Here is a 57671-nt window from a genome sequence, read left to right on the forward strand (position 1 = left end):
CTGTGTTCCGATATCGAGGTATCCAAACCTAGCCCGTGCAACAACAGAGCCTGTGGCGCTGAGAGTACAGCAAGGTTTCTGGGTGTTCCTGGCCAGGCGAGCTTACGCCGATCGCCAAGTGTTTTCGCCCCTGGACGTAGCAACCCTTTCGTCTTTGCCCGAGGTGTTATCCAGTGCATAAGGTCTGAATGAACCGCGACCGCTGCATTGCCTCGCATGAAAAATGTGGTGATCGCGTAGAGGAATGATCGCCAGTCATCGATTGTCTTTCCACGGCGGGCAAACGGCGGTGGCAGAGACTGCTGGCTATCGATCGCCGGAAAGCGTAGGCGCGCCATTCCAAGCGTCTCGAGGGAGAGAGCCTTTCGGGGCCGCCTAGCAAGTTCGCGAAGAAGCAGGAATTCCGCAAGTTCGACGCTGTCGCTGAAGAGCTTCGGGTCTCGGGGTGCCCAGACCTCCTTCACCCATTTTTTGACTTCCTTCCTTTCGCCCAGTCGGTCCACCATTTCCTTCCATGGTATTCCCTCGAGACGATCTGCTCCCGCGGCGGCTAGCTCTAGCCGCTTGCTTGCAAGGATGTTCTGAACTGCTGGGATCGGTGTTGCAGCCACAGCGGCTTCCAATCCCACGATCTCTTGCTCAAGGGCGGACGTATCAACCTGCGTGGCAGTTGAGATCGAATGCTGGACACTATGGTACACGAAGGAACGGACGAAGTTTCGTTCTGCCTCCGCCTGCATTTTTGCCGACATTCGAGCCGTGCCCTGTCGGCTGTCGGTGAATGACAGAAGCCGGCGCCCTTGCGAGGGAGCCGAGTTGTCGGCCCGACTGGGATCCACGCCCTCCAGGAGTATCGGGGCCGCGTTGGCAATCATGAATGGTGCGCCAAACCGAACTGGCCTGAGCAGGCTGTCGACGCCGCGGCTTGATGTTTTACCACAGCAAGGACAAAAATCGGCCTTTTCGTCATAACCGACGGTGATTGTGTCCGCCGCCTTTGCTGGGTGCGTTCGCCAGTCCTCAGTCGACAGGTGCAGAGGTCGAAAGCCTACCGAGCCTTCCGGCCGAAGCAGTATGGTTCTGCGAAGCTCAGGAAACGCTAGCTCGACTGCCTCCTCCTCATCGTCGGCATCGTCGTCCGCTTCCGGATCATCCTGATCGCGCAACGCTTCGAATTCAAACTCATCTGAGTCAGCACCTCGACGGGTTGAACGAATCCTGTCGTTCGCAGCGTCGTCGTGCGCCTCAAGGACAACTTCACCGCATTCGTGGCAACTTATGATCTCAAGGACTGGCGCGGTGCATGTCGGGCACTCATCTCGAGGATCGATAAAGATCTCTCCGAAACCCCAACCGACAGGAGAGTTCTTGCAGCCAGGGTTTACGCAACTCCAGATTCCAGGAACGGCGCGTTCGAATCCATGGATTCTCATTGGCGCGAGGTTCTCGGGTTCGTTCGTTTCCGGATTGGTTCGCTTGGCATTAGCCAGAAAGGTCATGAAGCTTTCGGCATCAAGTCCAATCGCCTTTGCAATTCTATCCATCTCCGACAGCGTTTGAGGGCGATCAAGCAGCTTTGTTGCAACAAAGTCCCACGCCACTTCGTCGGCAGCGAGTGTGTTGAAAAGCTCGTCGCCATTCAACTGCTCGAGCCGATTCCTTGGGGGAAGCTTCCCCCTTGTCGAAGGCCTTGAAGGGAGCTGCCTTGCTCCTTCAACAACATGGACATTCGCGTCCGAGATCCCGGCTACATCCGCAAGGAAGTGTCTCAACTGGTTTTGGATGTCGTCTCCGGATCCGATGGTCGCTGACGTTGCGACGAAGTGAACTTCTTCCGGCTTGCAATCAAATGCCAGAAGGACTCGCCTAAGAAGAAGCGCGATTTCCGCAGCGGCCGCGCCGACAAGCGAGTGGGCTTCGTCGAGGACGATCCATTTGAGCTTCCCCTTCGATTTCTCGATGATTGAGTGGTCCTCAGCCCTCGCCAGCATGTACTCGAGCATAGTCACGTTTGTTACGAGAACTGGCGGCGGCTTGAGCGGAGTTGCTCGCGATCGATTTGCTGTTCCGGTGTGACGCGCCGCAAGCTGTCTGGTTGCGAATTCGGCAGGTTCCCGTTGTACAGGCAGTAGCGAATACTTCCGCCAAAGGGGCGCGCCCAGGCCGACAGGCGCTCTCGCTGACTCTCAATCAACGCGTTGAGCGGATAAAGCATGATGGCCTGCACGCCTTCGAGTCGTGCACTGTTGCCCGTCGCCTGAGCGACGAGATCACTTAGGATGGGAAACAGGAAGCATTCCGTCTTTCCGGATCCTGTTCCCGAAGTGACAAGGACTGACTGGGGGCTGCCCGGCTTTGAAAGATGCTCCCAGGCTTCCAGTTGGTGCCGAAAGGGGCGTCTCGACTTGGGGAACCTGTAGTCACTGCCTTCTGGCAACCCATTGATGGCCTCGACGAAGCGGGGATGGAGTACCTTCGGCGGAACCCCGGCCATGTTGACCGAGGCTGGAGCGAATGGGTGCGCACCCTCTATGATGGGTTGCTGGAGCAGGCCGCCAGCAGCCGCGGTTTCGGCAGTGAAGACGCTACGGAGATGGTCCACAAGATGCGTGTCTCGAATGCCAGACTGGGAAATGATTGCTTCGGCAGATCGGCGACGTATTTCGGAGAGGATTGCGAACGGCTTCAATGGATGACCTCGAAGTGGCGCACGATGTGTGCGTATGCAAATGAAACGTATCGGCTGTGCTCGCGAAGAGCCTTTCGCAGCAAGATCTCGCTCGATGGACTAATGTTAAGGATTCCTCTGGCTGTGGCGGCCAAGGCAACCGGGGCCACCATCCCCTCGAAATCTGCGACGCTAAATCTCTGAAACTCTGTCGGTAGCTTTATACCTGCTGATACGAGCTGCTCCAGAATTGGGTCCCTTCGGAGCGCATGCGCAGGAGTGTCGTCATCGAACATGCGTTGTTCCTGCACGAAGCTCTGCAGTACCTGGTCAAGCGTTGGCATCGCAGTTGCCGGAAATCCAGATTTCACGAACATCCGATCCAGGCCTGGTTCCAAAGTTAGGATACTCTCCTGCATCGCTTTGAAGTGTGCGATGACGAGTTGATGCCGCATTTCTTCAGGCAGAGTTGAAAGCCCTGCCTCGAGGGCATCTCGTTCGGCGCCGAACGCTGCTTCCCATATGCTCGACGGAATAGTGAGCCATAGAAACGGCAGTTGCTCCTGTAGGTTCCAGATCGCTTGGCGTTCGGCATCTGTGGCCGCCGACAGAAGAAGGCGCAGTATTGCCTTAGGCTGTCGCGCAACTTCCTTCAAAACTTCGAACGCTGATGCCGGAAGTCCATTCAATGAGTTGACGAGGGTGATCAGGAACCGGATGTCTTCGGTGGGAAGCTTGCCCGACGCCAGAAGATCCACAGCGATCCTGAGTTCTTCCTGAAGGGATGAGAAGTCCTGCTGCGCGAGAGCCGACTGGAGCGGTGTTCTCGGAAACTGGCTTAGTGGCAGGTGAACAAGAAGCGGGCGTGACACGACGTCCGGCCCGTCTCGCAGATAAATCAGAGTAGGGCCGCTGCACCAATCCGGGATCTCGTATGTCCCCCCGACCGCTGCCCGGAGCAGATGCTCCTTCTCCGGGTTCATAATCATTCGCGCGACTGGTTGCTCCGTGAATTCAGACCCGAACACTATCGCACCATCAACCCGCTTTGGCCGCGCGTATCGGTACTGCTTCAGGCAAATCGGCTTCCTGGTATCGCCAACGAAGTCAAGTTCCAGAACCGCATCTTGATCCGCTATCGGAGCCATGAATTCTTCGACGACCCTCTTCAGCGCAGACAACGGAAATTCGCCGGAAAACTTGAACTGCAGAGAATTCGATCTCGAAGTTCGGGGCATGAGCGTCAGTGTCGTGTTATGCGGCGAGACGGCGATCGCGCCACGTAGCGCAGTAATGTCGATCTCTAGCCCAGCCGCGGCAACTCTGCCTCCGCCAAGGATGATCGCCGCTTCGCGGCTCCTCAGTGTAATTGTCACGTTGAACGATTGCCCGCTTGGCGTACGCAGCCCCACGACCATCTTGTAGCTTGGCCTTCCATTAAAGGAGAACCGGTGCTGCTGATCCCCGCGTTCGTGTTCCCGGGCCGAAACTCGAAAAGTTGGCCATCGACTTCCCCAGGTTTTACCTGGGGAAGTCCAAGGTCGTGTGCTGTCAGCACAGGCTGCATGAACTCGAAGTGCCTGCTCGCAAAAGACATGATCAGATCCTCCGCGAGACAGTCGAGGACGTCGTCAGCGGCTTCGACATGTCGAGGTCGATTTTGCCGAGGTAGCAGAGCCTCAGACATGCGCTGAAGACGACGTGGACGCCAGCTACAGGTTCCGCGGAGGAACGGGCGTCGTCGCCCCATCGCTCGACGAGAACGTTCAATGGCAACATATTCGACAGCTCCTCGATGGTCATCGGAAGCGGCTGTTCGAGGATGCTCCGTTCGATGATCGTGAGATCGACTTCGCCGCGGCTCGGCCGGTTTGCGTGGAGGAGATTGCGGTTGAAGAACCGTGGCTGCTTCAGGATCTGTGTCGCCCACATCACCTGGTAGGAAGCGCTACAGTCCTCCTTGAGCGAAATCATAAGCTCACGGTGGCGGTCGTTGTCGCGTCTGGGATCAAGGTCGTGCATGAAATCGATGAAGCAGACGCTGCCGTCCCGTCGAAGAGTGGCAATATCCGGAATGTGGTCCTTCCATTCGACCGTGCCTTCGGGATTGCGGCCGAGGTAGCGGATCGTCAGCGGATATGGCGAGATCGCAATTACGTCCGGATCTCCGTCCATGAGTGCGAGACCGTGGAACATCCACTCGTTCCTGGTAACCATCGAGTTGCCAGTTCGATATTTCCCCGTGGTGAACTTGGATCGGCCGTGACCTCTCACACGAGGTGGGAACGTCACGCGAGGCTCGTGATGCTGCGAGAAGATGTGATCGAAGGTGCGCTGGAGGTGCTCCCGATACCAGATGGTCGCGTGCGGTAGGCACTGCAGGAGTACCTTGTAGTCGTCCTCCGTCGAACGTTTCTTATCATCCGAAGGCAGTGGCTTCGCGACCCGGGAGGGCTTCCTGCCCGAGGGCCGCTTAATCTGAATGCTATTCATTTCGCATGCTCCCTTTCTTTACGTGGAAGAAAGACAGCTCGACGTTGTTCGCCCGGATGCCGGGCGACGGAGTGATCAACGGCCGGAGTCGGTCCAGTAGGCATTCGGTGATCCCGCAGGATTCGAGATCCTCCGACCTCAGCTTCATGTTCTGGACGCGAAAACTTCTGGCATGGCTGATCATTGGCAATACCTCTCCGGTCGCGCTCCCGCTATTCGGAAGCGACGTCGACGAACTATCTGTTGAAATCGGTCAAGCGACATGGACGCCGCCGGGCACGGACGCGAAGGTCCCATAAGTAGAGCCCCGTCGCAAGCCTCCGATTCGGCTAACCGATTGTAATTATTGAGCTAAAGGACTCGCTATTGAACGCATTCCTGCAAGTATTTCTTCCGGCGCGAATCCTTTGCCGTTGACCGACAAAGGCGCGGTGGAAAGTAAATCCAAGCTCAAACGAGGCTGCGGAATGGACCCCGAATGTAAAGCGGCCAAACCGCCGATGGCGTGCGCAAGCGCCCCAAGAGCATCGGTCGGATAGGTCTGCTGTTCAGGAGTTTTTGCGTGGCGTACCAAAGCGCGGCATCAAGCTCGCGGAAGGACTGCTATTCGTATTCGCAACGAGTGCATTGCCACGTTCCCTTCATGGAAGCCGTAGAGGCGAAGGCGCGGCGCCGTCATGTGCCGCTCGCAAAGAGATTATTGCAACGCTCTTATGTTCTGTTTTTGTTCGCCCGTCAACCGACTCGGATGAAATTTTTCACGATTGCAGTCGATGGCCTGAAGCAGACGTTCGGCCAAGAACGAGCGCAGATCAGATACGTCACATCTCCGTCGCATCTACGACGGCAGACGGGCTCCCATACTTAGCGCACTACCCCAGGGATGTTTTAAGTATCAGCGAGTAAATAACACGTAGAACAGGCTGCTCATATATTGCCAACAACTTCATGGCGAGTTAATGATATAGGCATCTACTCCTCATGGAGGTGGCCGTGGTTCGCTTTGTGCTTCATCTGATCTTGGTGGTGTGCTTCGCGGCCCCCCAGGTACAGGTCTTTGCTCAAGATGTAAGATTTCCCCAAGAGCCGGCCACTGCTGCGCTTGCTCAAAGCACATTCCGCGAACGGGCAGATGCCATTATCCCGTACGTCGCATGCGGACGCGAGCTGAAATACTATCAAGTCCGAAAGCTGTTGCGCGATGGGATAAGCCCCGACGAGGAGGACATCCTCACGATCCTTGCCGCCAAACTATATTGGGTGATCAACCACCGAGAGGATCCAGGCTGTGTCTCCTCTGTAGTCGTCCCGGAGGCCGGTCGTGGGGATATGGACACACTTATTACTGAACTGGACAAAGAATCTGGCGCCCTGCCGCGGGGTTCTCATGATCCGCACCTGCCGACACCCTGCGCGACGATCTCGAGGCCCACCGACACCATTGGCGGAGCAAAGTACGTCATCACAGTTAGCACGCCCTGCTTGATCGCACAGATCAACGAAGGCATCCGCGCAATAACAAAAGACGCGGTGGCTGGGTCATCAGATCTCCCCTGCCTCGGCAGTTCCGAGTTTCCTTTCGTGATCCGCACAATCGAGGGGGAGTGGGATGTCGCGCTACGCGGCCTCACAAGGCTCCTGTGGATGGACTACGGGCATGGCGTCCTCGAACCGGACACGCTCAATCACATGTGGAACCACCAGCTTTCTGTTTACGGTGGACCGTTCGAAAGCGGCGATTACCCGGTCCTCCAACTATGCGGCGACGAACGAGTCGGTGAGATCCTTGGAACACCTGAAGAGCGCCTTGATCGTGAATACTGGTATCGCGGGGTGCTGAGTTCGCTCTGGGATATCTTCAGGTGGCTGCTCGAGTACACAGGGAAGATGGCGGCCGTCTACGCGCTTTCCACCACAGGCATCGGTGCGCTACCGTTTGCTTTTGCAATCGGTCCGGCAGGTGACGTTGCCCCGGCACTGTCGTTCAGGATCGAAGAAACTGAAAACCATCTGCTCCAGATCGAGAGTTCAAAATATCTCATCAACCAGATGGTTCTCACCGTGGAGCCAAACCACGACAACCGTCATGAACTCCAGGAACAGCAGAATGAACTGCGGGACTGGCTGCTCAAGAGGTTCAAGTCCATCGCGGACAAGGATTTCGATGAGTACAACTCCAGGCCATATACTCGCTACAGCCTCAACTCAGTTCAGAACCTCCTCGCGTATGCTCGAGATCCTGACATCAAGGCCGCGGCGAGAATCCTACTGACTCTGTCGGCAGCAAAGTTCGCCGCCGGCAGTTCGGACGGCCGTCGTATCGTGCCATACCGCCGACTGTCGAGCGCCGACATCGTGTCCGACCTCTACACAACCCACAGCGGCTCTGACCACGAACTCGTACGCGCCTTTGTCTACGCGGGTCAGACACGGCTTCGAGGCGACATCATCGACGGGGGCGAGGCGGCGCACATGATCTATGCCGCGATCGATGGATACCCGGATGGCGGATTCCGGTGGCCCATCCAGGTCCTAGAGACCGCCATCGCGACCAGCTATCGTCCCCCGTTCGCGCAGCACATTGGCCATGACGGGATCGAATCATATTACGCAACGCCCGCCTACACGATGATCCTCGGCGGAATTCAGACCCCGCCAATCCAGACGTTCCTTGGATTTACCCACAAGCCCGACGACACTGGAGCGGCAGTCCCCTCCATGATCATGCCCACTGTGAACGGTCGCGTTCCAGCCGATGTGTTTCGCATCCTCGGCACGGGGTCAGCGCATCACAGATCCATGAACCTGTGTGGGTATCATGGCTTCATCTGCGGGATTAACCCTCGTATCCCGACAACCAAGTACGAAAAGTGTCTGACCCCGTTCGACCACGGAATGACATTCATCTCCTCGATCGACTGCTTTCCGGACGCGGATCGCAAAAAGCAGTTTTACGCGGTAGCCATGGAGGGCACTTGCGACGAATTTTGCGACAAAGAGCACCGCTGGGGTCTGATTGAAGTGACGTGGGCTCCCGATGCCATCGTCACTAAGGAAGGTGGCACTCCCGTCCGTACCGATCCCGATTTCGAGGCCTTCAAGGCTTCGCGCCACATGGTCATGCTGAGTGCGCTGCCGGACGATACTGGCCGGGGGAGGTACGTGACCACGGAGGGGCATGAGGTCAACTACTTGCTGGATCAAAACGGCTCCTATTCAACAGAGGCCGATGGTTCGTCGAGCATCCCTGGAGTGACGTTCTACACACCCGAGAACACCCATGGCGTTTTCGCGCTACCGGGTATCAGAACCGGTGACATCCTCTTCCAAGAGGACACGGTGGAGGGACCGCTCATCCACATCGGCAGCCCCTACAGCTCCACGCGGGACATTATCATCGACTTCAGGGATTGGCACCATCCGAGCATCACGCCATGAGAAGCTTCGTCATTGCACTATCGACGCTGCTGCTTTCGATCGCCGCCGGCTTCGCGCCTGCTGTAGGAGCCGCCATCCATGTCACTCGCTGCCAGACAGACGTCGAGCCTGGCGGCCAAAATCTCCGAGATGCCCTTCATCATGGTGGCGAAATTGTCTTCGACTGCCCGGGCGGCAGAGCGACAATCCAGATGACCATGGAACATGTGCTACCACCGAACGTCACATTGGACGGTGGTAACAACATAACGCTCGATGGAGGCGGTCGAGCCCTACGGCTCTTCGTCGTCCCCCAAGGTGACTTCACCGCCCTCAACATCACGGTCAAGAACGTGCGAGCGACGCGGTCAAGTCGTCGATTTGGCCACCGCTTGTATCCGTCCGTACTCCAGGTACGCAACGGCACCGCGGTGCTGAAGCATGTAACCATTAGGGACAGCGAATTGGCCGTCGATGTCGAGAACGCAAAGGTGTCCTCGAGCAGGTTCGTGGGGAACAGCAACACCGCCCTGGAGATAAGCGAGAAAGCCGATGTCAGCGACACGACCTTCCGAGGAAACGAGATTGGGGTGAGGATTTCCGGCGGCTCAGTCCGCGGCAACACCTTCTCGGACAACAAGCAGTCTGCCCTAAGGGTCATGTACCCCCGTTCACCGGTCGAGATCGTCAAAAACTACTTCCACGGAAACTCAGGTGACGGGACTGTGCTCCTGTCACAACGTTCAGACGCCGCAAACGGCAGCCAGCTTGTCAGATTTGCACGCAACACGTTTGAGGACAACAGTAGTGAGCGCCGTGGTGGAGCCATTTCGATATACGACACGGTCGCAGGTACCCCGAGCTCCGCAACGGCAAGACTCCTTATCCGCTACCCGCCAAGCCGCTTCGAATTCAACTACGACAAGTTTGTGCGCAACAGAGGACCGGGCGCTGGCGCCATCTACGCGGACCTGTTCAACACCCAGGGTATGAGGATCGTCGGAGGTATCTTCGTAGGCAACGAATCCACGGGAGGACGTGCCGGCGCGATCTCCTGGGGGTCTGCATCGGTCGCAGTGTCGCACAGCGCCTTTATCGGCAATCGAGCAGGAATAGGCGCCGCGATCTGGGCCGACAGCATCGGTGCCGATGATCATTGGCAGATCGTCAATTCAATCTTCACCCGGAACGTCGCCGGTCCGGGTGGTGGGATCATCGCCGTTGGGCCGGTGAAGATAACCAATGTGACAATCGCTCGCAACGATGGCATCGGTTTCACCGGTGACGCGCACGGCTCCACCCCCGATCTCCCCCTAATTGCCAACTCGATCTTGTCCGAGAATACTCAGGGCAATTGCCGCGGCATCAATCCCGACCGGTTCCTTGGGCGGAACCTGCAGTTCGGGGTTGGCGATTGTCCGTCCATCCCCGTCGTTGACCCACTCCTCGATCAGATGCTCATTCCCCAACTAGGAGGTCCGGCGTTGATAATGGGCGACCTAGATATCTGCCTCTCGGACCCAGTCCGCGGCAAGGATCTCCTCTTCCAGACCAGAGGGTCGGCTGGGGTCTGTGCCTTGGGAGCATTCGAATACGCACCACACGACCTAGTCGGCCCTATGCTTGGAGAGCCACGATGAAAAGCCACCTGATCACGATGACCCTGTTTGCGCTGGCGTCGCAGGGATCTAGTGCGATTGCCCAATCTGGGATTGACGTGATATTGGCGGCCGCAGCACAAGAAGAACGCGCAACCTTCAAGCAAGCCGAGCTTCACTACGCAGTGGGAGACAAGGAATTCATATACCAAATCCGCCGACAGCTCCCCGATCGCGTCTACGTGCGGATCCAAAGCGAGGGACAGTCCCAGGAAACCATCGCAATCGGCACCACCACCTACTTCAGGACGCCAGAAGGCTGGCAGACGACGACACTGGTACCGCTACCCCATGGCCCGATTTCGCTGGCTGATCTGCTAAGTGACCAATATCGGAATGTCCAGGAAGCCACGGCAGTTCAAAGCGCAAATGGCATCCAGCGAAAGTTCGTCGGTGAAATCGAATGGACGCCTGCGCACGGCCTGCACAACGAGGGCACGCTCTCGGTCCTCGTCGGGCAGGTGGATCTGAGACTCCGAGCGCTCCATTTCGAAGGTCGTTGCAGTGGTACGACCTGTGCGTTCGACTATCTGATTGACTACGAGGAAGTCCCGGTCGAAGCCCCGATGTAAGCTTTGTACCCCTCCTGTTTGCTACCTTCTTCGCCGGCCATTGCAGAGGAAGGTGGATTGCAGCGTAGGATCAATTGATTTCCTACGGCCATCCGTTTACCTTCCAAGTATTCGTCAGGCGGACCAGACGAATAAGAAAATGAGGCAGCCGAAACTGCCCGAAGAAGCTCCAAGCGGTATTCAAGCCGCCCGCCACTTTCCCTTGTGAAACGAGCACGCGCCGTGATCGGCGAAGCTATGGCTATTGGAGATGACAATGAAGTTCGCGGTCGTAGATGGAATCCGCCGGGAAGCAGCGCCGGGGCTGATCGGAACCTGCCCCGGATGCGAGGCACCAGTAATACCAAGATGCGGAGCGATACGGCTCCATCACTGGGCACACCGCAGCACAGTTTTATGCGATCCTTGGAGGGAACCCGAGACCGAGTGGCATCGCGCGTGGAAGAACCACTTTCCTATCGAGTGGCAGGAGGTCTGGCATCGAGCGGCCGATAGCGTCGTCCACATCGCCGACGTCAAGACATTGAGTGGATCGGTACTGGAGTTCAGCACTCTCCAATCTCAATAGAGGAGAGAGCATCGCGCGAGGCATTCTATAGCCCGATGGTGTGGGTGGCGGACGGGACCAGACTCAAGAGGGATCTCTCCTCCTTTTCAGATGCGCTCACCTACGCCCGCTCTGTCGAAACGAAGTTGAGATCGTGGATCATTCCGCTGGGCATTTCCGCGATCGTCGATCGATGGGCCGGAAGCCGATATCCGGTGTTCCTCGATTTCGGAGACGTCGAGTTTCCGCCACGGTGGCTCCCAAATACAGGTCTTCTATGGTGGTTGCGGTATGCCCCCAAGATCGGAGCAGTCGCGACACCCGTCTTTCGCCAAAGCGTCATCGATCACTACCTGACTGGGTCTTCCATCAAGGGACTCGCGAGGATCGAGTTGCGCCGGCCAACAAGCTCGCGGTCAGGAATGCCCGGCTTCAACGCCTATCTGGCTCGGAAGCAGGCGCGGAGGCCGAGATTCTGAGAAACGAAAGGGAGTGAAGCCTCTTTGGATTCGCTAAATTGCCTCCCAGGGGATTCAGGGTGGAATCCTCTGGGAAAGCCAGAGCCAGGATGGCACGACGGACGTTCGCACGTCGCCCGGAATTCTTGTCAAGACGGTTCGGCTCAACATGGATTCGCAGCCGAATCCATAAGAACCCAGTGATGCCGAAGATCTTCTTGTGAAGATCGCGGATGTACGGATTTATTCATCACCAAATCTGAGTGACAGTGCGGCCGATGCGAAGATATACTGAAATAGACTTCATCGCGAGACAAGTAATGACGGGTCGCAGATCCGCAGCTCTTCTCGCAGTGGCTCCAAATTATTTTTAACAAATTTCTCGAGACTTCCAATCTTCACGATCCATACTGCAAGGACTAAGTCCTTTCACCGAGCAGGAAGGTCGCGATGGAAAGTCGGGCAGAATACCAGGCGGAAACGGTCGTCCAGCGATGCGCAGAAGCGTTAGGAAAGCCCCGAGCGCCTGCCTCCAGTTCGACTTCGCCAGAACCAGCCTCGCATCCAGAAACGCAGAACACCATGGGCATCAAAAACGGCGCGTTCATTGTTTTTATTCAATTTTCTGGAAGTCGGTGTACGCTGTTGGCAGGCAGGGAGCACGTTGTTGGCAAGCTGGTGCACGCTGATGCCAAGCGTTACAATAAATGGCGCACCCGACAGGATTCGAACCTGTGACCTTTGGAATCGGAATCCAACACTCTATCCAGCTGAGCTACGGGTGCATCCTGAGGCGGTTTGAATCGCCTTTCCGATGGGTGGTTCTTAGCCTAGCTTGCGGCTGGCTTCAATCGGGAAATTCTCAGAAATACGGGTGCTTGCGGTTTGGCGGGGATTTTCATCCGCTGGCCCTGGCGATTGATGGTTTTTGGCGGGCGCTGTCGGCAGCCGAGACCATGCCTTGCGGCGGGGCGAAGTGCTTGGCTTTCGGCTGGCGGCAGATCGAGAGAGCTTCACCGTCTTCGCTTAAAAACCTCTCTTCCAGTGAAAATGAGAGAAATCAGTCAGTTATCAGTGACAAGGAGGTTTTTAAGAAGGATCAACATTTTAGAAAATGGGTGGAGGTCGGAGGAGTTTCGTCTTTTTAGAAATGTTGAGCCTCCTTAAAAACGTCCTTCCAAACCTCCTTGGCGGCTGAAATTCAGCGGGCGGAGGTATTTTCGGCAGCATTTTCGTGGATTTCCCGCCCTTGATCCGGTCAAAGCAGCCGGAAACTCGGCCTGTCATGCGGGCAGCGGCGCCGGGGGGACGTTTTGAGAGGAGTGAGGCTCGTTAAAAACGTCCTTCCAAACCTCGTTGCCAGTTGATGCACTGGGCGGAGGGCGGCAAGCGTAAAACACTCCGCCGGCCCTGCGGGCGGCGGAGCATGATGTTGCTGGCGATGACCTCGCAGAGGTCAGATCTGCATGGCGCCGGGGCCGGGGATGGCTTTGGGCGGCACCTTGCCGAGAATGATCATGCCGAGCACCTCGTCCTTGGTCACGTCCTCGGTGCGGGCGTGGCCGACGACCTGGCCGTTCTTCATCACCGAGACGCGGTCGGCGAGGTCGAAGACGTCGTGGATGTCGTGGCTGATGAGGAAGATGCCGATGCCTTCCTTCTTCAGCTGTTTGATCAGCTCGCCCACCTGCGCCGTCTCCTGCGGGCCGAGCGCGGCCGTCGGCTCGTCCATGATCAGGATACGCGCATTGAAGAGGATGGCGCGGGCGATCGCCACCGATTGCCGCTGGCCGCCTGAGAGCGCCTTCACCGGCTCCTTGAAGCGCTTGAAGTTGGGGTTCAGGCGCCCCATCACTTCGCGGGCCGAGGCTTCCATCGCGACGTCGTCGAGCGTGCCCCAGCGGGTCTTCAGCTCGCGGCCGAGATAAAGGTTTGCGGCGGCGTCGACGTTATCGGCGACGGCGAGCGTCTGATAGATCGTCTCGATGCCGTATTTCTTGGCATCGCGCGGATTGCGGATGTCGGCCGGCTCGCCATTGATCAGGATATCGCCGCTATCGCGCTTATAGGCGCCGGAGAGGATCTTGATCAGCGTCGACTTGCCGGCGCCGTTATGGCCGAGAAGAGCGACGACTTCGCCGGGGTAGAGATCGACAGAGGCATTGTCCACGGCGTGGATGCCGCCGAAGGAGATCGAGATGTTTTTCAGTTCCACGAGGGGAGTGCGTTGATCAGCCATGTCTAGGGCTCCTCTCACTTGGCACGGGAGCGGTATACGGTGTCGAGCCAGACGGCGACGACGAGGACGGTGCCGACGACGACGCTCTGCAGCGGTGTGTCGACATGCGCGAGAACCATGCCCGATTGCAGGGACTGCATGACGAGCGCGCCGAGCATGGCGCCGGCGATGGTGCCGGTGCCGCCTGCGAGCGACGTCCCGCCGATGACGGCGGCGGCGATGGTGTAGAGCTCGTCGAGCGTGCCCTGCGCATTGGTGGCGGCGTTGAGGCGGGCGGTGGAGATCGCCGCCGCGACGGCTGCGAGAATGCCCATCAGCGCGAAGATGCGCACCGTGACCCAGCGGGTCTTGATGCCGGCGAGTTCGGCCGCCTCAGGATTGCCGCCGATCGCGAAGACGTAGCGGCCGAAGCGCAGGCGGGTGGCGATGAAGGTCATGATGATGCCGACGACGATGGCGATCAGCACCGGCACGGCGATGCCGTAGGGAATGTCCAGGCCGGTTTCGGGCCAGGGGATATTGTTGGTCTCGGCATATTTCTTGGCGATGTTGATCGGCCAGTAATAGCTGTTGGCGATCCAGACGGCGCCGAGGATCAGCACGCAGCTGAGTGTCGCGAGGAAATATTCGGCCCACATCGGCCGGCGCGGGAAGCCGAAGCGGCGGCGCTGGCGGCGCGAGCCGACGATGCTGGCGACGACGAAGAGGCAGGCGGCGATGCCGACGACCCAGCTCCAGGTGGCGCCGATCGAGCCCTCGGCGCCGCCGCCCATGATGCGGAAGGTCTGGTCCATCGGGGCGACCGTCTGGCCGCTGGTGACGAGCCAGGTCGCGCCGCGCCAGACGAGCAGGCCGCCGAGGGTGACGATGAAGGAGGGAACGTTCAGGAAGGCGATGATGATGCCCTGGAAGGCGCCGATCAGGCAGCCGGCGATCAGGCCGACGAGAAGCGTGATCGCCCAGGTGAAGGGGCTGTCGAAGCCGATATATTCCGGCAGGATCTTGGCCTGGGTCACACCCATGATCATGCCGCAGAGGCCGAGCACGGAGCCGACCGACAGGTCGATGTTGCGGGTGACGATGATCAGCACCATGCCCGTCGTCATGATCGCGATATCGGTCGTCTGGACCGAGAGGTTCCAGAGATTGCGCGGGGTCAGGAACAGGCCGCCGGTGATGATGTGGAAACCGATCCAGATGATGATGAGCGCGCCGATCATCCCGAGCAGGCGCGTGTCGATCTCTGTCGCGCGGAAGAAGCGGGTCACCGGATTGGCTTCCGCCGTTCTCGGTCCGCTCGAAGTCGTTGATTTTACCATTTCGGCCATGGGTTTGCCGTTCCCCCATTCTGTTTGGACGGGTACGCCGGCATGCGCGAAACTGCCCTCGGCGTCATTCGTCTGTCTTCAATAGACCATCGCGATGATCCCTGCGGTCGCGCGGCTTCGCGGCATCGTTCCGGCAGGGATGGAAGGTCCGCGGTGGTGCGGCGAGGCGGAGAGAACCTGGTCGTTTTCATTCTCATCCGCATCCGGCGCCGCAACGGTGTTTCCGCTGCGGCGCCGGCAATTCCGGTTGGCGCTCGCTTACTTGCAGGCGGCGACCGTGTCGGCCTTGACGCCCTGGCAAGCTTCAGCCTTGGAGATCCAGCCGGCGTCGATGACGACGTTCAGATTGTCCTTGGTGATGGCGAGCGGCTTCAGGAAGACAGACTGCATTTCGACGCCCTTCGGGCCGCCCTTGAAGGCCTGAACGCCGTCGATCTTGCTCATGTCCTTGCCGCCGGCGAGGTCGAGAGCGATTTCAGCGGCGCGTGTGCCGAGTTCGCGGCTGTCCTTCCAGACGGAAACCGTCTGCGTGCCGAGCGCGATGCGGTTCAGCGCCGCTTTGTCGCCGTCCTGGCCGGAAACCGGAACGGAGCCGGCGAGGCCCTGGGCGTCGAGCGCTGCGATCGCGCCGCCGGCCGTGCCGTCGTTGGAGGCGACGACGGCGTCAACCTTGTTGTTGTTGGCGGTCAGGAACTGCTCCATGTTGCGCTGGGCGTTCTCCGGCAGCCAGCCGTCGGTATAGGCCTCGCCGACATTCTTGATCTTGCCGGCATCGATCGCGGCCTTCAGCACTTCCTGCTGGCCCGAGAACAGGAAGTCGGCGTTCGGATCGGAGGACGAGCCCTTGATGAAGACGTAGTTGCCTTCAGGCTTCGCCTTGAAGACGCCTTCGGCCTGCAGGCGGCCGACTTCCTTGTTGTCGAAAGTGATGTAGAAGGCGGCCGGGTTTTCGATCAGGCGGTCGTAGCCGACGACCGGGATGCCTTCGGCGGCGGCCTTTTCGATCGCCGGGCCGATGGCGTCGGAATCCTGGGCGAGAATGATCAGCGCGTTGGCGCCCTGCGAGATCAGCGATTCGACGTCGGTGAGCTGCTTGGCGGCGGAAGATTGCGCATCAGCGGAAATATATTTGGCGCCCTTGGCTTCGAGAGCCTTCTTGATGGCGGCTTCATCGGTCTTCCAGCGTTCTTCCTGGAAATTCGACCAGGAAACGCCGACGACGAGATCGGCAGCCATGGCGGCAGTATGCACGGAAACGAGGATGGCAGCCCCTGCCATCAGCTTCAAAATAGACTTCATAATGTCCTCCCGAGTGAGTTGCGACCGGCCCAGCCCATGCTTCCTCCGGCCACCGCGATAAGCCTGTCGAGAAGGTTCGGATTTTTTTCTCGACAGTCGAGAAATTTGATGTCAGAGATTTTTTCAACTGTCAACACTGCACTATCGGCTTAATTCGCTTGCGCAACGGCGGCCGGAGATGCAGTGGAAACCAAGGGTGGGGCAAGCAGGAGGAGAGGGCGGCATTCATGCTGACCAAGTCGAGCACGGAGCTGGTCCGGCAGAGAAACAGCGTGCTCGTGCTGTCCGTGCTGCGCCGTCACGGCGCGCTCGCCCATACCGAAATATCCGATCATACCGGCCTTTCCTCGGCCACCATTTCGGCGATAACGGCCGATCTGGAAAAGGCGCAAATCATCGAAAAATCCGAGCAGCAGGCGACCAGCGGCCGCGGTCGGCCGCGCGTGCTTTTGCGCCAGCGGCGCGATTGCGGCTACTTGATCGTCGTCATCATCTCCTCGGATGCGGTGCAATATTCGCTGGTCGACTATGCCGGCAAGCTGATCGACCGCTTCAGCGAGGAGCGCTCGCATGATCCCTCGGGTGCCGCCCGTTTCGTGGAAGGGGTGCGCGCCGGGCTGTCGCGCATTCTCGACCGCTCCAGGATCACCCAGGAAAAGGTGCTGCTGATCTCAATCAGCAGCAAGGGTCTGGTCGATTCGACCGAGCCGGTTCTTCTCTGGTCGCCGATCTTCGGCAGCGAGCAGATCGATTTCGAATCGGCGCTGCGGCCCGATTGGCAGGCCAAGGTCATTCTAGACAACGAGACGCTGCTGGTCGCCGCAGCGCTGGGCGCACGCGAGGAGATCGTCAAGGGCGCCGATTTCCGCTCGCTCGCGGCCCTTTCGCTCGGCCACAGCATCGGCCTCGGCATCGTCCGGCGCGGCGGGCCAACGGGGCAGGAGGTCTCGGCGCCGAATTTCGGGCACATGCTGCACATGGCGAATGGCGGCCTCTGCCGCTGCGGCACACGCGGCTGCATCGAGGCCTATGCCGGCTTCTACGCCATCCTGCGCAGCGCCTTCGAAGTGCCGCTCGATACGATCCCGGCGAAATTCGTGCCGGTGGCCGAACTTGACAAGATCGCCCTGCGCGCCCGCCAGGGCCACCGCACCTCCGCCTTCGCCTTCCGCCAGGCGGGGCTGGCGCTCGGCAACGGGCTATCGCGCATGCTGAGCCTGACCGAGCGCATGCCGATCGCCATCACCGGGCCGGGCACGCGCTATTACGATCTTCTCCGCCAGGGGGTCGAAGAAGGGCTTGGCCAGTCGCATATCGTGCGCATGGAGGGCATGCCGGAGATCCGGGTGGCAGTCGAAGAGCCGATCCTGGTTTTCGAGGGGCATCTCAACCGGGCGCTGTCGGTGATCGACCAGGATATTGTGGTCTCGGGTGTTCAGGGTGGGGGGTAGGGCTAAAACCCCTCCCCAACCCCCTCCCCACAAGGGGGAGGGACTAACGCGCGGCGGCCGACTGCGGCAAGCATCGACCCGTTCTGCGGATGAAACGGTGAAAGGGAGGTCGTTAGGCGCGGCAGGTAAGCCCCCCTCCCTCTTGTGGGGAGGGGTCTTCTATACACTTTACCAGAAAACGCGAAATGGCCGGGCGGTTGCCCGGCCATCTCATGCGTGGCTGCCGGTCGGGAGAGGGCCGTCAGCCGAGCTTGATCAGCTTGCCTTCCTTGACGGACTGGACCGCGGCGTCGGCGAGTGCGAGGGCTGCGAGGCCATCGGCGCCGGAAGGCGAGATCTTCGTGCCCTTTTCGATCGCCGAGATGAAGGCTGCGATTTCGTTGGCATAGGCTTCGGTGTAGCGGGTCATGAAGAAATCATGCAGCGGCGGGCGGGTGTAGCCGTCGCCGTTGGCGACTTCGATCGAGACCGGGCGCTGGTTTTCGGCGGCCGCCATACCCTTGGCGCCATGCACCTCGATGCGCTGGTCGTAGCCGTAGGTGGCGCGGCGGGAGTTGGAGATGACGGCCTGCTTGCCGGAGGCGGTCTGCAGGATCACCGAGACGCTGTCATAATCGCCGGCTTCGCCGATCGCCTTGTCGACCAGCACGGCGGCGGTCGCCAGCACCGAGACCGGCTCTTCGCCGAGCAGGAAACGGGCCATGTCGAAATCGTGGATCGTCATGTCGCGGAAGATGCCGCCCGAGCGCTTGATGTAGTCGACCGGCGGGGCGCCGGGATCGCGCGAGGTGATCGTCACCATTTCGACAGCGCCGATCTTGCCTTCGTCGATGACCTTGCGCACCGCCATGAAATGCGGATCGAAGCGGCGGTTGAAGCCGACCATCAGCTTGGCGCCGGTCTCTTCGACGACCTTGATGCATGCCTTGACGCGGGCGACGTCGAGATCGATCGGCTTTTCGCAGAAGATCGCCTTGCCGGCGCGGGCGAAACGCTCGATCAGGTCGGCATGTGTGTCCGTTGGCGTGCAGATGACGACGGCGTCGATGTCCTTGGCGGCTTCGATCGCCTCGATGGTGCGGACCTCGCAGCCATAGGCGGAAGCGATGGCTTCGGCGGCCTGCGGAAAGGCGTCTGCGACCGCAACCAGCGTCGCATTGGCGTCGCCGCTTACGGCCTTCGCATGAACCTTGCCGATGCGGCCGGCGCCGAGAAGACCAAATCTCACTGTCATTTCAACCTCCCTAGAATTCGGAACAAATAAACCGAATTGCCAAAAATCTGGAATTTTCATTCCACCTTCTCTGCGTCGCGTCAAGCCCGCGGCTCTTTCACATTTGCAAGATTCGAACTAAAGACAAGCGGCACATGCCGGGGGCATGTGCGATGCATGCCGGGGCATGCGTGACATATGCGACCGTGGGACAAAGATGCAACTGATCGATCCGAACCATCCGGCCTATCGCCGCCTCTGGGTGCGCATAGCCATCGTTGCCGTCTGCTTTGCCTGGGCCACGGTCGAGTTCGTCACCGGCGATCCCTTCTGGGGCGTGATCTCGGGCGGAGCCGGCGCCTATGCCTTCTATGTGCTGTTCTGGACCTTCGATCCGCAGCCGCAGACGACGGAGCCGGCCGTGCAGGCTGACGACGAGGAAGACGAAGAGCCCGCGGCGGCCACCGACAAGCCATCGAAGGACGGACAGGCGGAATAATCAGCGCGCGAGACGCCGCAGCGCTTCGTCGATCAGCAGATTGGCGAGCATCATCCGCTTGGTCGCATTGTCGCGGAAGGGCAGGGCGACGCCGTCGGGATGATTGGCGCGGGCGAAGGCGCGGCGCTTCTCCCCAAGCGTCAGGGCCGTGTCGGCGGCGGAGATCGCCAGTTCGGCCGCGACCTCTGCCGGTGCTGTGCGGGTGAGATGGTCCGGCATAACAGGCTCTGGCGCTGGCTCCGGCTCGGGCGGCGGCGGCGGTTCCGCTGCGGTTGCGGCCGCGGCATCGAGTTCCAGATTGTCGAAATAGGCTTGGCCGATGCGCTGCGAGGCGGCCGAGACACCCTCCATGACATCGAAGGCGAGGCCGGTGGCAAGCCCGCATACGCGGTGGGCAGCCGGCGCCTCGGCGTCATCGTCCGGCTCTTCCTCGGCTTTCAGCCGCTCGAGAACTGATTGAAATACCGATTGTCCGAATAGCATGCACCTTCCTCTCTCGGACATTAGAGCCCGCCAAGATGGCGCAGGGCTTGCCGGCAGCGGACGAAGAGAAGAAGGCCGATGTCATCAAGCGTGGCGCGATGATGCGCGCCACGCTTGATGTCTTTGTTTGATGTGCTCGCAAATCGGACGCGCGGCTTGGCAGCAGCCAGACCGGTCCCGCGCGTTCCGGTCCTGTCAGAGTGACAGCTCCCTGGCTTGCGCGTCGATCCTTTCGCAGGCATTCCCGAATGGATCGGGCACCCTTGCCAGCGGCGAAACGCCGAGCAGGAGGAGCGCTTTCAAATGTGACCAGCCGCCTGCCAGCAACGGCGCAAAGGATGCCATCACGACGCGCTCCTCGCCATAGAGACGCCGGTATTCCGCAAAATTGCAGAAGTTCTCGTAGTTGCTGTCATGCAGCCGGAAGGATTCGGCCGCAGCGCCTTCGGCGAGGATAACTTCGTGGGTATCGAGCATGACCGCATAATAGTCGATCGACATGCCGGCGGCGGGCGTGACCGGCGCGATCGTCGTGCCGTTCACCAGGTCTTTCACCTGGATCAGAACGCCGTTCAGGTACAGCGCATGGCCGGGCGACAGATAGAGATCCGAATGCGGCGTGTGTCCGTCCAGCGCGTGGCGGGAAACCCGGATCGGCACGACGGATTTTTGCCAGCTCTTGCCGCTCTTCCTGAAGCTTTGACGGCCGATCCACTTCACCGCACGGGTGCTGCCGTCGGGAAGGGCAACCCGATCGCCGATGCTGAGATTCTCGATGGGCTTCTCACCGCAATCCGTGAGGATCGCCGTTCCCCGCAGGAAGCAATTTGGGCCGCTGCCGCCACTGGAGCCACCGCTTCCGCCTGAGCCGCCGCTCCCGCCAGAGCCTCCGCGTCCACCGGAGCCGCCGCGTCCCCAAAGCCGTCCCAGCGCGTTGGCTGGAGAGGTGGAAATTGTTGTGGCTATGGCTGCGATGCCGGCGAGACGAGCGCCGGCGGCTGCGGCGACACCCAGAAAATGTCTGCGCGCAGTATTGCGTAGCAGCTTCGGATCTTCCTTAGATGACATGTCGGCGATCTCCTGAAAAAACATGAACACCGACCGATGTTACATTGGGTTGTATCCCGTTCAATTTCACCAGATTGCGCTGTAGCCTACCAACAATGGCGTAGGCATGGTCTGGTGGGCTCCCAAAAACGCTGTTGCCGGCAACAAAAAGCAGAAGATTTATCTTCTACCCGCACGCGAAAAAATCGAATGGTGTACGGCAGGGATCGGTTGAAATGGCTGAAAAGCAGCCCATATAGCGTCTCGCGACACGAGGACGGCTTACGACCGTCATCCCGCCTGCTTTCGGCTCTCCTCCAGAATAATGTCATAGAGCAGCCTCGCACTCGGCGGCAACGCCCGTTCCTTCGCCGTGATCAGGCTGTAGGGCTTGACGTTGATGTCGAAATCGATCGGCAGCATGCGCACATCGGAGGCCTTGGCGCCCTGGCTGGCGAGAAAATGGGCGACGTCGATGGCGACGGGGGCGATGGCGTCGGTTTCGCAGACGATGGCGCAGGTGAGCAGCAGCGAGGAGGTGTTGACGATGTTTTCGGGCAGCGCCACTCCGCGCGACAGGAAAATGTCCTCGATCGTGCGGCGCAGCAGCGTGCCCGGCGGCTGGAACACCCAGTCGTAATCCCTGACGTCGGCGAGGCTGCTCGGCTTCTGTTTCAACAGCGGATGACCCTTGCGCACGATCAGGCAGGCCCGCTCGACGCCGATCTCGGTCACCTCGAAAAGGCGCGGATTGAGATCGTCGGGAATGCGGCCGATGATGAAATCGTGGCGGGCGGCGAGCAGCTCGCGGGCGAGAACGTTGCTGGTCTCCACCTGTATGTTGATTTCGATGCCCGGATAGGCCTTGCGCACCTTGTTGATCGCCGGCACCACGAGGCTCATGGCCGGCGCCGTCACCGCGCCGATGAAGACCGAGCCGCCCTTGCCGCTCTTCAATTCGCCGATCTCGCGGCTCGCCTCGCGCAGCTCCAGGAGGATCTTGCGCGCGCGTCTGGCAAGGGCCGCGCCGAAGGTCGTCAGCACCACGCCGCGGGCCACGCGCTCATAGAGCTGGGTCTTGGTGATCGATTCCATTTCGGACAGCATTCGCGACGCTGCGGGCTGCGAAATGTTCAGCACTTCCGCAGCTGCGGAAATCTGTCCGCTATCTTCGATTGCGACGATCATGCGCAGGTGATTCAGCTTAAGTCCCGCACGCAAAAGGCCGTCGTCGCCGAAGTTATCGCTGTGGATATCGACGTGATCCATCAAAAATGGCTCGGAGATAATCGTCATGGTTGCAGCCTCCTCGCTGCGCTCCATTAAAAGTAATACTTTTTAACGATATACCAAAATTGTTATGCACTTTACCACTTATTCTATTTGACAGTTATAGGAATCCATACCAGTTTGCCGCCGTGTGCTGGTTGGCACTCAACACGTGTGAGATCGTGGAGGAGACCTACTTCGTTTCTCACCATCTGAAGTAACTATCCAATACGGAACCTGCCACAGTTTCGGGGCGGACGATTTTTTGTCCGCCAATGTTTAACAAGGGAGAGAGAAATGAAATCCATTATCTCATTGATGGCTGCGGCTGCCTTCGGCGTCGCTTCGTTTGTTATGCCTGCCATGGCGCAGGACAAGGGTCTCGTGGGCATTGCAATGCCGACGAAGTCCTCCGCTCGCTGGATCGACGACGGCAACAACATCGTCAAGCAGCTCGAGGCCGCCGGCTACAAGACCGACCTGCAGTATGCTGACGACGATATTCCGAACCAGCTGTCGCAGATCGAAAACATGGTCACCAAGGGTGCCAAGGTTCTCGTCATCGCTTCGATCGACGGCACCACGCTTTCCGACGTTCTCCAGAAGGCTCACGACGCCGGCATCAAGGTCATCGCTTACGACCGCCTGATCCGCGACTCCGCCAACGTCGACTACTACGCCACCTTCGACAACTTTCAGGTCGGCGTTCTGCAGGCTGGTTCCATCGTTGACGCCCTCGGCCTCAAGGATGGCAAGGGCCCGTTCAACATCGAACTCTTCGGCGGTTCGCCTGACGACAACAACGCCTTCTTCTTCTATGATGGCGCAATGTCCGTCCTGCAGCCCTACATCGACTCCGGCAAGCTCGTCGTGAAGTCCGGCCAGACCGGCATGGACAAGGTCGGCACGCTGCGTTGGGATCCGGCAACGGCCCAGGCCCGCATGGACAACCTGCTCTCGGCAAACTACACCGACGCCAAGGTCAATGCTGTCCTGTCTCCCTATGACGGCCTCTCGATCGGCATCATCTCCTCGCTGAAGGGCGTCGGCTACGGTTCGGCTGACCAGCCGCTTCCGGTCGTTTCCGGCCAGGACGCTGAAATCCCGTCGGTCAAGTCGATCATCGCTGGCGAACAGCACTCGACGGTCTTCAAGGACACCCGCGAACTCGCCAAGGTTACCGTTGCCATGGTCGATGCCGTCATGTCCGGCAAGGAGCCTGAAGTCAACGACACGAAGACCTACGACAACGGCGTCAAGGTCGTTCCGTCCTATCTGCTGAAGCCGGTTGCCGTCGACAAGACCAACTACAAGCAGATCCTCGTCGACAGCGGTTACTACACCGAAGACAAGCTGAAGTAAGACGTTAAACAGGAGGCCGGAGCCCGTGCTTGCGGGTTCCGGCCTTCGATTTTATGATCGCCAGGCCGCTCGGCGGCTCAAGGCGCTGGAACTTTGACTATGGACAACACCATCCTAGAAATGCGGAGCATCACCAAGACGTTCCCGGGCGTCAAGGCGCTGGAGAACGTGAACCTCAAGGTTCGCAAGGGTGAGATTCACGCATTGGTAGGCGAAAACGGGGCCGGTAAATCGACCCTGATGAAAGTGCTCTCGGGCGTCTATCCCACGGGAAGCTATGAAGGCGATATCGTCTATGAAGGCGAGACACGTCACTTCAGAGTGCTGAAGGACTCCGAAGAAATCGGCATCGTCATCATCCACCAGGAACTGGCGCTCGTGCCGTTGCTGTCGATCGGGGAAAACATCTTCCTCGGCAACGAGAACGCCAAGAGCGGCATCATCAGCTGGGAAGAGACGTATAACCGCACGAAGCAGCTTCTCCAGAAGGTGGGCCTGCGCGAATCCCCGAACACGCTGGTGACCGATATCGGCGTCGGCAAGCAGCAGCTCGTCGAGATCGCCAAGGCGCTGTCGAAGAGCGTGAAGCTGCTCATCCTCGACGAGCCCACGGCCTCGCTCAACGAGAAGGATTCCGACGCGCTGCTCAATCTGTTGATCGAGTTCCGCAACCAGGGCATCACTTCGATCATCATTTCCCATAAGCTGAACGAGATCCGCAAGGTCGCCGACCAGATCACGGTGCTGCGCGACGGCATGACCGTCAAGACGCTCGACTGTCACGCCGACGAGATCAGCGAAGACATCATCATCAAGAACATGGTGGGCCGCGACCTCGCCGACCGTTATCCGCCGCGCTCCGTGCCGATCGGCGAGACGATCTTCGAAGTCAGGAACTGGAACGCCTATCACCAGCATCACCGCGACCGCCAGGTGCTGCACGACATCAACGTCAACGTCCGCAAGGGCGAGGTCGTCGGCATCGCCGGCCTGATGGGTGCGGGCCGCACCGAATTCGCCATGAGCGTCTTCGGCAAGTCCTATGGGCACAAGATCAGCGGCGAAGTCTTCGTCGACGGCAAGGCCGTTGATGTCAGCACCGTGCGCAAGGCGATCGACGCAGGTCTTGCCTATGTCACCGAGGACCGCAAACAGCTCGGCCTCGTGCTCAACGACACGATCCTGCACAATACGACGCTCGCCAATCTCGAAGGAATCTCCAACAACAGCGTCATCGACGACATCAAGGAGATGAAGGTCGCGACGGATTACCGGTCGAAGCTGCGCATTCGTTCGCACGGCATCTTCCAGGAAACGGTCAATCTTTCCGGCGGCAACCAGCAAAAGGTGGTGCTGTCGAAGTGGCTGTTCTCCGATCCCGAGATTTTGATCCTCGACGAGCCTACCCGAGGCATCGACGTTGGCGCAAAGTACGAAATTTATACTATCATCAACCAGCTTGCCGCCGATGGGAAGGGCGTTCTGATGATCTCATCGGAAATGCCCGAACTGCTTGGCACTTGTGACCGCATCTACGTGATGAACGAAGGACGCATCGTCGCCGAACTGCCGAAGGGAGAAGCAAGCCAGGAAACCATCATGCGCGCTATCATGCGCTCAGGGGAGAAGAGACAATGACTCCGGTCAACCCAGCAACCGAGGAAAGCAACGTCGTTTCCGTTGCCGACTACATCCGCGGCAACATTCGTGAATACGGCATGCTCATCGCGCTCGTCGCGATCATGGTATTCTTCCAGTTCTACACCGGCGGCATTCTCTTCAAGCCGGTCAACCTGACGAACCTCGTTCTGCAGAATTCGTTCATCGTCATCATGGCGCTCGGCATGCTGCTCGTCATCGTGGCGGGGCATATCGACCTTTCGGTCGGTTCGATCGTCGCCTTTGTCGGCGCGCTCGCGGCCATCTTCACCGTCTCATGGGGCATGAATTTCTGGCTCGCCGGATTGATTTGTCTCATCGTCGGCGGCTTTATCGGCGCGGCGCAGGGCTATTTCATCGCCTATCACCGCATCCCGTCCTTCATCGTGACACTCGCCGGCATGCTCGTCTTCCGCGGCCTGACGCTGACGGTGCTGAACGGCAAGAACATCGGCCCGTTCCCGAAGGAATTCCAGGTCATCAGCACCGGCTTCCTGCCGGGCGACATGATCGACCTGTTCGGCACGCCCGTCCAGTCGACGTCGCTGATCCTGACGGTCATCCTGCCGGTCATCCTCTTCTACCTCGCCTGGCGCCGCCGCAAGGTGAATGAGAGCCACGGCATCGACGTCGAGCCGATGGGCTTCTTCGTCGTCCAGAATCTGATCGTTTCGGTCGCCATTCTGGCGCTCGGCTACCTCCTGTCCAGCTACAGGGGCCTGCCGAACGTTCTCGTCGTCATGCTGGTGCTGATCGCGATCTACGCCTTCGTCACCAAACGCACGACGATCGGCCGCCGCATCTATGCCATGGGCGGCAATGAAAAGGCGACCAAGCTGTCGGGTATCAATACGCAGCGCCTGAGCTTCTACACCTTCGTCAACATGGGCGTGCTCGCAGGTCTTGCCGGCATGATCGTGGCACTTCGCCTGAACTCGGCAACGCCGAAGGCCGGCGTCGGTTTCGAGCTCGACGTGATCGCGGCCTGCTTCATCGGCGGCGCTTCGGCTTCCGGCGGCGTCGGCAAGATCACCGGCGCGGTCATCGGCGCATTCATCATGGGCGTCATGAACAACGGCATGTCGATCGTCGGCCTCGGCATCGACTTCCAGCAGATGGTCAAGGGTGCGGTGCTTCTCGCCGCCGTGTTCTTCGACGTTTACAACAAGAACAAGGGCTGAGCGCCAACAGGCGCCAGTCCAGGCATTCGCAGTCATATGAAAGATGGATTCCGGCTCTTCATGGAGCCGGACAGGCGGAGCTTTTGCTGTCTTCGCCGGAACGAGAAGGATCGAAGTCGTGCTTATTTCGCAAATCAAGGGTGCCAACGGAGAGATCGTCGTCGCCGTCCGCGAGCTGGGCGGCGCTGCCAAATCGGTCAAGAATGCCGGCAGCGTCTATGCGTTGGCGATGGAAGCGGCAGACGGCGGCAAGTCGCTCGCCTCGGTCATCGAAGCGCATGGATACGGCGACGCCGTCGATCTGGAGAAGGCCTATGCGGAAGGTCGTTTCCTTCCGCCGATCACCCATCCCGATGCCGCGCACCTGCATCTGACCGGCACCGGCCTGACCCACCTCGGCTCGGCCGCCACCCGCGATTCCATGCATAAGAAGACGACCGAGGCGGCCGAGGAAACGCTGACCGACTCGATGAAGATGTTCAAGATGGGCCTCGAGAACGGCAAGCCGAAGGCCGGCGAAAAAGGGGTTCAGCCCGAGTGGTTCTACAAGGGCAACGGCCACGGCGCGGCAGCCCCCGGCGCGCCGCTCGTCTCCCCTTCCTTCGCGCTCGACGGCGGCGAAGAGCCTGAAATGGCCGGCATCTACGTCATCGCCAAGGACGGTTCGCCCCTCCGCATCGGCTTTGCGCTGTCGAACGAATTTTCCGATCACGTCACCGAGCGGATCAACTACCTCTTCCTTGCTCATTCGAAGCTGCGCCCGGCAAGCTTCGGTCCGGAGATCCGCATCGGCGCCGCGCCGGAGGATATCCGTGGCACCTCGCGCATCAAGCGCGGCGACAAGGTGATCTTCGAAAAGCCGTTCCTATCGGGCGAGGCGAACATGTCGCACACTTTCGCCAACCTGGAATATCACCATTTCAAATATGGCCTGTTCCGGGTTCCGGGAGATGTGCATGTCCATATGTTCGGCACGGCGACGCTTTCCTTTGCCGACGGCATCAAGACGGAAGAGGGCGACCTTTTCGAGATCGAAGTCGCCGAATTCGGCCTGCCGCTGCGCAACCCGCTGAAGGTGGCGGCCGAAGAAGAGATTGCCGTCAAGCAGCTCTGATTTTCGAGGCCGGGCCGCGTCCGCGGCCGGGCCGTGTTTGTAAACGGTAAAGGAGGCTTGTTGAGCCCATGACCATTTATCAAAACCTGATCGCCGGCGAATGGGTCGGCACGAACGCGACGAAGAACATCAACCCGTCGGATACGAACGAGGTCGTCGGTCTTTATGCCGATGGCAGTGCAGAAGATACCCGCAATGCCATCGCCGCCGCCAAGGCCGCTTTCCCGGCCTGGTCGCGCTCCGGCATCTGGGAACGCCACGTCATCCTGAAGAAGACCGGCGACGAGATCATGGCGCGCAAGGACGAGCTCGGCGCGCTGCTTGCCCGCGAGGAAGGCAAGACCCTGCCTGAGGCGACCGGCGAAGTCATCCGCGCTTCGCAGATCTTCGAATTCTTCGCAGGCGAAGCCCTGCGGCTCGCCGGCGAGGTCATCCCGTCGGTGCGCCCGAACATCGGCGTGGAGATCACCCGCGAGGGCCTCGGCGTCATCGGCATCATCACGCCCTGGAACTTCCCGATCGCCATTCCGGCCTGGAAGATCGCGCCGGCGCTCGCCTACGGCAACACCATCGTCTTCAAGCCAGCCGAGCTGGTGCCCGCCTGTTCCTGGGCGATCGTCGATATCCTGCATCGCGCAGGCCTGCCGAAGGGCGTTCTCAACCTCGTGATGGGCAAGGGCTCGGTCGTCGGCCAGGCCATGCTCGAAAGCCCCGACGTTCACGGCATCACCTTCACCGGTTCCACCGGCACCGGCCGGCGCGTTGCCGCCGCCTCCATCGAGCATAACCGCAAGTTCCAGCTCGAAATGGGCGGCAAGAACCCGATGGTCGTGCTTGACGACGCCGATCTTTCCGTCGCCGTCGAGGCCGCCGCCAATTCCGGCTTCTTCTCGACCGGCCAGCGCTGCACGGCATCGTCGCGCCTGATCGTCACCGAAGGCATTCACGACAAGTTCGTCGCCGCATTGACCGAGAAGCTGAAGACGCTGGTCGTCGACAATGCGCTGAAGGCCGGCACCCATATCGGTCCCGTCGTCGACGAGCGGCAGCTGAAGACCGATACCGACTATATCGAGATCGGCAAAAAGGAAGGCGCCAAGCTCGCTTTCGGCGGCGAGGTGATTTCCCGCGACACGCCCGGCTTCTACCTGCAGCCGACGCTGTTTACCGAAGCGACCAACCAGATGCGCATTTCGCGCGAGGAGATCTTCGGACCTGTGGTCTCGGTGATCCGGGCGAAGGATTACGACGAGGCGCTCGCCATCGCCAACGACACGCCATTCGGGCTTTCGGCCGGCATCGCCACGACCAGCCTGAAACATGCGACGCACTTCAAGCGCAATTCGGAAGCCGGCATGGTCATGGTCAACCTGCCGACGGCAGGCGTCGATTTCCACGTTCCGTTCGGTGGCCGCAAGGGTTCGTCGTACGGTCCGCGCGAGCAGGGCAAATACGCCGCCGAGTTCTACACAACGGTCAAGACGGCCTACACGCTGGCTTGAGACAAGCATGATGACCCGGGCCGTGCGAGGCGGTCCGGGAGTATCCTGAAGGACAGAGATGATGAAAAAGAAAGCGGAATGGCCGCGCCGGCTGAGATCGCAGGAATGGTACGGCGGCACGAGCCGCGACGTGATTTATCACCGCGGCTGGCTTAAGAACCAGGGTTATCCGCACGACCTGTTCGATGGACGGCCGGTGATCGGCATCCTGAACACCTGGTCGGATATGACCCCGTGCAACGGTCATCTCCGGGAACTCGCCGAGAAGGTGAAGGCGGGCGTATGGGAAGCCGGCGGCTTCCCGCTCGAGGTGCCGGTGTTCTCGGCCTCCGAAAACACCTTCCGCCCGACGGCGATGATGTATCGCAACCTCGCCGCTCTCGCCGTCGAAGAAGCGATCCGCGGCCAACCGATGGACGGTTGCGTGCTGCTCGTCGGCTGCGACAAGACCACGCCGTCGCTGCTGATGGGGGCCGCCTCCGTCGACCTGCCGTCGATCGTCGTCACCGGGGGCCCGATGCTGAACGGCTATTTCCGCGGCGAGCGCGTCGGCTCCGGCACGCATCTGTGGAAATTCTCCGAAATGGTGAAGGCCGGCGAGATGACGCAGGCCGAATTCCTCGAGGCGGAAGCGTCGATGAGCCGTTCTTCGGGCACCTGCAACACCATGGGCACCGCCTCGACGATGGCGTCGATGGCCGAAGCGCTCGGCATGGCGCTGTCCGGCAATGCCGCGATCCCGGGCGTCGATTCCCGCCGCAAGGTCATGGCGCAGCTAACCGGCCGTCGCATCGTGCAGATGGTCAAGGACGATCTGAAGCCCTCCGACATCATGACGAAGCAGGCCTTCGAGAACGCCATCCGCACCAATGCGGCGATTGGCGGATCGACCAATGCCGTCATCCATCTGCTCGCCATCGCCGGCCGTGTCGGCATCGATCTGACGCTGGATGATTGGGACCGCTGCGGCCGCGACGTACCCACAATCGTCAACCTGATGCCGTCGGGCAAGTACCTGATGGAAGAGTTCTTCTATGCCGGCGGCTTGCCTGTCGTGCTGAAGCGCCTCGGCGAGGCGGGCCTGCTGCACAAGGATGCGCTGACGGTCTCCGGCGAAACCGTCTGGGACGAGGTCAAGGAAGTCATCAACTGGAACGAGGATGTTATCCTGCCGGCTGAAAAGGCGCTGACGTCGTCCGGCGGCATCGTCGTGCTGCGCGGCAATCTCGCGCCGAAGGGCGCGGTGCTGAAGCCGTCGGCCGCTTCGCCGCATCTCCTCGTGCACCGGGGCAGGGCTGTCGTGTTCGAGGACATCGACGACTACAAGGCCAAGATCAACGACGACAGCCTCGACATCGACGAGACCTGCGTCATGGTCATGAAGAACTGCGGGCCGAAGGGCTATCCCGGCATGGCCGAAGTCGGCAACATGGGGCTGCCGCCCAAGGTGCTGAAGAAGGGCATCCTCGACATGGTGCGCATTTCCGACGCCCGCATGTCCGGAACGGCCTACGGCACCGTCGTGCTGCACACTTCTCCGGAAGCCGCTGTCGGCGGACCGCTCGCGGTCGTCAAGAACGGCGATATGATCGAGCTCGACGTGCCGAACCGCCGCCTGCATCTCGACATATCAGACGAGGAACTGGCGCGGCGTCTCGCGGAATGGCAGCCGAACCACGACCTGCCGACATCGGGCTATGCCTTCCTGCATCAGCAGCATGTCGAAGGCGCCGACACCGGCGCCGACCTCGACTTCCTCAAGGGATGTCGCGGAAACGCTGTCGGCAAGGACAGCCACTGAGCTTGAACGCATCCGAGATTGGGATCGTTGAAAAGGCGGGGTGAGAGCCCCGCCTTTGGCTGTTTGCGAAGCGCGAAGCTATTCCTTAGTCATGCTCGCGGGCGCGAGAGTACGTGCTGCGAGAGCGTACGAGGGAAGGAGAGGCTGCGGCAAATCTCTTCTCCCCTTGGGGAGAAGGTGCCGGCAGGCGGATGAGGGGGCTACATGAAGTGCCTTTTCCACATGCTATTCCGCCAAGCCGCCGGCATACCTACCTAGACGCAGATTCACCGGCGCGGTCGACGCATGATAGGCGTTCTTGAAAGACCAGCGCCGCTCTCCCCGAGGGGAGAAGGGGGAAACGAGAGGCCGCGTTCTGTCCTTCGGAGCCCTCAGCTCTGACTCTGGCTTTGCATCTGGCCGCCATCCTCCACCTTGACGGTGACCGACAGGGTTTCGCCCGGCGTGCCGATGCGCATGCCTGAAATCGGCGCGGCGTCGCGGTAGCAGAGGCCGGAGGCGGTCCTGACGTAGCGCGCGTCCGGGCAGATCTCGTTGGCCGGATCGAAGCCGACCCAGCCGAGGCCGGGAATATGCGCCTCGGCCCAGGCATGGGTCGCGGCCTGTTCGACCTTCTCTTCCATCATCAGATAGCCGGAGACATAACGTGCCGGCACCTGCAGGGCGCGGGCGGCGGTAACGAAGATATGCGCATGGTCCTGGCAGACGCCGCTCTTCTTCTCCAGCGCCTGTTCCGCCGTCGTCGCCGTATCGCTGGTCCCGGGTTTGTAATCGACCGTTTCATGAATGGCGGCCATCAGCGCATGCATGCGGGCGAGTTGGTTATCGCCGTTGACGCCTTTGATCAGCTCTTTCACCAGCTTGCCGCTCTTGGTCAGCGGCGTCTCGCGCAGGAAGAGCCAGAGCGGGCAGAAGCCGGTATGCGGGCCGGTGACGCCGTTGAGGTCTGCCGTTTCGACCTCGCCCTCGGCGAGAATGCGCGTCATCTGCTGCTCGCCTTCCAGCGAGACCAGATTGACGTGGTTGCCGTACTGATCGTCATATTCCACTTCTGGGGTGGCGCCCTCGACCTTCAGCGACCAGCCGAGCACCTGCTGTCCGGATGTCGTCGGCGGCGTCAGCCGCAGCCGCTGCAGGGAGAATTTCGACGGTTCGTCGTAGCGGTATTCGGTGAGGTGGCTGATTTTCAGTCTCATTTTCTGATCCGCTTAAACGTAGAACCGGTAGCCGTCGGAAATTTCCATGCCGAGCTGGTTGTTGCGCGAGACGAAATCCTCGAGGAACTCGTGCAGACCCTGATCCATGATGTCGCGGATCGCCCGGGTCTGCAGCGTGGTGCGGATCGCATCGGCGGTATCGTGGGCAGGCAGCCGCGCCTCGTAATCCTGGGCGAGATAGCCGAGATTGCTGACGATCTTCTCGTAGCAATAGGCCAGCGAACGCGGCATCTGCACATTGAGGGTGAGGAAGTCGGCGATGTTCATCGCCCGGTATTCGCCGTCATAGGCCCAGCTATAGGCGCGGTGCGCGGAGACCGAGCGCAGGATCGATTCCCACTGCACGTTGTCGAGCGAGGAGCCGACGGCCGAGACGGAAGGCAGCAGCACGTAATATTTCACATCGAGGATGCGGCTCGTATTGTCGGCCCGCTCGATGAAAGTGCCGATGCGGGCGAAGTTATAGAGCTCGTTGCGCAACGTCGAACCGTGGAAGGCGCCGCGGATAAGGCCGGCGCGGCGCTTGATGACGTCGATCACCTCGGGCAGGTCGGCGGCCTTCACCCGCTTTTCGAGCAGCGATTTCAGCTCGATCCAGCATTCGTTGGTCGCCTCCCAGGTCTCCCGCGTCAGCGCGGTGCGGACCATGCGGGCATTGTTGCGGCCGGAATCGATGCAGGACATGACGCTCGACGGGTTGGAACGATCGCGCAGCAGATAATCGATCGCATCGGCGTTGGTCAGCTTCGCGTGGCCCTCGTCATAGGCCTCGCGAACGCCGGCGCTTTGCAGCACGCCGTCCCAGTTGTCGTCGCCGGCGCTGCTGCGGGTCAGCGACATGCGCAGACCGGCATCGACCAGGCGGGCAATATTTTCGGCACGCTCTATGTAACGGAACATCCAGTAGAGACCGTTTGCAGTTCTTCCGAGCATCAGTCCTCCAATACCCAGGTGTCTTTGGTGCCGCCGCCCTGGCTGGAATTGACCACCAGCGAGCCCTGTTTCAGGGCGACGCGGGTGAGCCCGCCCGGAATGATCTGAACCTTGTCAGAGACGAGCACATAGGGACGAAGATCGACATGGCGCGGCGCAATCCCCTTGTTGACGAGGATCGGCACGGTGGAGAGGGACAGCGTCGGCTGGGCGATATAATTGTTCGGCTTGGCCTTCAGCTTCTCGGCGAAATCAGCGCGCTCCTTCTTCGAGGCCGTCGGTCCCACAAGCATGCCGTAGCCGCCGGAGCCGTGCACTTCCTTGACGACCAGCTCTTCCAGATGCTCCAGCACGTATTTCAGGCTCGATGCTTCCGAACAGCGCCAGGTCGGCACGTTTTCGAGCAGCGCCTTGCTGCCGGTGTAGAATTCGACGATTTCAGGCATATAGGAATAGATTGCCTTGTCGTCGCAAATGCCGGTGCCGGGCGCGTTGGCGATGGTGATGTTGCCGGAGCGGTAGACGTCCATGATGCCGGGAATGCCGAGCGCGGAATCGGCACGAAAGGTCAGGGGATCGAGGAAGTCGTCGTCGACGCGGCGGTAGAGCACGTCGATCGCCTCGTAGCCGCGGGTCGTGCGCATCTTCACCTTGCCGTCGATGACGCGCAGATCCGAGCCTTCGACCAGCTCGACGCCCATCATGTCGGCGAGGAAGGAATGTTCGTAATAGGCGGAATTGTAGATGCCGGGGGTCAAAACCGCGACGCGCGGCTTGCCGGTGCAGCCGGGAGGGGCGAGCGACGCAAGGCTCTGGCGCAGCAGATAGGGATAGTCCTCGACGCGCTGCACCTTGTTCTCATGGAAGAGTTCCGGGAACATCTGCATCATGGTTTCCCGGTTTTCCAGCATGTAGCTGACGCCGGAAGGCGTGCGGGCATTGTCCTCCAGCACGTAGAACTGGTCTTCGCCGGTGCGCACGATGTCGGTGCCGACGATATGGGTGTAGACGCCGCCGGGCGGGCGGAAGCCGATCATCTCGGAGAGGAAGGCGACATTGTTTTCGATAAGTTCGCGCGGAACGCGGCCGGCGCGGATGATCTCCTGCTTATGATAGATATCGTCCAGGAAGGCGTTGAGCGCGATCACCCGCTGCTCGATGCCCTGGGCGAGCTTGCGCCATTCGCGGGCCGAGATGATGCGGGGAATGATGTCGAAGGGGATGAGTTTTTCGGAACTGTCGGCATGGCCGTAGACCGCGAAGGTGATGCCGGTCTTCCGGAAGATGTTCTCCGCATCGCGGGACTTGGCAATCAGATGCGCCCGATCTTGGCTGTTGTACCACTCGAAATATTTTTCATAAGGCGGACGAGGACTTTCGTCCCCGGTAATCATTTCATCAAATGCCAAAGGTGCGGCTCCCCTTTTTTGTTCATTTGAATACAACGCAAATTGCAATGCAAGAACCATGCGCAGTTCGAGGAAAAGATTTTGCGGTGCGGGAAAGATGGGAGTTTTCGGGTGTTTGAAGTGATTGGGCAAATGGTGTTTTGCAAAGGTAGCGCAAAATTTGGGCAACTGGCGGTTTTTCGTCCGGCCGCCATGGCGTAATGGACGCCGACGTGTCCTCACCCACCCTCATTCCTGTGCCCGTCACAGGAATCCAGCCACCGCGCGTCGGCGCGGTGAATGACCCTCTCATGCGCTGAGGCAGGGTCTCCTGCGCCCAAGGACTTGGACGCACTGGATTCCTGTGACGAGCACAGGAATGAGGGAGCGTGTAGGACTGCTGGTAATCCTTCGCTGCACTTTGCATATTATCAAACTGCCGGCAGCTTCGTCCACCTACTCCAACCATCAACGAAATTTCAAATAAGCATCAATGCTTCGCCTTTGACCGCGCCCTTCGGCTGCGGCTATCAGCACGGCGATCTCTTTTTGCACGAGCCGCCCCATGTCTCTCGACCGCTTTGCCCCCGCCGTCTTCGTTTTCCTCTGGTCCACGGGCTGGGTGGTGGCGAAATATGCCGCGCTGCATTCCGAGCCTTTTACCTTCCTTTCGATACGCTACGCGCTGTCGGCCTTGGCGTTCCTGGCGCTCTGTCTGGTGATGCGGGCGCAATGGCCGAAGAGCCGGGCCACGTGGCTGCGTGCCATCTATTCCGGCTTCTTCCTGCACGGCTTCTATCTCGGCGGGCTCTGGTGGGCGATCGCCAATGGCGTGCCGGCCGGCATATCGGGCATCATCGCGGCGCTGCAGCCGCTGCTGACGGCGATGGCGGCTCCCTTCCTCGTCGGCGAGCGGTTGCAGAAGAGCCAACAGTTCGGCCTCGGCCTCGGTTTCATCGGCATCGCCATCGCGATTTCGCCGAAACTCCTCGATCCGGCGACATCAGATCTCAGCCATGCGGCGCTGCCGCTGGTGATCAACCTCATCGCCATGGGCTCCGTCACATACGGCACGCTCTACCAGAAGAAACACCTGCAGTCCGGTGACCTCAGGACCATCGCGACACTGCAATATGTCGGCGCGCTGATCCTGACCCTGCCACTGTCGCTGATCTTCGAGCAGCAGCATTTCGATGGTTCCGCGCAGGCCTATGGCGCGCTCATATGGTCGGTCTTCGGTCTGTCGATGGGGGGTGTCGGGCTGCTGCTCTACCTCATCCGCCGGGGGCAGGTCTCCCGCGCCGCCTCGCTCATCTATCTGATGCCGCCGGCCGTCGCGCTGGAAGCCTTCATCGCCTTCGGGGAGCCGCTGACCCTGCCGCTGATTGTCGGCACGGTGGTCGTCGTGGCTGGCGTTTATCTGACGAACCGCAAGGCAGCCGAGCGGCGGACGCCTGTTAAGGCGTAGCGTAGACAGCAAAAAGGCCGGGTTTCCCCGGCCTTTCCACTTTTCAATCAATCGATGATCAGGCGCGTTCGCGGCGCTGGCCGCCATTGCGGGAGCCGGAGCCGCCGCGGCGGTTGCCGCCATTGCCCTCGCGGCGCGGTTCGCCGCCCTGGGTCTGGTGCTGGCTGCGGTCTTCGCCATGCTTGCGGGCCGGGCGGCCGTGGGCGTGGCGGCCGTTGCCGCGGTGATGACCGCTCGGCTCGCCATTGGCATGGGTGGGACGCTGCGGCTTTGCCGAGGGGCGGAAGTCGGAGGTCGAGACCAGATCGTTGTCGGGGCCGAGATTGGGGGTGGCTTCACCGCGGCGCTGGCCGCGGAAATCCTCGTTGCGGCTTGTGCGTTCGGGACGCGGGCGGCGTTCCTGGCGGCTGCCGCGATGCTCCGAGCGGTTCTGATCGCCACGACCCTGACCCTCGCGACCCTGGCCGCCACCGCGATTGCGGTTGTTGCCATTGCCGTTGCCGCGGCGGGGACCGGCGTTGCTGATATTGGCCGGCGGTTCGCCGCTTGCGACCGTGATGTCGATGCCCATCAGGCGTTCGATATCGCGCAGCAGCTTGGCTTCGTCGGGCGCGCAGAAGGCAATCGCGATGCCGTCGCGGCCGGCGCGCGCGGTGCGGCCGATGCGATGGACGTAGGCGTCGGGCACCTCAGGCAGGTCGTAATTATAGACGTGGCTGACGGCCGGGATGTCGATGCCGCGGGCGGCGACGTCGGTGGCGATCAGCGTCTTGATGCTGCCGTCACGGAAGGCCTTCAGCGCACGCTCGCGCTGGCCCTGGCTCTTGTTGCCGTGGATCGAAGCGACGGAATAGCCGATATTGTCGAGATGCTTCATCAGCTTCTCGGCGCCGTGCTTGGTGCGCAGGAAGACGATGGCGCGGCCGTCCGGGTTTTCGGTCAGCGACTTGCGCAGCAGCTCGGTCTTGTCGTTCTTGCCGCCGACGAAGTGGACGTACTGCTCGACCTTGTCGGCAGCCTTGCCGGGCGGCGTCACTTCGACCTTGACGGGGTCGACGAGATAATCGCCGGCGAGATCGGCGATCGCCTTCGGCATGGTGGCCGAAAACAGCATGGTCTGGCGCTTCTTCGGCACCAGCTTGGCGATCTTGCGCAGATCATGCACGAAGCCGAGGTCGAGCATCTGATCGGCTTCGTCGAGCACGAGATAACGCACCGTCGTCAGCGTGATGGCGCGGCGGTTGACGAGATCGAGCAGGCGGCCGGGGGTGGCGACCAGGATGTCGGTGCCCTTTTCGAGCTGCAGCTGCTGCTTGTTGATCGACACGCCGCCGACGACGACATTGATGCGCAGCGGCGACTTGCGGATGAACTTCTTCAGATTGTCGGCGATCTGGTTCACCAGCTCGCGCGTCGGCGCCAGAATCAGCGTCCGCGTCGTGCGGTTGTCGGGACGGCGCTCGTCGGCGAGCAGCTTTTCGATAAGCGGCAGGCCGAAGGCGGCGGTCTTGCCGGTGCCGGTCTGGGCAAGGCCGATCAAGTCGCGGCCGGCGATGAGAAGAGGAATGGCCTGTTCCTGGATCGGCGTCGGCGTTTCGATGCCGAGCTGGAACAAGGTAGCGACGATCGGCTTGGAGACACCAAGCGATTCAAAATTGGTCAAGGCATAACCTTTCGGGGCGCCACAACGATCGCCGGAGCGCACCATGCGACCCGGTTTCATTCTGGCGTCAAGAACCCCGCGTGAAGTGGGAACTTGCAAGTTGGAAAAAGCTTTCCAGCGCTTCTGGCCGCTGATGGGAGTGCGGCGCTCTATCGAAATGCGCTTTTGTCCCTTCTTCCTGCTTCTCGTATTTTTTAGCAGGGGCACGCTCACGCGGCGGCCGGAAGGGTGAAAGCTAAGCCGCATTTGGGCTAATTCACTCACAAAGTCAAGTGCAGTGCACAAAAACCGTTAACCGGCATCCATCGACGGCATTCTGAGGACGAAGCTTTCCGATGCGCTTTCGGCACCATTGACGAGGATGGCGATGCGGTGTTGCCCGGGATAATAGCGGCGGGTCGTGATCGGCCGCATGGCGTGGCGGCGCTCGATCGCCTGGCTCTGCCCGGGCGCCAGCGTGATCGTCTTGCACTTGAAGACCTTCGGTGACAGCGAGCCGTCGGCCTTCACGTGGTGGATGGCGTAGTCGATCATCAGCGCGTGCTCGATCTCGCCGGCATTGGTCACGCGGATCTCGAAATCCAGCCCTTCGCCGAACATGACCTCGCTGCTGAGAAGGCGCAGTTCGCATGTCAGCGCGGCCGCCGCGCCGAAGCCGAAATTAGCGAGCGCCTGCGCATGGCCTTTTTTCAGGAGCGTGCGAGAGGCGTGTTTCAGCAGCCGGCGGCGCTCGGGCGAAGCGGTGTCGATGTGGGTTGCGATGAAGGCGGCGACGAGATCGGGATGATCCTTGGCAATGTCGTTCAGGCTGTTGGCGACCGAGCGGCGCACATAGTCCTCCGGATCGTCCATCAGGGCGGTCAGGATCGGCAGGATCGGCGCGGGATCTTTCACAAGTTGCGGCAGGCGCATGGCCCAGGGCAGGCGCGGCCGTGTTCCCTCGCTCGCCAGCCGGCGTACATGCCGGTCGGGATCGCCGACCCAGCCGGAGATGCTGGCCAGCGCCCGCTGCTGGTCGCGATGGATGAAAGGACGGATGCCGAATTCGGCGGTGAAATGCGGCGTCAGCGCCTTGAGGAGATCGAGGCCGAGTTCGAAATGATCGGGGCCGCGCGCGGCGATGAACTGGTTGACCGGCAGCAGCATCCAGCCAGTCAGGCCGGGCCTGCCTGATGAAGGCAGGCTTGCCTTCAGGATGGCGGCTGCTTGGGGAAAACCGTCGGGAAGCGTGGCGAAGAGCGCGTCGCGGATCAGGGCAGAGCGCTCCATCAGCTCCAGTGCCTCAAGGCCATCAGTCGCGAGCACCGCGAAACGGGCCTTGTCGAAGGAGAGCGCATTGGCGGCGATGCGATCGGCCATGTCGCCGACCAGCGCCTCGTGCAGCAGGTTCTTAAGCGGTTCCGGCATGCTGATCCTCCCTCTGTGGGAGGATTGGACCGGCGCCGCCGGGAGGTCAAGCGGCGCCGGATGCGAGTATCTTTATTCCGGGCAGACCTTCACGCGATAGGGCTCGCCCCAGCGATCGTGCCGCCATTCGATATGGCAATAGGACGGCCGATAATAGGTCCGGTAGACGGGATAGGGACGATAGGCGGGGTAGGCCGGATAAACCGGGTAGGCGGGGCGGGCGGCTTCCGACAGCAGGGCGCCGCCGACGACGCCGGCGGCGAGGCCGCCCCAGAAGGCATCGCGCGGATGGGCATCGGCAGTGGTGGCGGTGGCGAGCGAGGCGCCGGCAAAGGTCAGCGCGATCAGGCCCGTCGCCATGGTCTTATGAAAAACGGACATGGTATTTTCCTTGATTTGGACCGGCTTCTATAAAGCCATCCCCAGACTCCGCCCGGATCGCGGCGGAGCGATGGCCGCGCAAGCGCTTGCCGGATTAAATTTTCGTCATGATTTCAAAGGGCGCCGAGGCGGCAAGGCGCTGATCGAACCGCGTGGGATCGCCGCCGATAGAGGCATTCTTTCAGTTTTCTGCGGGATCGGAGTGCCCATCGAAGGTATTTCGGCTCATCGAGCCGGCGTGCAAAATTTCGCGGCGCAAATTTATGGTTAAAACCTTGTTAAAAGCCTTGGCGTTATAGTCGTTCTAGTTGATATTTCATTCATTGCGGGAGCGACAATTTCTTGAAATCAGCTGGGGACATACTGGAATTGGCTTGCCGCCGGATCGCCGATCTGGACACCCCGGCCTATGTCAAGAACAGCGAGCTGCGCTATGTCGCCGTCAACGAGGCCTATGCCGACTTCCTCGGCCGAGAGATTTCCGATTTCATCGGCAGGCGCAGTCGCGAATTGTTCGACCGGCCCGAGGAAGAGGATCGCGAGGACAAGGAGCGCCGCGCGCTGGTGTTCGGCAGCGAGGAAAACGCCATATGCTTCGACGCGGCGAGCCTCCATCATGAGCGCATCCAGATCGAAAGCTTCTCGCCGTCGCCGGAGCGGATCTATGTGCTCGGCATCTTCGAAGCCCGTGAGCGCCGCGCCGCCGGCAACAGGGAGAGCGGCGGCAGCCCTCGGACTGTAAACGATTCCGATCTTGCCCAGGTGCGCGAGGCGCTGGAAAAGCTCGATCATCCGATCGGCATCTTTGCGGCGGACGGACGGCCGCTGGTCGTCAACGCCGCCTATCGCGACGGCGAAAGGCCTGCATCCGCCGGCGATTCGGCGTGGGGCGACAGCATCAACGAACTCGACGCTCTGCGCACCGTGCTTGAGGATCTGCCGGTTGCCGTCTTCGTACGCGACGACAGGCATCGCCTGATCTATGCCAACAAGTATTATGAAACCTTCAGCGGCCGCGCCCGCTCCGAGTATCTAGGAATGACCGAACACGAAATGTTCGGGCCGGAAGGTGCTGAGCCGATCTACCAAGAAAACCTGCTGGCGCTCAGGGACGGCATTTCGGTGGAGCTCGAGAGCGAGATGCCGAGCATAAGCGGCCACGTCTATCCCGTCATTTCGCGCGTCAACCGCGTCATGACGGCAGATGGGCGAACCTATGTCGTGGGCTCCTTTTCCGACATCTCGCCCCTCAAGGAGCGCGAGAAGGCGCTGATCGAGTCCCGCAAGCAGGAAGAAGTGTTGCATCGAGATATCGAGAGCATCCTGCGTTCGCTGCCGATCGGCGTGCTGATCCTCGATAACGACCACCGGATTCTCTACGTCAACGACGAATTCTACAGCATCTGGGAACTGCCGCTCGACGATCGCTTCGACGGCCGTCCCTTCATCGATGTCATCCGCCGGAATTACGAACTCGGGCGCTATGACGGAACGCAGACGCCCGAAGAAATCTATGCTTTCCGCCAGCACCTGTTCGAAGCCGAAGAGCCGGAGCCGATCGAGGTCGGCTGGACAGGCGGCAAATCGGTCATCTTCGACAGCCGCCGGATCTCCCACGATCGCATCCTGCTGACCTATGCCGATATTTCGGCGGTGCGCGAGCGGGAAAAGGAAATTCACGAGACCCGCGCCGCGCTGGAGCGGGTCGGCGAAATGATGCGCGATGCGACACATGCCATGTCGCAGGGGCTTGCCATCGTCCAGGACGGCATCATCAAGATGTCCAACGAGGCGATGGCCGACATCCTGCAGATCCCGCCGCATTATATCGCGGCCGGCGAGGGCTGGCTCGGCATGTTCGAATTCTGCGCGGCGCGCGGCGATTTCCACGATGCGGCGGACGAGATCCTGCAGGAGTGGCGCGCCAATATCGCCGCCAGGCAGCCGATTTCGACCGTCTTCCATGTCGGCGGCGAGCGCTGGGTGAACATGGAGGCGACGGTCAGCACCGGGCAGCATTGGGTGGCGCTGTTTACCGACGTGACCGATCTGAAGAGCCGCGAGGAGGATTTGCGCCATCTCCTGTCGCGCGCCGAAGCCGCCGACCGCGCCAAGACCGAGTTCCTCGCCAATATGAGCCACGAGATCCGCACGCCGATGAACGGCGTGCTCGGCATGGCGGAACTGCTTGCCAAGACCAATCTCGACACGCGCCAGAAGACCTTCATCGACATCATCGTCAAATCGGGCAACGCGCTGCTGACGATTATCAACGACATCCTCGACTTCTCGAAGATCGATGCAGGGCAGATGAAACTGCGCAGAGCCGCCTTCGATATCATCGAAGCGGTGGAAGACGTGGCGACGCTTCTGTCGTCGCATGCCGCCGAAAAGAATATCGAGCTCCTGGTGCGGGCGGCACCGGATCTGCCGGCCGCCGTGATCGGAGATGCCGGACGCTTCCGCCAGATCGTCACCAATCTGGTCGGCAACGCCGTCAAGTTCACCGAGCGCGGCCATGTCTTCGTCGATGTCGGCTTCCAGGCGGCGGCCGGCGGCGAGATCATGGCGAGCATCCGCATCGAGGACACGGGTATCGGCATTCCCAGGGAGAAGCTGGAATCGGTCTTCGACAAGTTTTCCCAGGTCGACGCCTCCTCGACCCGGCGGCATGAGGGAACGGGGCTTGGCCTGGCGATCACGGCCGGCCTGGTCGATCTCTTCGGCGGCTATATCAATGTCGAGAGTGAATGGGGCAGGGGCTCGGTCTTCACCGTCAACCTGCCGTTTGCGGTGGCGGCTGCCCGCCTCGAGCCGAAGCCGCTGCCGATCAACGTGCAGGGCGCGCGCATTCTCGTCGTCGACGACAACGAGGTGAACCGGCGTATCCTCACCGAGCAGCTTTCGCTCTGGGGCTTCGACGGCGTGGCCGCCGAGGGCGGCGGCACCGGCCTTGCGATCCTGGAGGCGGCGGCCGATCTCGGCGTCACGGTCGATGCCGTCGTGCTCGATTATCACATGCCCGATATGAACGGCGCCGATGTCGCCCGCCGGCTGCGCGCCGATCGCCGCTTTGCCGAGCTGCCGATCATCTTCCTGACCTCGATGGATATTTCGGGCACGGAAAAGGAATTCGCGGCGCTGAACGGCCAGGCGCATCTGATGAAGCCGGCGCGCGCCAACGTGCTGCGCAACACCGTCGTCGAGGTGGTTCGTGCCCGGCGCGTGAAGCAGGCTTCGGAGGCGGAGATCGCCCGGCTACAGGCCGAAGCGGCCGTGCCGGTGCCTCAGCCTGCGCCTGCGCCGCAGAAGCGGGCGGCTGACTTCGTCGATGTGCTCGTCGCCGAAGACAACGAGGTCAACCAGATCGTCTTCACCCAGATCCTGCAATCGACGGGGCTCACTTTCCTTGTCGTCAATAACGGGCAGGAGGCCGTCGCCGCCTGGGAGAGCCATACGCCGCGCATCATCATGATGGACGTCTCGATGCCCGTCATGAACGGCCATGAGGCGACCCGGACGATCCGCGAAAGGGAAAAGGGGCAGGGGCACCGCGTGCCGATCATCGGCGTCACCGCCCATGCGCTGGAAAGCGACCGTGAACTCTGCCTCGATGCCGGTATGGACGACTACATGTCGAAGCCGATCAGCCCTGAGCTACTGGAAGAGAAGATCCGGCAATGGCTCGGCAAGGACGAGCAGCAGCCGGGGATTACGAGCTACTGATCTCAGTTGGGCAAAGGAATAATTACGAACGCTCGTCGTATTTGGCCGCAAGACGCGCGGCGACATCGCGGATGGGCTTGAGGCGGCCCGCTTCCGCGTCGGCAAGCCCCTGATCGATTGCCAGATCGGGCGCCTTCACACCGCAGAGCATTTCCCGCTTGCCGGCGAAGCCTTTGCGGCGTTCCACGACAAAACCCGCGGCGATGAGATTGCGGCGTACGAAGCCGGCTGCGGCATAGGTGGCGAAGGTGCCGCCGGCGGCGGTCTTGTCATTGACCGCGCGCATCAATTCCTCCGACCACATGTCGCCGTTGCGGGACGGGGCGAAGCCGTCGAGATACCAGGCGTCGAAGCCGGGTTTTACCGCTGTGACGCCATCGAGTGCCGCGCCGCAGACGACGCTGAGCCGCGTCTGATCGTCGAGGGCGAGCGAGACGATGCCATCGGGCGTTTGCGGCCAGGCGGCCGTCAGGGCTTCGCGCTCGGCATCGATCTCCGGCCAGTGCGAGAGCGCTCGGCCGATCTCTTCGCCACGCATCGGATGAAGTTCGAAGGAGATGAAATGCAGATGCTGGCCGGCGGCGCGATGCTGCTTCCATTGCCGCCATGTCTCGGCGAAGTTCAGGCCGGTGCCGAAACCGAGTTCGCCGATCACGAAAGTCTGCTGTCCGCTCCAGCGCTCCGGCAAGCCGTTGCCGGCGAGAAAGACATGGCCGCATTCCAGCCGTCCGTCGGTCTGGCAATAAAAATGATCGCCAAAGGCTGTGGAATAAGGCATATCGCCGTCGCGCCATTCGAGCGGCTGCGGCGCGCCGGCGCCAATCTGATCTGGATTCACCTTTGTCATGGAAAAAGCCGATAATCCTGCGCCGGCGTCCGGTCAATCTTCTTGCGACCTGCTGATCGTCGGCGGCGGCATCATGGGCCTCTGGGCGGCCATCCATGCCGAGCGCCGTGGCATCGGTACCCTTCTCGCCGATGCCGGCAGGCTGGGCGGGGGTGCGAGCGGCGGCCTGCTCGGCGCGCTGATGCCGCATATGCCGGACCGCTGGTCTGAGAAGAAGCAGTTCCAGTTCGATGCGCTGGTCTCGCTCGAAGCCGAAATCACAGCACTCGAAGCCGAGACCGGCCTTTCCGCCGGTTACAGCAGGTCCGGGCGGCTGATCCCGCTGCCGAAGCCGCATCTCAACCGTATAGCCCGCGGCCACTCAGAGGATGCCGAGCGCCACTGGCAGGCAGGTGAGCGCCGGTTTCATTGGCATGTGCTGGAAAAGCCGCCGGTTGACGGCTGGGTCGAGGCCTCTGCCGGCGAGAGCGGCTTCGTGCATGACACGCTTGCCGGCCGCGTCGCCCCCCGGTCGCTGATTTCAGCGCTCGTCGCCTTACTGCAACGGGCAAAACATGTGCGCATCATGGAAAATGCTGAAGTCGCCGATCTCGATCCGGACCGTGGCACGGCGGAGATCGGCGGCGAAACCATCACCTTCGGCCGCTGCATCCTGGCTGCGGGCCATCGATCCTTTCCTCAGCTGCAGGACCTGACATCAGGGCTGAAGCAGCCGCTCGGCCAGCCGGTGAAGGGGCAGGCGGCGCTGTTGAAGGCGGAGATCGACCCGGCGCTGCCGACGATCTTTCTCGACGGGCTCTATGTCGTCGCGCATGAAGGCGGGCACGCGGCGATCGGCAGCACCAGCGAAAACCGCTTCGGTGATCCCATGTCGACCGATGCCCAGCTCGACGCGCTGATCGAGGCGGCGCGCGCCATCGTACCTGATCTTCGCAGCGCGCCGGTCGTCGAACGCTGGGCGGGGCTTCGCCCGAAGGCGATCGACCGTGATCCGATGATCGGCCGCCATCCGGATCATCCCCGGCTCGTCGCGTTGACCGGCGGCTTCAAGGTCAGCTTCGGTCTTGCCCATCGGCTGGCGGAGGCGGCGGTTTGTATCGCAGGCGATACGGATTGCGGATTTTCGCTGCCGGAAAGCTTTGCGATTTCAAGACATATCGCCGTGGCTTCACGTTAAACGTGAATTCCGTGCGGCTGCGTTTCGTTATTCTGTCATGCAAATCACCTATCTGCTTGCGCATCGGCAGCGCCTGACGTCACCGGCGCTCACTTCCTTGATGGAGGAAATCGCATGCGCTATGCCATTTGCTTCACGCCCCCGGCGAGCGACCCTTTGTCGCTCGTGGCCGCCAACTGGCTTGGCCGAAACGTGTTTTCAGGCGAGATGGTGGAGCCGCCGGCCGTTCGCGGTCTCGGCATTCACGAGATCGCATTCCACACCGCCGTACCGCGGCGCTATGGTTTCCACGGCGTTCTGAAGGCGCCGTTCCACCTGTCTCCCGACATGCCGGAATCGCAACTCCTGCGCGATCTGATGCGTTTTTCCGGAACCGTTCTTCCCTTCCGATTGCCGTGCCTGGAAATCGCCCGGCTCGGCAATTTCTATAGCCTGCTGCCGAGCGCTGCCTGCGAGCAGATCCAGTATCTGGCTTCGGCGATCGTGCAGGAATTCGACCGTTTCCGCGTGCCGCTCAGCGAAGCGGAGATCGAGCGGAGCGATCCGGACGGTCTGTCGGCCGCGCAGTTCGCCAATCTTCACCGCTGGGGCAACCCCTATGTGATGGATGAGTTCCGTTTCCACATGCCGGTGACGGGCCCGGTCAATGCACTCGACATGCCGCGCATCGCGCCGGCGCTGCGGGCGATCTTCGGGCCGGTGCTCGGCGAGCCGGTGATGGTCTCCAACGTCGCGCTGATGATCGAAGAGGGCACGGGCGGGCCGTTCCGCGTTCACTCGCTGCATCCGATGGGCAAGGTCAGCGCGCGCAAGATCGCCTGAGCAGGCGGCAGCTAAATGATTGTGCCGGAAGGATAAATTTCACTGCGCAGTTTCCGTCTCGACATTCCGGCTGCGGATGATACCGTTCCCCGTCTTTTCAGAAGGTGATTTAATGGTATCTGAGACCTATCCGCGCAATCTCGTCGGCTACGGGCGCCAGACGCCCGATCCGAAGTGGCCTGATGAGGCGCGCATCGCCGTGCAGTTCGTCATCAATTACGAGGAGGGCGGCGAAAGCTCGATCCTCGATGGCGATCCGGCATCCGAATGCCTGCTGTCGGAGATCGTCGGTGCGGCGGCTTGGCCGGGGCAGCGCAACCTCAATATGGAATCGATCTACGAATATGGTTCGCGCGCCGGTTTTTGGCGGCTCTGGCGGATGTTTACCGATCTCAAGGTGCAGGCGACCGTCTATGGCGTGACGCTGGCCATGGCGCGCAATCCGGAAGCCGTTGCGGCGATGAAGGAAGCCGGCTGGGAGATCGCCAGCCACGGCTATCGCTGGCTGGAATACAAGGATTTTTCCGAGGATCTGGAGCGCAAGCACATTCTCGAAGCCGTGCGCCTGCACACCGAACTCACCGGCGAGCGGCCCTACGGCCTGTATCAGGGCAAACCATCGGACAATACGCTGCGGCTGGTGCAGGAGGAGGGCGGTTTCCTCTACTCCTCCGATTCCTATGCCGACGACCTGCCTTTCTGGGTGAAGGGCGTCGACGGAAAACCTTTCCTGATCATTCCCTATACGCTCGAAACCAACGACATGCGTTTCGCGACACCGCAGGGTTTCAATACCGGCGATCAGTTCTTCACCTATCTGAAGGATGCCTTCGATACGCTCTATGAGGAAGGCAAGAACGGCAGCCCGAAAATGATGTCGGTCGGTTTGCATTGCCGCCTCGTCGGGCGTCCGGGCCGGGCAGCGGCGCTGAAGCGGTTCATCGAATATGTGCAGAAGCACGACAAGGTCTGGATTCCGCGCCGTATCGAGATCGCGGAGCACTGGCACAAGCATCATCAGCCGGACGCGCTCTGATGCTGCCGCGCGAGGATTTTGTTTCCCGCTTCGGCGGCGTCTTCGAACATTCGCCCTTCATCGCCGAACGCGCCTATGACGCCGGCAGCGTGAAGGAGCCGTTGACGGCATCAACCGTGCATGCGGCCCTTGCCGCTGCCTTCCGCGCCGCAAGCCTGGAGGAGCGTCTCGGCGTGCTGCGCGCCCATCCCGATCTTGCCGGGCGGCTCGCCATCGCAGGCAAGCTCACCGCGGACAGCCGCAAGGAACAGGCCGGCGCCGGGCTCGACCGGCTGAGCCCGGCCGAACATGCCCGCTTCACCGAGCTTAATTCGGCCTATGTCGAAAAATTCGGCTTTCCCTTCATCATCGCGGTCACGGGGCTCGGCAAGGACGATATCCTCTCGGCCTTCGAGAAGAGGATCGGCAATGGCCGGGATGAGGAATTGGCGACCGCGGCTGCGCAGGTCGAGCGGATCGCGCTGCTGCGCCTGACATCGATGCTGCCGGAGGCCGAATGAAAGAGCGGCGCGCGATCGACTATCTGAATGAGATGTATGAGGCGGCGTCCGAAGCGCTGTCCTTCGTCGGCGGAATGGATGGGGCGGCCTTCGCCGGGGACAAGCTCACCTTCAAGGCGGTGACCTTCTGCCATTTCACCATCGGTGCTGCGGCATCCCGCCTGCTGGTGGCGCATCCGGAATTTGCCACCGAACATCCCGACCTGCCGTGGACGAAAATCTGCGGCACGGGCAATCGCATTCTCGAAGACGTCTTCGACCTCGATCCCGTCGAGATGTGGGAGGCGACCTATCGCACGCTGCCGGAGCTTCTTTCGGCGATCGATGCCATCCGCAACTGGCATGCCCAAGGCGAGTGAAGCCATGTCCGAATTTCTCGACATTCGCCCGCTCAGCCGATCCGCCTTCGCTGCCTTCGGCGAGGTGATCGAAGCCGATCCGGCTTCGATGCGGCTCATCAATAGCGGCACGACCGAGCGTTTTCATGCCTTGGCCGTGGCGGAGGCGGCGGGCGAGGGCGCGCGCGTCATCGTCAATCTGTTTCGCGGCCAGCCGCGCAGCTTTCCCTATGCCGTCGACATGATGGAGCGCCATCCCCTCGGCAGCCAGAGTTTTTCGCCGGTTTCGGGCCGCCCCTTCCTCGTCGTCGTTTCCGAGCACGAGAACGGACGCCCCGGCAGGCCGCAGGTCTTTCTGGCGCGCGGGGATCAGGGCGTGAACTACCGCCGCAATGTCTGGCACCATCCGCTGATGGCGCTCGGCGAGGCTTCGGATTTCCTGGTCGTCGACCGCGACGGGCCGGGCAACAATCTCGAGGAATTCTTCTTCGAGACCCCCTTCATCATCAGAGAGCCAGCCCTATGACCGGACTGACCACCCATGTTCTCGATACCGCTCTCGGCAAGCCGGCCGAGGGCATCAGGATCGATCTCTTCCGGATCGACGGCGAGATCCGCAGGCATGTGACGACGGTCAAGACCAATGCCGACGGCCGGGTCGACGGCGGCCCGATTCTCTCAGGCGAAAATTTCCATGTCGGGACCTATGAACTGGTCTTCCACGCCGGCGATTATCTCAGAGCCTGCGGCACGCCGCTGCCGCATCCCGCTTTCCTCGATCTCGTGCCGATCCGCTTCGGTATCGCCGATGTCACCGCGCATTATCATGTGCCGTTGCTGCTTTCGCCCTATGGTTATTCCACTTACCGGGGCAGCTAGAGATGAAATTTGCCGCGATCGCCGACATTCACGGCAACCATCTGGCGCTTGAGGCGGTGCTTGCCGATATTCGGGCGCAGGGTATCGAGGAGATCGTCAATCTCGGCGATTTCTTCAGCGGGCCGCTGGAGGCGGGCCGGACGGCTGACATTCTGACGCCGCTCGGGCTGACTTCGGTTCGCGGCAATCACGACCGCTATCTGATCGAGCAGGACCCTGAGGCCATGCATCTGTCGGATGTCGCCGCCTACCGGCAATTGACGCCATCCCACCTCGATTGGCTGCGCAGCCTGCCCTTCGACACCGTCTATCGCGGCGAGGCCTATCTCTGCCATGCGACACCGAAGGACGACAATCTCTACTGGCTGGAATCGGTGTCGCCGCAGGGCCAAGTCTTCCTGAAGCCGATCGAAGCGATCGAGGCGCTCGCCGAAGGCATCGACCTGCCGCTGATCCTCTGCGGCCACAGCCATGTCCCGCGCGCCGTCCGCCTCTCCGACGGCCGTCTGATCGTCAATCCCGGCAGCGTCGGCTGCCCGGCCTATGACGACGATCTGCCTCACTATCACAAGGTCGAAGCCGGCCATCCGCTGGCCGGCTACGCCATTCTCGAAAAGACGGGTGCGGGTTGGACATGGGAGTTCAGGAACGTCGCCTATGACAATCTCGCCATGTCGAGGCTGGCGGCGGAAAACCGCCGGCCCGAATGGGCGAGCGCGCTGGCGACGGGCTGGCTGAGATAGTCCAGACCCGCCTGCGCTCAAATCATTTCTTCTCCGGCGCCGAAGGGGCGATCGTCTTTGCCGGACCGGCGGCCGATGCTGCCGGTCTGACCGAAGCGGCGGACGGTATTGCCGGCTTTGCCGGTGCTGCGGCCGGTTTTGCGCCATCGAGATTTCCAAGCAGGGATGAGATGGCGTCGTCGCCTTCGAAACCGGCTTCCTTCAGCAGCTTGTCGAGGATCGGCTTGTTGGCCTGGTAGGCAAGCAGCTGGCTGGCCAGTCCGTCGCCCATGCCGATGCCGTTTCCGCCGTTCGCGCCGCCGCGGCCGAGCATGCCGCCGGTGTCGAAGATCCGGATATCGGAGATCTTTTCGATCGGCTTGACCGCCTCGGCGAGTGCTTCTGGAATGATGCGGATGCGCTCGCGGGTGATTTCGAACTCGATGATAGCGGCGCTCAACTTGTTGCGGGCGTCGTTGAGCAATGCCTCACTCTCGGCCGCGGCCTTGCCGGTTTCGAGAATGCCCTTGGCCTTGATGATCGCCGCGTCCGCTTCGGCGGTCGCCAGCGTCTTGATGGCTTCCGCCTGGTCGATCGCGGCCTGCTTTTCGGCCTCGGCGCCGACTGTCACGGCAGTCGCTTCGGTTTCGGCTTTCTTGCGTGCGTCGATCACGGCGATCTGCTTTTCGCGTTCGGCGATCTCGATCGCCTTGGCGGTGCCGACCTTTTCTTCTGCCGCAATTGCGGTGGCGCGGGCTGTTTCGGCGGCCGCCTTCGCCTCGGACTCCTCGCGGCTCTTGTTGGCGACGGCGATGGCGCTTTCCTGGGCGACGATCTGAAGATCACGTTTGGCTTCTGTATCGCGCTGCTGGACGGCGCGGGCGGAATCGATGTTTGCGCTTTCGCGGGCCTGCTTGGCGGCTGCCTCGCGCTCGGCGATTGCCTGTTCCGCGGCGATGCGGGCTTCTTCCTCGGCACGTATTGCCGCCTGCTCCTGCTGGGCAGTCTCGGCGCGCGTCGCGGCGGACTTGTTGGCGATGTCGCGTTCCTGGTTGAGCTCGGCTTCCCGCTTGGTCCGCTCGATGGCCAGCGACTGCTGGCGAGCCTCCAGGTCCTTCTGGGCGATGGCGACTTCGGTATCGCGGACGATTTCGTTCCGCTCTTTCTTGCGACCCTCGGTGATGCGGGTCAGTGCCGCGAGACCTTGGGCGTCGAAGAAGTTGTTGGCGTTGAAATGCTTGATGTCGGTCTGGTCGAGACGGGTGAGCGACACGGATTCAAGCTCAAGACCGTTCGACTGCAGGTCGGCGCCGACGGCTTCCTGCACGGCCTTGACGAAATCCATGCGCTGTTCCTGAAGCGCGTCGAGGTTCATGGTGGCGGCGACCGAGCGAAGGCCGTCGACGAATTTCGCTTCGATCAGGATGCGGAGCGCCTCGGCGTCGTTGGTGCGGCTGCCGAGCGTCTGGGCGGCCAGCGCAATCGAGGAGCCATCGGGCTTTACGCGCACGTAGAATTCGGCGCCGATATCGACGCGCATGCGGTCCTTGGTGATCAGCGCATCGCCTTCGCCGCGGCGGACTTCGAGGCGCAGCGTCTTCAGGTTGACTCTGGCGATCGAGTGGAAGATCGGCAGGACGACGGAACCGCCATCGAGCACGACCTTCTGGCCGCCGAGGCCGGTGCGCACATAGGCCTCGTCGCGGCTGGAACGCGTGTAGAGAGAGGCGAGAACAAAGCCGATGCCGAAGATCAGGACGATGCCAATGCCGGCCGGTAGAATAATGTCAAACATCATGACTGCTCCCTGAAAGATTGATTGTCCGCTCCGGCCGGATCGGCGAGTGCGGGTATGGCGATAAACACATCTGCCTTGCGATCGACGAGGAGAACCTCAGTGCCGATCTTCAGCGGGCCTTCGTCCTTGGCGGCCTTGGCTCTTAGGACATGCCAGTTTCCATGCTGGTCCTTGACGCGGACGCGCCCCGGCAGTCCCTGGTCGAGCGGGCCGAGCGACACTTCCGCGGTCCGGCCGATGAAAGTGTCAAGATCGACGGCATAGGTCTCGTCGTGCGGAACGATCCGCGCTACCGTCCGGCTCGACGCCCGCACCATGGGGAAGGTGAGCACCAAGGCGGGAACGGCGGCGACGGTGGCCGGCAGCGGAGCCCAGAAAGCGCCGGCGACCGCCTGTATGGCAAAGCCGGCAATGGCGAAGAAGCCGAGCGTCATCATCAGGAGAATGAGCAGCGGAACGCCGCCGACATTGAGCCAGGACAGGTAGCCCGCAATGCCGTCATGGCCGTGGAAATCCGGTTTTCCGAGAAGCTCGGTGATCGAAAAACCCATGACGGTCGCCAGCATCTCGATCGCGGTCAGGCCGGCAAGCACGGCCGCGGCGATCGCAAAGGGAAGGCATTCAGGAGCGAGGAAAAGTCCCATCGGTGTTACCGGTTATCCGCCTTGAAACGCGCGAGGCGGGCCTCGATCGCCTGCTCGCGGTGCAGTCGGTCGAGTTCGTCCAGCTCGGAACTATGGGCGTTTTCGGCTGATGGAACGCCTGTCAGCCGCGAGACCGCCGCGGCGGCGCGGGCAGCGCCCACGCCCGGCGTCGGTCTGCCGTGGCCGGCCAGAGCCTCTTCCGGATGCTTGGCGATGCTGCGCTTGAAATCGACAAGGCGGGCGTCGGCCTCGCGGCGCGCAGCGAGCACCGCCTGCAGAGCTTTCTGGCCCTCATCCACCTGCTCGCTGGCATCGGCCAGCGCCTTGTCGAGTGCTGCGATCTGGGATTCGAGATCGATCTGACGGGCGACGCCGGCCTTTGCGAGATCATCGCGCCCGGAGGAGACCGCGATGCGGATCTTTTCATCCAGCGCATTCATGTCTTCGACGATCTCGTCCTTGCGGCTCTGGATGCGGTATTCCTCGGCGCGCGCCTTGCCGAGGTCGGTGCGGGCCTCTTCCGCAGCCGCATCGATCTCGCGGATCGCCTGTTCGATCACCACGATCTTGTTGACGCCTTCCGCTTTGTCGATCGCCGCATTGGCGATGCCCGCAATCAGGCGACCCATGCGTGAAAGAATGCCTTCATTCGTCATGTTTTCCTCCATCCGAGCGGAATTCGGCGTGACGCCGATGTTAATCTCGTAGCGATCGTGATCCGCCACAAGGTATGCGGGAAAAATACTCTCCCATCCCTTGGAATAGCCTGCCACATCGAAAGGCACGGCAACACGTCCGTGCACCGTGGCGATGGTCAGGTCCGAGGGGCCTTTTATGGCGAAGAGCTTTTCGTCGAGCGGCAGCTGCAGCGGCTCGGGGATGACGCCCCGATTGGCGGCGAAATCGCGAAGGCCGAGCGTCACGAGCCGCGCCGGCAAGCCCGTCTGCTCGCGGACGGTTTCATAGGCGAGATCATGCAGGACGACGAGATTGGCGCCCGCTTTGTCGTCGACGAGTTCGGTCAGGATGTCGGTCATCCTGCGATAGGCGGCAATCGTGTCATCAAGCGCTTGGCGGGCCTGATCGTCAGGCGCCAGCATGTAGCGCAGCAGCGATGGATGCGGTGTCTTGTTCGTGATTGCCATGAATAAAAACATAAAGCACCGCTTTTGTGCTTTCAAGAGGCTGCGTGCGAAAAATACAACCTTTGTTGAACTTGTCGTTGGAAGGAGGAGGGATCACAAGATGCGATTACAAGCAATTCGTAAAAGCAGCGTTCGACACCGTTCCGGATCGGCTCCGTTTCCTATCGGCCCGCCGTACGCGCCTCGCGAATACCGGCGCTGATACGGTTGATGATCGTCCATAGGAGAAGGAGTGCCACCACTGCCCAGAGCCACAGGGTCCATGCTGCAAAAGTGCCGCCAACCGCGACAAAGACGCCGAGCGCGCCGAAAAGCACCGCGCGGTCGCTCTTGCCCAGCGGCCCGTCGTAACGCCGGCTGGCGCCGACCGTTTGACTGAGAATGCCGGCAAATTCCGTCAGCACCGAGAGGAAAATGACAGCCATGGCCGGCATCAGGCCGTTCGGATCGATCAGTGCAAACGGCAAATACAGGGCGATATCCGAGACGACATCACCGATCTCGTTGAGATAAGCGCCCAGAATGCTCTTTTGCCCATGTTCGCGCGCGAGCATGCCGTCAATCGCATTGAGGCCCATGCGCAAGAGAAACCAGACAGGCACCATCAGGAACCACTGCGGAAGCGGAACGATGCTGAGAAAAAGGCCAAGTGCAACAGAGACGGCGGCAGCAACCGATGTCACCTGATTGGCGGTGACACCTCGCGCCGCCAGCGCGCGTACCAGAGGGCGAAGGATATTCTGAAACCGGGACTTCAATTGATAAACAGACATGCTACCTCAGTGGAGTTTCGTGGCATCAGAAAAATCTATCCCAGCTCCGGCGGTGCAGATCGTCGTACTTGCGGGGAGCCGATACTTCATGTCGGTTCTCGTATAGGGCTTACATTTGCGACTAGACTTTTGCAATGAATGCAAATCAGTGTTCCGCTAATGGTTGCAACTCATCCACCGATCAGAACTGGAGAAGACCGTGCTGCAAACTGCCGATAGTGGGCAACCGTCATCGACGGCGAGACCGATGCATGAATCCGAATTCGTCTCGCACGATGGGACGCGACTCTTTTATCGGATGTGGCCTGCGACCGGCACTTCACCGAAGGGCGCCATCATTCTTCTCCATCGCGGCCACGAGCATAGCGGTCGGGTCGCGCATCTCGCCACTGAACTCGGTCTCGATAATTTTGCCTTATACGCCTGGGATGCGCGCGGCCACGGGCGCTCACCGGGAGAGCGCGGCTATTCGCCATCCTTCGCTGCGTCGGTGCGCGACCTCGATTGCTTCGTCCGCCATGTCAGCGAGACAAGCGGAACTGCCGTCGAAAACATCGCCGTGATTGCCCAGAGCGTCGGCGCGGTCCTCGCCACCACCTGGATGCATGACTATGCGCCGCAAATCCGAGCGCTCGTGCTCGCCTCGCCGGCCTTCAGCGTCAAGCTCTACGTGCCTTTTGCAAGGGAAGGCATTGCGCTCTGGGAAAAACTCAAGGGGACATTCTTCGTCGATTCCTATGTCAAGGCGAGGTTTCTGACGCACGATCCGGAGCGCATCGCCTCCTTCGAGGCCGACCCATTGATCACCCGGCCGATCGCCTCCAACATTCTGTTGCAGCTTTATGAAGCGGCCGCCCGCGTCGTCGACGACGCCCGCGCCATCACCGTTCCGACCCAATTGCTGATCTCCGGCAGCGACTGGGTGGTGCGACATGCGCCGCAGCACCGGTTCTACGAAAACCTCGGCAGCCGCATCAAGGAGCGGCATGTGCTTCCCGGCTTCTATCACGACACACTGGGCGAGAAGGACCGCGCGATTGCGCTCGCCGAGGTCCGCCGTTTTATCGATGCGCGGTTCGCCGAGCCTCGGGCGCCTGCCGATCTTCGCACCGCCCATGTCCAGGGCTATACCAAGGATGAGGCCGACCGGCTCGCGAGCCCTCTGGACGCCATGTCCCCGCGCGGCATCTACTGGGCCCTCAGCCGTCTCAACATCAGGCTCGGCGCGCTGGTGTCGGAAGGTATAAAGACCGGCGTCAAGACCGGTTTCGATTCCGGCTCGACGCTCGATTACGTATACGAAAACCAGCCGCGCGGGCTCGGTCCCGGCGGGCGGTTGATCGACAACGTGTTTCTCGATGCGATCGGCTGGCGCGGCATCAGGCAGCGCAAGCTGCATTTGCAGGAACTGATCGACCACGGGCTTCAGCGCCTGAAAGCAGCCGGCCGCAGCACCCATATGCTCGACATCGCGGCCGGGCACGGCCGTTATGTCCTCGATGCTATCGAAACGGCTGCCGTGCGTCCCGATAGCGCGCGGCTACAGGATTATTCCCCGATCAACGTCGAGGCCGGCCGCAACAGCATCGCCGCGCGTGGACTGGGTGATTTCGTGAGCTTCCGTCAGCAGGATGCCTTTGACGGCGAGGGGCTGGCTGCGATCACGCCGGCTCCGGATCTGGCGATCGTCTCCGGCCTGTATGAACTCTTTTCCGACAATGCGATGATCGCCGCCTCGCTCGACGGGATCGCCCGCGCGATGCAGCCCGGTGGTCTGCTCGTCTACACCAACCAGCCATGGCATCCGCAACTGGAGATGATTGCCCGCGCGCTCACTTCCCACCGTGGCGGTCAGGCATGGGTGATGCGGCGGCGGACGCAGGAAGAAATGGACCAGTTGGTCGCCGCAGCCGGTTTCCGCAAGATCGAACAGCGTATCGACCAGTGGGGCATTTTCACCGTCTCGCTGGCGGAAAGAATTTGAGGGCAAGCCGTTGGGGCAGGCAGGTTCCACTCTTTCCCAGGCAGGGCCGGTCGCGAAGCGGGCGGCGCTCTGGCTCGTCTTCCTGGCGCCGTTCTTCTATCTGACCTATGGCGGTGCCAACTGGCTGGCATCGCAACGCGCTGATGTGCCGAACATCGCCTTTGGATGGGAAAGCGCCATTCCGTTCCTCGCATGGACGATCGTTCCATACTGGTCGATCAACCTGTTCTACGCGCTCTGCCTGTTCATCAACACGACCCCGCGCGATGTGGATATGCTCGCGAGGCGTTATCTGACGATCCAGATAATAGCGATCGCCTGCTTTATCGCGTTTCCGCTCGAAGCAACCTTCGTACGGCCGGCCACCAGCGGCCTGCCCGGTTTCATGTTCGCCGTCCTCGGCGGTTTCGATAAACCGTTCAACCAGGCGCCATCGCTGCACGTCGCGCTGCTGGTGGTGATCTGGGATCATCTGCGCGGCCGGTTGCCGCGCCGGGCGCGGCTTGTCTGGCACTTCTGGTGCTTCCTGATCGGCGCCTCCGTGCTGACGACGTGGCAGCATCACGTCATGGACATACCGACCGGCATCCTGCTCGGTCTGTTTGCCGCCTGGCTTTTTCCGCGCGATGCCGGTTCCCCTCTTGCGAATTTTGCTTTGAGCGGCGATCCGAAGTCGCGCCGTCTCGGCCTCTGCTATCTGTGCGGTGCCGTCGCGTTTCTCGGCCTTGCGGCGCTCTGCACCTCTCTATCGCCCGCTGCACTTCTGTTGCTCTGGCCGGCCGTTGCCCTGGCAATCGTCGCCGTCGGATATTTCGGCGCCGGGCCGCAGATATTCCTGAAACGTGCCGATGGCCGGGCCGCGCTTGCCAGCCGCTGGCTCCTGGCGCCTTACCGGCTCGGCGCCATTATCAATGTTTGGCTCTGGACGCGCAAAATGCCGGCATCGGTAGTGATCGCCGATGGCGTCCATCTCGGCCGTTTTCCGCGTCGCGACGAGGCCAACCGTTTTGCCACGGTGATCGACATCACCGGCGAACTTCAGCGCCCGAACGGGACGCTTGCACGCTGGTGCAGTTTTCCCGCCCTCGATCTTACCGGCCTCGACAAGGTCCAGGCGCGAGCCGCGGCCGATGTCATCGAAGCTGTGCGCCACCAGGGACCGGTGCTCGTCTGCTGTGCGCTCGGCTTCCAGCGCAGCGCCTGCGTCATCGCAGGCTGGCTGGTCATCAGTCGGCGTTGCGAAAATCCAGCCGAAGCGTTGCAGCTGATCGAACGCGCGGGACGGCGTGTTTATTTGCCCGCGGAAACGATCTATGCCGTGACCGAGGGCTCGCCATGACGCAGTGGAAAACCGCGGCCTCCGCGGCGGCGCGAAATCTCGGCCGCAATGCGATGTTCTGCGGGCTGGCAGCGCTGTTGCCGCTGATCGCCGGCCCGGTCACCGCGGGATATCGGGGTTTCGCGCCGGCGCTCGGCTGGCTCCTGATGCTCGATTTCTGCGGGATCGTGCTGGCGCTGGCGGTCCATCTCCTCTTCGACGCGCTGCTGTTTCGCCTCGCGTCG

48 protein-coding genes, 1 tRNA gene and 1 pseudogene (1 of these 50 cut by a window edge) are annotated in these 57671 nt (G+C 61.2%); 27 read left to right on the top strand and 23 right to left on the bottom strand.

What is annotated here, in order from left to right:
* Window positions 1-1856 precede the first annotated feature (1856 nt).
* The 4 genes and pseudogenes from ATY76_RS34500 to ATY76_RS01095 form a co-directional block, all read right to left on the bottom strand.
* Window positions 1857-2129, bottom strand: a pseudogene (locus ATY76_RS34500) (hypothetical protein); the annotation flags it as partial.
* On the bottom strand, window positions 2015-2689 hold the full coding sequence (locus ATY76_RS34005) for a DEAD/DEAH box helicase (protein WP_245309642.1): 675 nt from the start codon (window positions 2687-2689) through the stop codon (window positions 2015-2017). The pseudogene ATY76_RS34500 and the gene ATY76_RS34005, both read right to left, overlap by 115 nt.
* Window positions 2686-4287: an STY4851/ECs_5259 family protein gene (locus ATY76_RS01090; RefSeq protein ID WP_210199513.1), complete on the bottom strand. Its 1602-nt coding sequence runs from the start codon at window positions 4285-4287 to the stop codon at window positions 2686-2688. The genes ATY76_RS34005 and ATY76_RS01090 overlap by 4 nt, the downstream gene beginning before the upstream one ends.
* A complete protein-coding gene (locus ATY76_RS01095; RefSeq protein WP_088672936.1) occupies window positions 4268-4864 on the bottom strand; it encodes a hypothetical protein in 597 nt (198 codons plus the stop codon). Before ATY76_RS01095 ends, ATY76_RS01090 begins: the two co-directional genes overlap by 20 nt.
* Before the next feature lie 1290 nt (window positions 4865-6154).
* On the opposite strand from ATY76_RS01095, the gene ATY76_RS01105 reads away from it, so the two are divergent.
* The 5 genes from ATY76_RS01105 to ATY76_RS33940 all read left to right on the top strand — a co-directional run bounded on the left by ATY76_RS01105 (window position 6155) and on the right by ATY76_RS33940 (window position 12551).
* Window positions 6155-8599 carry a hypothetical protein gene (locus ATY76_RS01105; protein ID WP_141104967.1) on the top strand — a complete coding sequence of 815 codons (2445 nt, stop codon included), beginning with the start codon at window positions 6155-6157 and terminating at the stop codon, window positions 8597-8599.
* The gene (locus ATY76_RS01110; RefSeq protein ID WP_088672939.1) at window positions 8596-10218 is read left to right on the top strand and encodes a right-handed parallel beta-helix repeat-containing protein; all 1623 of its coding nucleotides are present in this window, start codon (window positions 8596-8598) and stop codon (window positions 10216-10218) included. The genes ATY76_RS01105 and ATY76_RS01110 overlap by 4 nt, the downstream gene beginning before the upstream one ends.
* Window positions 10215-10808 carry a hypothetical protein gene (locus ATY76_RS01115; RefSeq protein WP_088672940.1) on the top strand — a complete coding sequence of 198 codons (594 nt, stop codon included), beginning with the start codon at window positions 10215-10217 and terminating at the stop codon, window positions 10806-10808. Before ATY76_RS01110 ends, ATY76_RS01115 begins: the two co-directional genes overlap by 4 nt.
* 256 nt (window positions 10809-11064) lie before the next feature.
* Window positions 11065-11376: a competence protein CoiA family protein gene (locus ATY76_RS34010; RefSeq protein WP_245309644.1), complete on the top strand. Its 312-nt coding sequence runs from the start codon at window positions 11065-11067 to the stop codon at window positions 11374-11376.
* A 1019-nt stretch (window positions 11377-12395) separates the two neighbouring features.
* Window positions 12396-12551, top strand: a complete 156-nt coding sequence (locus ATY76_RS33940; RefSeq protein ID WP_210199510.1) for a hypothetical protein — start codon at window positions 12396-12398, stop codon at window positions 12549-12551.
* Here the strand turns inward: ATY76_RS33940 and ATY76_RS01125 are convergent.
* The 4 genes from ATY76_RS01125 to xylF form a co-directional block, all read right to left on the bottom strand.
* Window positions 12522-12598: transfer RNA gene (locus tag ATY76_RS01125), tRNA-Arg, on the bottom strand. The genes ATY76_RS33940 and ATY76_RS01125 overlap by 30 nt on opposite strands.
* A gap of 671 nt (window positions 12599-13269) precedes the next feature.
* On the bottom strand, window positions 13270-14052 hold the full coding sequence (locus tag ATY76_RS01130) for an ATP-binding cassette domain-containing protein (RefSeq protein ID WP_088672941.1): 783 nt from the start codon (window positions 14050-14052) through the stop codon (window positions 13270-13272).
* 14 nt (window positions 14053-14066) lie between these two features.
* On the bottom strand, window positions 14067-15380 hold the full coding sequence (locus ATY76_RS01135) for a sugar ABC transporter permease (protein ID WP_088672942.1): 1314 nt from the start codon (window positions 15378-15380) through the stop codon (window positions 14067-14069).
* 258 nt (window positions 15381-15638) lie between these two features.
* Window positions 15639-16679 (bottom strand): D-xylose ABC transporter substrate-binding protein, encoded by a 1041-nt coding sequence (xylF, locus tag ATY76_RS01140; protein ID WP_088672943.1) that lies wholly within the window; start codon window positions 16677-16679, stop codon window positions 15639-15641.
* Window positions 16680-16906: 227 nt separating this feature from the next.
* Here xylF and ATY76_RS01145 point away from each other — a divergent pair, with 227 nt between their 5' ends.
* The gene (locus ATY76_RS01145) at window positions 16907-18130 is read left to right on the top strand and encodes an ROK family protein (protein ID WP_088672944.1); all 1224 of its coding nucleotides are present in this window, start codon (window positions 16907-16909) and stop codon (window positions 18128-18130) included.
* A 241-nt stretch (window positions 18131-18371) separates the two neighbouring features.
* On the opposite strand, the gene iolG is transcribed toward ATY76_RS01145, so the two are convergent.
* Entirely contained in the window at window positions 18372-19364 is a 993-nt protein-coding gene (iolG, locus tag ATY76_RS01150; RefSeq protein WP_088672945.1) for an inositol 2-dehydrogenase, read from the bottom strand.
* Window positions 19365-19560: 196 nt separating this feature from the next.
* Here iolG and ATY76_RS01155 point away from each other — a divergent pair, with 196 nt between their 5' ends.
* Entirely contained in the window at window positions 19561-19842 is a 282-nt protein-coding gene (locus ATY76_RS01155) for a hypothetical protein (protein ID WP_088672946.1), read from the top strand.
* On the opposite strand, the gene ATY76_RS01160 is transcribed toward ATY76_RS01155, so the two are convergent.
* The 3 genes from ATY76_RS01160 to ATY76_RS01170 all read right to left on the bottom strand — a co-directional run bounded on the left by ATY76_RS01160 (window position 19843) and on the right by ATY76_RS01170 (window position 22668).
* Window positions 19843-20325 (bottom strand): hypothetical protein, encoded by a 483-nt coding sequence (locus ATY76_RS01160; RefSeq protein WP_088672947.1) that lies wholly within the window; start codon window positions 20323-20325, stop codon window positions 19843-19845.
* A 195-nt stretch (window positions 20326-20520) separates the two neighbouring features.
* The gene (locus ATY76_RS01165; RefSeq protein ID WP_088673723.1) at window positions 20521-21393 is read right to left on the bottom strand and encodes a Hint domain-containing protein; all 873 of its coding nucleotides are present in this window, start codon (window positions 21391-21393) and stop codon (window positions 20521-20523) included.
* A 270-nt stretch (window positions 21394-21663) separates the two neighbouring features.
* Window positions 21664-22668, bottom strand: coding sequence for a LysR family transcriptional regulator (locus tag ATY76_RS01170; protein WP_088673724.1), 1005 nt, complete (start codon window positions 22666-22668; stop codon window positions 21664-21666).
* Window positions 22669-22938: 270 nt separating this feature from the next.
* On the opposite strand from ATY76_RS01170, the gene chvE reads away from it, so the two are divergent.
* The 6 genes from chvE to araD all read left to right on the top strand — a co-directional run bounded on the left by chvE (window position 22939) and on the right by araD (window position 31260).
* Window positions 22939-24003 (top strand): multiple monosaccharide ABC transporter substrate-binding protein, encoded by a 1065-nt coding sequence (gene chvE, locus ATY76_RS01175; protein ID WP_088672948.1) that lies wholly within the window; start codon window positions 22939-22941, stop codon window positions 24001-24003.
* Window positions 24004-24102: 99 nt separating this feature from the next.
* On the top strand, window positions 24103-25641 hold the full coding sequence (gene mmsA / locus ATY76_RS01180; RefSeq protein ID WP_088672949.1) for a multiple monosaccharide ABC transporter ATP-binding protein: 1539 nt from the start codon (window positions 24103-24105) through the stop codon (window positions 25639-25641).
* Window positions 25638-26843, top strand: coding sequence for a multiple monosaccharide ABC transporter permease (gene mmsB, locus ATY76_RS01185; protein ID WP_088672950.1), 1206 nt, complete (start codon window positions 25638-25640; stop codon window positions 26841-26843). The genes mmsA and mmsB overlap by 4 nt, the downstream gene beginning before the upstream one ends.
* Before the next feature lie 118 nt (window positions 26844-26961).
* The gene (araD1, locus tag ATY76_RS01190) at window positions 26962-27957 is read left to right on the top strand and encodes an AraD1 family protein (protein ID WP_088673725.1); all 996 of its coding nucleotides are present in this window, start codon (window positions 26962-26964) and stop codon (window positions 27955-27957) included.
* A 68-nt stretch (window positions 27958-28025) separates the two neighbouring features.
* Window positions 28026-29459: an aldehyde dehydrogenase family protein gene (locus ATY76_RS01195; RefSeq protein ID WP_088672951.1), complete on the top strand. Its 1434-nt coding sequence runs from the start codon at window positions 28026-28028 to the stop codon at window positions 29457-29459.
* 61 nt (window positions 29460-29520) lie between these two features.
* Complete coding sequence (gene araD / locus ATY76_RS01200; protein WP_088673726.1) at window positions 29521-31260, top strand: L-arabinonate dehydratase; 1740 nt, start codon at window positions 29521-29523, stop codon at window positions 31258-31260.
* Between the two features lie 371 nt (window positions 31261-31631).
* On the opposite strand, the gene ATY76_RS01205 is transcribed toward araD, so the two are convergent.
* From ATY76_RS01205 to ATY76_RS01215, 3 genes are read right to left on the bottom strand one after another with little or no spacing between them, the layout of a single operon-like run.
* Window positions 31632-32456: a transglutaminase family protein gene (locus tag ATY76_RS01205; protein WP_088672952.1), complete on the bottom strand. Its 825-nt coding sequence runs from the start codon at window positions 32454-32456 to the stop codon at window positions 31632-31634.
* Between the two features lie 12 nt (window positions 32457-32468).
* Window positions 32469-33410: an alpha-E domain-containing protein gene (locus ATY76_RS01210; protein ID WP_088672953.1), complete on the bottom strand. Its 942-nt coding sequence runs from the start codon at window positions 33408-33410 to the stop codon at window positions 32469-32471.
* Entirely contained in the window at window positions 33410-34819 is a 1410-nt protein-coding gene (locus ATY76_RS01215) for a circularly permuted type 2 ATP-grasp protein (RefSeq protein WP_088672954.1), read from the bottom strand. The genes ATY76_RS01210 and ATY76_RS01215 overlap by 1 nt, the downstream gene beginning before the upstream one ends.
* A gap of 544 nt (window positions 34820-35363) precedes the next feature.
* On the opposite strand from ATY76_RS01215, the gene ATY76_RS01220 reads away from it, so the two are divergent.
* A complete protein-coding gene (locus ATY76_RS01220) occupies window positions 35364-36266 on the top strand; it encodes a DMT family transporter (protein WP_088672955.1) in 903 nt (300 codons plus the stop codon).
* 58 nt (window positions 36267-36324) lie between these two features.
* Here ATY76_RS01220 and ATY76_RS01225 read toward each other — a convergent pair whose 3' ends face one another.
* From ATY76_RS01225 to ATY76_RS01235, 3 genes are all read right to left on the bottom strand, one after another.
* Window positions 36325-37974, bottom strand: a complete 1650-nt coding sequence (locus tag ATY76_RS01225) for a DEAD/DEAH box helicase (protein ID WP_088672956.1) — start codon at window positions 37972-37974, stop codon at window positions 36325-36327.
* A 246-nt stretch (window positions 37975-38220) separates the two neighbouring features.
* Complete coding sequence (locus ATY76_RS01230) at window positions 38221-39336, bottom strand: DNA alkylation repair protein (protein ID WP_088672957.1); 1116 nt, start codon at window positions 39334-39336, stop codon at window positions 38221-38223.
* A gap of 72 nt (window positions 39337-39408) precedes the next feature.
* On the bottom strand, window positions 39409-39717 hold the full coding sequence (locus ATY76_RS01235; protein WP_088672958.1) for a hypothetical protein: 309 nt from the start codon (window positions 39715-39717) through the stop codon (window positions 39409-39411).
* Here ATY76_RS01235 and ATY76_RS01240 point away from each other — a divergent pair.
* Together ATY76_RS01240 and ATY76_RS01245 are read left to right on the top strand one after the other, a co-directional pair.
* Entirely contained in the window at window positions 39716-39988 is a 273-nt protein-coding gene (locus tag ATY76_RS01240; RefSeq protein WP_088672959.1) for a hypothetical protein, read from the top strand. The genes ATY76_RS01235 and ATY76_RS01240 overlap by 2 nt on opposite strands.
* Window positions 39989-40059: 71 nt before the next feature.
* Complete coding sequence (locus ATY76_RS01245) at window positions 40060-43443, top strand: response regulator (RefSeq protein WP_088672960.1); 3384 nt, start codon at window positions 40060-40062, stop codon at window positions 43441-43443.
* A 22-nt stretch (window positions 43444-43465) separates the two neighbouring features.
* Here ATY76_RS01245 and mnmD read toward each other — a convergent pair whose 3' ends face one another.
* On the bottom strand, window positions 43466-44290 hold the full coding sequence (mnmD, locus tag ATY76_RS01250; RefSeq protein WP_245309645.1) for a tRNA (5-methylaminomethyl-2-thiouridine)(34)-methyltransferase MnmD: 825 nt from the start codon (window positions 44288-44290) through the stop codon (window positions 43466-43468).
* On the opposite strand from mnmD, the gene ATY76_RS01255 reads away from it, so the two are divergent.
* From ATY76_RS01255 to ATY76_RS01290, 8 genes are all read left to right on the top strand, one after another.
* Window positions 44289-45467 (top strand): FAD-binding oxidoreductase, encoded by a 1179-nt coding sequence (locus ATY76_RS01255; RefSeq protein WP_088672961.1) that lies wholly within the window; start codon window positions 44289-44291, stop codon window positions 45465-45467. The genes mnmD and ATY76_RS01255 overlap by 2 nt on opposite strands.
* 114 nt (window positions 45468-45581) lie before the next feature.
* On the top strand, window positions 45582-46289 hold the full coding sequence (locus ATY76_RS01260; RefSeq protein ID WP_088672962.1) for a DUF1045 domain-containing protein: 708 nt from the start codon (window positions 45582-45584) through the stop codon (window positions 46287-46289).
* A gap of 112 nt (window positions 46290-46401) precedes the next feature.
* Window positions 46402-47325, top strand: coding sequence for an allantoinase PuuE (puuE, locus tag ATY76_RS01265; protein ID WP_088672963.1), 924 nt, complete (start codon window positions 46402-46404; stop codon window positions 47323-47325).
* The gene (uraD, locus tag ATY76_RS01270) at window positions 47325-47825 is read left to right on the top strand and encodes a 2-oxo-4-hydroxy-4-carboxy-5-ureidoimidazoline decarboxylase (RefSeq protein ID WP_088672964.1); all 501 of its coding nucleotides are present in this window, start codon (window positions 47325-47327) and stop codon (window positions 47823-47825) included. The genes puuE and uraD overlap by 1 nt, the downstream gene beginning before the upstream one ends.
* Complete coding sequence (locus tag ATY76_RS01275; RefSeq protein ID WP_088672965.1) at window positions 47822-48184, top strand: HepT-like ribonuclease domain-containing protein; 363 nt, start codon at window positions 47822-47824, stop codon at window positions 48182-48184. Before uraD ends, ATY76_RS01275 begins: the two co-directional genes overlap by 4 nt.
* A gap of 4 nt (window positions 48185-48188) precedes the next feature.
* Complete coding sequence (locus tag ATY76_RS01280) at window positions 48189-48689, top strand: ureidoglycolate lyase (protein WP_088672966.1); 501 nt, start codon at window positions 48189-48191, stop codon at window positions 48687-48689.
* Entirely contained in the window at window positions 48686-49042 is a 357-nt protein-coding gene (gene uraH / locus ATY76_RS01285) for a hydroxyisourate hydrolase (protein ID WP_088672967.1), read from the top strand. Before ATY76_RS01280 ends, uraH begins: the two co-directional genes overlap by 4 nt.
* Window positions 49043-49044: 2 nt before the next feature.
* The gene (locus tag ATY76_RS01290; RefSeq protein WP_088672968.1) at window positions 49045-49785 is read left to right on the top strand and encodes a metallophosphoesterase family protein; all 741 of its coding nucleotides are present in this window, start codon (window positions 49045-49047) and stop codon (window positions 49783-49785) included.
* A gap of 22 nt (window positions 49786-49807) precedes the next feature.
* Here the strand turns inward: ATY76_RS01290 and ATY76_RS01295 are convergent, their stop codons facing one another.
* The 4 genes from ATY76_RS01295 to ATY76_RS01310 form a co-directional block, all read right to left on the bottom strand.
* Complete coding sequence (locus ATY76_RS01295; protein WP_088672969.1) at window positions 49808-51562, bottom strand: flotillin domain-containing protein; 1755 nt, start codon at window positions 51560-51562, stop codon at window positions 49808-49810.
* Complete coding sequence (locus ATY76_RS01300; RefSeq protein ID WP_088672970.1) at window positions 51559-52206, bottom strand: OB-fold-containig protein; 648 nt, start codon at window positions 52204-52206, stop codon at window positions 51559-51561. Before ATY76_RS01300 ends, ATY76_RS01295 begins: the two co-directional genes overlap by 4 nt.
* A 5-nt stretch (window positions 52207-52211) precedes the next feature.
* Window positions 52212-53363: a PspA/IM30 family protein gene (locus tag ATY76_RS01305; protein ID WP_088672971.1), complete on the bottom strand. Its 1152-nt coding sequence runs from the start codon at window positions 53361-53363 to the stop codon at window positions 52212-52214.
* Window positions 53364-53512: 149 nt separating this feature from the next.
* Window positions 53513-54124: a CDP-alcohol phosphatidyltransferase family protein gene (locus ATY76_RS01310; RefSeq protein ID WP_088672972.1), complete on the bottom strand. Its 612-nt coding sequence runs from the start codon at window positions 54122-54124 to the stop codon at window positions 53513-53515.
* 199 nt (window positions 54125-54323) lie between these two features.
* Here ATY76_RS01310 and ATY76_RS01315 point away from each other — a divergent pair, with 199 nt between their 5' ends.
* The 3 genes in view from ATY76_RS01315 to ATY76_RS01325 are tightly spaced (at most 10 nt apart) and all read left to right on the top strand, a layout consistent with a single transcriptional unit that may run on beyond the window.
* On the top strand, window positions 54324-56108 hold the full coding sequence (locus ATY76_RS01315; RefSeq protein WP_088672973.1) for a bifunctional alpha/beta hydrolase/class I SAM-dependent methyltransferase: 1785 nt from the start codon (window positions 54324-54326) through the stop codon (window positions 56106-56108).
* Between the two features lie 10 nt (window positions 56109-56118).
* Window positions 56119-57447 (top strand): phosphatase PAP2/dual specificity phosphatase family protein, encoded by a 1329-nt coding sequence (locus ATY76_RS01320; RefSeq protein WP_088672974.1) that lies wholly within the window; start codon window positions 56119-56121, stop codon window positions 57445-57447.
* Window positions 57444-57671, top strand: partial view of a hypothetical protein gene (locus ATY76_RS01325; protein WP_088672975.1) — the 5' portion only. It continues 213 nt past the right edge of the window; the window shows 228 of its 441 coding nt (coding positions 1-228); the start codon lies at window positions 57444-57446; its stop codon lies beyond the right edge, outside the window. Before ATY76_RS01320 ends, ATY76_RS01325 begins: the two co-directional genes overlap by 4 nt.

The sequence above is a fragment of the Rhizobium sp. R339 genome, assembly GCF_002211395.1.
Classification (GTDB): domain Bacteria; phylum Pseudomonadota; class Alphaproteobacteria; order Rhizobiales; family Rhizobiaceae; genus Rhizobium.

Coding starts and splice junctions, on each gene's coding strand:
- ATY76_RS01095 (WP_088672936.1), bottom strand. CDS start 4,864: ATGTTCCACGGTCTCGCACTCATGGACGGAGATCCGGACGTAATTGCG.
- ATY76_RS01110 (WP_088672939.1), top strand. CDS start 8,596: ATGAGAAGCTTCGTCATTGCACTATCGACGCTGCTGCTTTCGATCGCC.
- ATY76_RS01115 (WP_088672940.1), top strand. CDS start 10,215: ATGAAAAGCCACCTGATCACGATGACCCTGTTTGCGCTGGCGTCGCAG.
- ATY76_RS34010 (WP_245309644.1), top strand. CDS start 11,065: ATGAAGTTCGCGGTCGTAGATGGAATCCGCCGGGAAGCAGCGCCGGGG.
- ATY76_RS33940 (WP_210199510.1), top strand. CDS start 12,396: ATGGGCATCAAAAACGGCGCGTTCATTGTTTTTATTCAATTTTCTGGA.
- ATY76_RS01130 (WP_088672941.1), bottom strand. CDS start 14,052: ATGGCTGATCAACGCACTCCCCTCGTGGAACTGAAAAACATCTCGATC.
- ATY76_RS01135 (WP_088672942.1), bottom strand. CDS start 15,380: ATGGCCGAAATGGTAAAATCAACGACTTCGAGCGGACCGAGAACGGCG.
- xylF (WP_088672943.1), bottom strand. CDS start 16,679: ATGAAGTCTATTTTGAAGCTGATGGCAGGGGCTGCCATCCTCGTTTCC.
- ATY76_RS01145 (WP_088672944.1), top strand. CDS start 16,907: ATGCTGACCAAGTCGAGCACGGAGCTGGTCCGGCAGAGAAACAGCGTG.
- iolG (WP_088672945.1), bottom strand. CDS start 19,364: ATGACAGTGAGATTTGGTCTTCTCGGCGCCGGCCGCATCGGCAAGGTT.
- ATY76_RS01155 (WP_088672946.1), top strand. CDS start 19,561: ATGCAACTGATCGATCCGAACCATCCGGCCTATCGCCGCCTCTGGGTG.
- ATY76_RS01160 (WP_088672947.1), bottom strand. CDS start 20,325: ATGCTATTCGGACAATCGGTATTTCAATCAGTTCTCGAGCGGCTGAAA.
- ATY76_RS01165 (WP_088673723.1), bottom strand. CDS start 21,393: ATGTCATCTAAGGAAGATCCGAAGCTGCTACGCAATACTGCGCGCAGA.
- ATY76_RS01170 (WP_088673724.1), bottom strand. CDS start 22,668: ATGACGATTATCTCCGAGCCATTTTTGATGGATCACGTCGATATCCAC.
- chvE (WP_088672948.1), top strand. CDS start 22,939: ATGAAATCCATTATCTCATTGATGGCTGCGGCTGCCTTCGGCGTCGCT.
- mmsA (WP_088672949.1), top strand. CDS start 24,103: ATGGACAACACCATCCTAGAAATGCGGAGCATCACCAAGACGTTCCCG.
- mmsB (WP_088672950.1), top strand. CDS start 25,638: ATGACTCCGGTCAACCCAGCAACCGAGGAAAGCAACGTCGTTTCCGTT.
- ATY76_RS01195 (WP_088672951.1), top strand. CDS start 28,026: ATGACCATTTATCAAAACCTGATCGCCGGCGAATGGGTCGGCACGAAC.
- araD (WP_088673726.1), top strand. CDS start 29,521: ATGAAAAAGAAAGCGGAATGGCCGCGCCGGCTGAGATCGCAGGAATGG.
- ATY76_RS01205 (WP_088672952.1), bottom strand. CDS start 32,456: ATGAGACTGAAAATCAGCCACCTCACCGAATACCGCTACGACGAACCG.
- ATY76_RS01210 (WP_088672953.1), bottom strand. CDS start 33,410: ATGCTCGGAAGAACTGCAAACGGTCTCTACTGGATGTTCCGTTACATA.
- ATY76_RS01220 (WP_088672955.1), top strand. CDS start 35,364: ATGTCTCTCGACCGCTTTGCCCCCGCCGTCTTCGTTTTCCTCTGGTCC.
- ATY76_RS01225 (WP_088672956.1), bottom strand. CDS start 37,974: ATGGTGCGCTCCGGCGATCGTTGTGGCGCCCCGAAAGGTTATGCCTTG.
- ATY76_RS01230 (WP_088672957.1), bottom strand. CDS start 39,336: ATGCCGGAACCGCTTAAGAACCTGCTGCACGAGGCGCTGGTCGGCGAC.
- ATY76_RS01240 (WP_088672959.1), top strand. CDS start 39,716: ATGGTATTTTCCTTGATTTGGACCGGCTTCTATAAAGCCATCCCCAGA.
- ATY76_RS01235 (WP_088672958.1), bottom strand. CDS start 39,717: ATGTCCGTTTTTCATAAGACCATGGCGACGGGCCTGATCGCGCTGACC.
- ATY76_RS01255 (WP_088672961.1), top strand. CDS start 44,289: ATGGAAAAAGCCGATAATCCTGCGCCGGCGTCCGGTCAATCTTCTTGC.
- mnmD (WP_245309645.1), bottom strand. CDS start 44,290: ATGACAAAGGTGAATCCAGATCAGATTGGCGCCGGCGCGCCGCAGCCG.
- ATY76_RS01260 (WP_088672962.1), top strand. CDS start 45,582: ATGCGCTATGCCATTTGCTTCACGCCCCCGGCGAGCGACCCTTTGTCG.
- puuE (WP_088672963.1), top strand. CDS start 46,402: ATGGTATCTGAGACCTATCCGCGCAATCTCGTCGGCTACGGGCGCCAG.
- uraD (WP_088672964.1), top strand. CDS start 47,325: ATGCTGCCGCGCGAGGATTTTGTTTCCCGCTTCGGCGGCGTCTTCGAA.
- ATY76_RS01275 (WP_088672965.1), top strand. CDS start 47,822: ATGAAAGAGCGGCGCGCGATCGACTATCTGAATGAGATGTATGAGGCG.
- ATY76_RS01280 (WP_088672966.1), top strand. CDS start 48,189: ATGTCCGAATTTCTCGACATTCGCCCGCTCAGCCGATCCGCCTTCGCT.
- uraH (WP_088672967.1), top strand. CDS start 48,686: ATGACCGGACTGACCACCCATGTTCTCGATACCGCTCTCGGCAAGCCG.
- ATY76_RS01290 (WP_088672968.1), top strand. CDS start 49,045: ATGAAATTTGCCGCGATCGCCGACATTCACGGCAACCATCTGGCGCTT.
- ATY76_RS01295 (WP_088672969.1), bottom strand. CDS start 51,562: ATGATGTTTGACATTATTCTACCGGCCGGCATTGGCATCGTCCTGATC.
- ATY76_RS01300 (WP_088672970.1), bottom strand. CDS start 52,206: ATGGGACTTTTCCTCGCTCCTGAATGCCTTCCCTTTGCGATCGCCGCG.
- ATY76_RS01305 (WP_088672971.1), bottom strand. CDS start 53,363: ATGTTTTTATTCATGGCAATCACGAACAAGACACCGCATCCATCGCTG.
- ATY76_RS01310 (WP_088672972.1), bottom strand. CDS start 54,124: ATGTCTGTTTATCAATTGAAGTCCCGGTTTCAGAATATCCTTCGCCCT.